The organism is Chroococcidiopsis sp. [FACHB-1243], assembly GCF_014696895.1.
Classification (GTDB): domain Bacteria; phylum Cyanobacteriota; class Cyanobacteriia; order Cyanobacteriales; family Chroococcidiopsidaceae; genus Chroococcidiopsis.
On record NZ_JACJQX010000009.1, the window covers coordinates 57,672 to 115,342 of the forward strand.

Sequence of the window (57,671 nt, forward strand, 5' to 3'; positions counted from 1 at the left end):
TTGCGCTTGACTTCTTATAAAAATAACTTCCCTCAGCCTTTTGTTACTCATCTTTGCTACGACGGCAAGACGTACCAGCCAGTTGATTCACCTAAGTAACGCTCGATGGAATAGCTTTTATGCCCCAATACGTTCGGACGGTATCGGCTACGACCGCAGAATATAACCCTTATAGCAATGCATTTGCTCCTTTAATGCATCCAGATATGAGTTGGCGGTGGGTATTGCTCGGTGGCATCATGCTATTTTTCGCCTTAAGCAGTCAGTTTAGCAGTCGGAAGGGAAAACTAACTACTGGTCGCTGGGCAGGCGCGAGGGAAAAGCGAGCGGCGCTCGACAGCGCGATCGTGCAGTTGCGAGAGCGCAAAAAGGATCGGGTTACGCTCTACGTCGGTACGCCCAAGTACCGAATTAAATTTGCTCCCATTCCTACAGATGCGACCCGAAAGGAGCGTTGGGTTCGACAACTGGCGACCTGGGCGTTAGTCACTCGCGCTAGGGTTTTTACTTTGTGCGGCTTGACTTGCTCTTACCTCGTTCCCGACGCGCAACGCGGGATCGTAGTTCTCGGTAGCCCTGGTACGGGAAAGACTGGTAGCGCGATCGATCCCCTGATCCGCAGCGCGATTGACGAGTCAATGTCAATGCTGATCTACGATGTCAAGGGCGACCACATGCGACGGCACGTCGCTTATGCTATCGAAGCAGGTTATGAAGTTTATATTTTTGCACCAGGTTTTCCCTATAGCGGTACGATCAACCCTTTAGATTTTCTGCAAGATGGGGGAGACTCGGCTAGTGCTAACGAAATCGCAACTATTATCAACCGCAATTCCAAACTAACTTCTAGTAAAGGACAGGATGACTTCTTCGGACCGCAGGGAGATCAGTTGCTGGAAACAGTACTCATGCTGGCGAAGGCTAGCCCCTATCCAGATATGCTGACAGCTTGGAAAATTTTGTCCTTGCCGAAACTAGCCAAACGGCTACAGCTAGCGAGCGGGCAGCATAATTTAGACCTGTGGGCAGAAGTGAGCGCCACATCGTTGCTTTCTGTTGCAGATGCAGAGCGCACGGTAAGCGGTATTGTGGGGACGGCAACGATTACTTTTTCTCGGTTTGTCAAGCGCGATTTTCTACCCAGCTTGATCGGTAAGACGACGATTCCACTGAGGCTCGACGGCAAGCAAATAATTTTCTTTCAGATCGACGAAAAGCGAGAGGCGGCAACTGCTCCCTTGGTTGCTTCATTGTTGCACATGATTGTCAAGCACAACATGAACAACCAAACCCCCCGCCAGACTCCTATGGCGTTGTTCATGGATGAATTTCCCAGTTTGTGGGTTCCAGATTTAGTCAACTGGATCAACCGCTTTCGGTCGTATGGCTTGGTGACGGTTCTAGGTTATCAATTTCAATCTCAACTGAAAAAAACTTACGGGCAGGATGACGCAGACTCGATAGTAGCGGCTTGCTCCACTAAGTTTGTCTTCAATCCCAATCACGAACCTACAGCTGCATCTTGGAGTAAGTATGTAGGTAAAAAAGAGGTAGTCATCAAGCCCCGCTCTAAAACACACGGCAAGCAACATAGCACCAGCCAATCGGAACAGTACCACCAGATCGATCTGATAACGGCAGACCAGATCAACAAAATGCGGGAACGCGAAGGCTTATTTATCAGTCCTCGTTATGAAGGTGGTGGTGCTGGCTCCATTCCTTGGCACGTCAAAAGGTTTGTTTTGCCTGAAGACGACTTGCAAGCGCAAGAGCAAAGCACGAAGCTATGGGATACAAAAGTCCGCGCTCGCTTGGTAGAGAGAGCTAGGAAAACGCAGATCCATCTGGAGGACTGCCAGCTACGAATAGAACTTTTGCAGAGAGCGGCGATTGCGGGGTGGCAGCTACCACCACCAGAAGAGATGGAGGCTGTAGCAAGCGCGGCAGGAGAAGACTAAACTCGTAATATTGCAAGGAGTAACGATAAATCATGCTAGATAGGGATTTTTCTCACGTTGATTCATCTCAACAGCATATTATTCGCGAACAAGTTAGAACCGCTCAGAATACGGTTGAGGGAGCAGCGCGGATCTACAAGCGATTGTCGCTTAGAAAAAAAGCTCCTCCTAAAGTTAGGATAGGAATCGATAAAAATACAACTCATGCAGCTTTAGAACAGAAATCAGATCGGGATGTAAAAACAGAGGCTTTGACAGCCCAAACATCGAATGAAAAGTCTCCCGAAATTGAGGTAGAAATCGAGAAAAACACTACTCATGCAGCTTTATGGAATGAGTATAGTGAAGGTGTAAAAGCTGAAGTACCAGCACAAAAAACGCTTGCCGTCGCCCAACAAGCTATACGTGAAGGTCATTCTCCAGAAAATACTGCCAAAATCTTATCTCACGACCCAGAATTTCAAAAACTTCAACAACAAAATTCTGTGTCGGCAGAGCGCTATGCAAATCTTGCCGTTGCAACCGCTCAACGTCAAGAGCTAGTAGCGGCAAGTAAAAAACCTGAAAAACAAAAGCAGCAACAACATAGTAAAAATAGCGAAATCGAACGCGACTTGTAAGTAAAAACTGTGTATTGAAATGTATGTTATGCTAATTCAATAGGAGATAAAAATGGCTTCCTACTATCAACTACAGCAGTACGAACTAGAAGCAATTCAAGCTAAGTTGCCTGCGAATTTTGCTGACTTAAAAGATACGTATCCGCTCTCAGTTGCTGCTGCTGCCACAAGCTGGGATTTGCCAGCCTATCCAAAAGGCTACAAACCAAGAATCATCGAATTAAATTATACCGAGGACGACGATTTTTCTTCTCCTCACGTAGTTATTGAAGAAGGAGCAATCGTTTATTTCGACTCTCAAGCATTCGACGTTGCTGACGGTACGCTTGGAATTTCACTCGACGAAGAAGAGCCAGCATACGTTCGGATAAACGATCTAATTCTTCTCAATCGCATGGAAGAAGTTATACTGCCGAAAATTGCAATCCCAGAAGCGTCGCTTTGGCTGCGGTTCAACCTTCCTAGCTTTTTTACCATAGCTTAAAAATACTTTCCGATCTTTGCAGCAGTTAAAAATCTGCAAAGAGACTTCAGTTTCAGCGATCGCCGTGCAGTTCTAGCGAATTGCTTTTCTCCAATTCAACAATTTATCTTGAGGAAAAACCGTGCCTCCAGAAGAATCTCCATTGCAACCGTTGCAGTCAGAACAAACCATTTCCAAACCAGATCTAGCCCAACAGCTCAATCCACCTACTCCAGTTTCTAACAAGTCTCCTAGTGAAACAAAAAGTAAAGCTGGGGTTGAAGAAACCGCTAATGAGATACAACCCAAGCCAAATGTCGAACCAACCCCAATTCCGAAAGATATTCTTTCTCAAATTCATCGAGCAGTAGAAGCTGGAAAGTTTCAAGGTGCTTTACCCCTCACTATCAGAGAAGGTTGGCGCAACACCGTGTTCAAAGCCGTTCCAGGTCAAGAACCAGAAATTAATAGCGTCACCCCTAAACAACTAGCTTTAATCCAAAAAGCTATTGAAGATCCGCAAGGGCTGAAAGGCTCGATTCGTATTTTCGTTGGCAAAGAAAAAGTTTTTGAAGTAGATAGCAAAAAAGGGATCGTGTTTGACATGCTCGGTCTGATTCCCGAACGCGCTCGCGATCGAGCGTTAGACCAGTTTAGTCGTAATACTCAGTTGGCTAAACCCAACGAACAAACCCGCAAAATGCAGCCAGTCCAAGCTCAGCCTCCGCAGGTGGAAGAGGTTAGCTTAAAAGACCAAATCGAGCGACTTCAAGCTCTTGTCGAGCAACAGCAAAAACAAATAGAATCGCTGACCTCGCGGCTCGACAAATTTGCTAGTTCTCCTATCTTTTCAGCGCTAGCAACTGTTGACTCCGTGAGCGACTGGGCTAACCAAATTAGCGCCAAGATTAAAGAATCGGGGCAAACAGCAGTCAAGCAAGCGTCGCAAGAATTGGATCGTAACAAAAAGACGCTGGGCAGCAAAATACGAGAGGTTTTGACAAATTTTCGGGATAAGACTACTCGCCAAGTTGATGTCGTGCGCGATCGCGTGTCTACAAGAATTGAAGCCACTCAAAGCAACGTCAAGCAACAAGTTGGCGACACGGCACTCAAGGTTACGGGAGCTGCTGTCAGGACGGTAGTAAACGCTTTCGGCGAGAAATCTGCCGATGGTTCTACGCTCTTTCAATCTTCTGCTAACGATTTGTCCTACCGAGTTACAGGCGATCGCGTTACCGTCAGCGAACGTACCGCAATCGATCCACAATCGATGTGGAGCAAATACAGTCAAGGTGTCGAAGCTCAAGTTCCTGGTGATTTTACTCTAGTAACCGTACAGAATGCAGTTCGTGCCGGAGAAGTTCGACAGAACGTTTTGCAAATGCTCTCTGCCGACCCTGAAGTTAAACGTATTCAAAACGCACGCGGAGCAGCAGCAGCCAAGCAATATAGCGAACTTGCTTTTGCAACAGTAAGTAAGTCTTTAAAAGTCACAGAACGACAGCAGCCACAAAAACAAGCAGAGCGTCAAGCTCAAACCGAAAACGAGGCTTAGATTTATGAAGAGAAATACTGAAATTGCTGACGCTATCAGTATTTCTCAATTTGTTTGATGCCTTGACTACTATAGTCTTTAAACACTTGAGGCTTTAAAATTATGAAACTAATTCCCGTTTTCTGCATGTCATCCTTACTTTGCACGCTCGTATCTTCACTCGTTCTAGCAGAAGACTCCGTTCAACTACAACAACTGATAAAAACAAAAAAGTGCGTTGGCTGCGATCTCAGGCAAGCTAAACTAAGTAATCTAGATTTAAGTAATGCTAATTTAGAGAATGCTAACTTGACAGGTGCAGTTTTAGAGCGCGTCAACCTAAAAAATGCTAACTTAACTAAAGCTAACTTGTCTAGCATAATGGCAAACTATACTAATTTTGATAAAGCTAACTTGAAAGAATCCGAGCTTATTAATGCATCATTTAGCTATAGCGATCTTTCTCAAGCAGATCTATCAAATTCTAGTTTGAATAGAGTGAGAGCAAATTACTCTAAATTTATTCGTACTAACTTTAGCGAAGCCGAGCTGAATGACGCTAGTTTCGATCGCTCGGATTTAAGTTATGCAGATTTAACTTCTGGCAAGCTAGAACAAGCTACTTTTACTAATACAAAAATGCGAGGTGCAGATCTCACTGATGCCGAGCTTTGTCCCAGTTCCATACAGGTAGCGCCTTATTGCGCTAATTTGAGTAGTGCAGATTTGACAGATATTAAAGGATTAGAACCAGGATTCGTTCCCTAGTATTAGGGCTTAAATCTATCCGAGTAGATGAGCGATTGCTTAGTTTTTACCAAGACGATCTTATAACTAAGAAAAATGGCTAAACTAAAGTACTGCCCCCACTGCCAGCAAAATGTAGCACTAGTGACAAGACCTACCACAGCAGCTATAATTCTTGCTTTTATTGGTTTCCCTTTTCTAGTTGCTAGTAACTCACTCAATAAATCTGCATGGAGAGTTGCTGCTCCAAGCGCAGGTATTGCAGTTTTATCGATCGCTCTATTTCCCCTACTATTTAAAATCAGTTGCTTTATTGCTGTCGTCGCATTACTTGCGCCAAAAAGCTACTGCCCTATCTGTCGTACTCCTAATAGATTTTTACACTCACCAAAAATAGTTTAATTTTTCGTGACACTTCTAGAAAAATTTTCACTTGTTTCTCCCAATACAGTAACGCTAAACCTCAGACCTTATCAAAAACAGTGCATTGCAGATGCTTATTCGCTAATTCGTTTGGGGAAAAAGCGAATATTGATATTTGCTCCTACTGGTGGTGGCAAAACTTTGCTCGGCTCTCAAATCGCTCGACACGCGGTTGATAAAGGGAGATGTATTCTTTTTGTCGTACATAGAGATATTTTAGTAGAGCAAACCGCTCAAAAACTAGCAGCTTTTGGAATCGTCCCTGGATTTATTAAATCTGGTTGGAAGGAAGACCGCCGAGCGCAAGTACAAGTCGCGTCGGTGCAAACGATGGTAAAGCGTGACTGGTGGAGGCAGTACCCAGCAGACATCGTTATTTTGGACGAAGCCCATCTCACGGCGTACACTTCTGTCGTGCGTCAAATGATGTCTACTGTATATCCGCAGGCTATTTATTTAGGACTGAGTGCAACTCCTTGGCGAACGAATCGGCGCGAGAGCTTGAGGGATATTTTTGAGGGTTTGGTTTGCGGACCGATGCCCTACCAACTGATTGACTCTGGGTATTTAGTTAAACCCAGCTATTTTCCCGTGACCGAAGCAGACTTGCAAAGCGTGGGGACGACCGTTAGCGGTGATTTTGATGAGGCACAACTAGCCCTGGCGTGCGATCGACCGGAACCGATCGAGCAAGCAGTGCGAGATTGGCTGCGACTGGCGAAAGGACGGAGAACGCTTTGCTATACCGTTAACGTTTCGCACGCTCGACACCTGTGCGAGGCATTTTTGGCAAAAGGAATTCCATCTGCTTACATTTCTGGTGCGACACCACCGAAGCAAGCTAACCAAATTTACACGCAGTTAGCGGCATTGGAGATTCAAGTTTTAGCAAGTTGTATGAAGTTAGTGGAGGGATTAGATATCCCAAGCGTTAGCGCAGAATTGATGTGCCGCCCTACTCATTCACCTTCTTTGTACTTTCAAATGCTCGGTCGTGCGCTCCGCCTCAGTCCTGAAACAGGAAAAATTGATTCAGTCATTATCGATCAAGCTGGCAACGTGGCACGTCACGGTTTTGTTGAAGATATTAAAGAAATTAGCTTGGAACCAGGGAATAAAAAACAAGTGTTGGAAGCTCCAAAGAAATTATGTCCTCGTAATAATGGGGGCTGTGGAGCTATGCTTTATGCTTTCAACATGAAATGTCCTTGTTGTGGATACGTATTCGAGCAGCTCAAGAAAATTTATCTCGTTCCAGAAATAGGAGAAGTAATTCGTCAAGAAGACGCAGAACGCTACAAATTTTATCGCCAAAAGTTGAAAGAAGCCTATGAAAATAATTTCGATCCTGGCTGGGCTGCTCATGTATTTCGCGACATGTATGGTCATTGGTCGCCGGATTCATGGGCAAAAGGAGCTATTTTTGGGACTCCATCTTCTGAGGCGCACAGAACTTCTTATTATAGCCACCTTCAGGCGATCGCTCGGCGTAAGGAAAAACCGGACTCGTGGATTCAACGTTACATGACGCTAGAGTTTGGCTTTGGCGATCTTGTTTGAGCTTGACCCTAGCAAGGTGTCTCAAGATTAAATAAATATTTTATGAATGATTTTGCTCGAATCTCTCAAATCCGTACTTACTTTAGACGTTACAACAGCGGTAACTACAACCGCGACGAATGCCTGTGTAGAATTGAGATTGTAGCCAAAGTTCTAACCCAACAAGATTTGCAGACGCTCCAAGGAGGTGTCCTGACATCAAGTATGCGCTCGAAAGTTTTAGCTTGGCTGCGATATAATAGCAGCTCTATCTAATTTTGATGCGAAACCTGACGAGTCAACAGCTAAAAAGGAAAGTGCCAGCATCTAAGCCTCGTCATTTAAATCGTTTGTTACTTGCTGGAAGTACGAGTACTCGGCACTAGGAGCTTTCGTGCGCGATATACTCCGTGACGAGCGGTTTCCACTACAAGCAGATCGCGATAGGCAGCAGATTTATCTAGAAAAAAAGTGGGCAGAACAGAGCTGTTATCAGCACTTGGACGATCTACACGCCCTTTGGGATAAGTTTCAAGCTACTGGTCGAATGCCCGCGATCGCCGCAGACAATTCTTTGCGTCGCGATTGGCTCAACCCCGATGCCAGAGGTAGTTACTGTTTGCAAGTTGATAATCAAAGTACAATTCGTACTTTGTTACTTCCTTGCTGCCTTTATCACACTCGCGCTCCCAGTCTTGTTGAAGTAACTGCTAACTCTCCTAGATGACTTCGGGAGGGAGTGGAAGTCTATGCCCATTATTTCCGAAGAGAATTGCATTACGATTTTGTCCAGTTTAGCGCTGACGAAACTGATAAAAGCTGGAGATGCGATAATAATGGCAAGTGGGGTTGGCAGCAGAATCGCTTCGTTGCATGGTTGTTTCTTCCTCCTCACGACCTCTGCGTAGACGGCATTGGTAATAGTAAAACAGTGGGAGCTTGTTGTTTCCGTTGGAGGGAGTGGATTGATGCACCTCACAGTTGGGCTTTGCAATGGATCTGGCTGCATCCCTACTTTCGTCGTCGAGGAATCCTCAGCGATGCTTGGTCAACATTTACCGAGCAATTTGGTAAGTTTCACGTTGAAAAGCCGCTCTCAAATGCAATGTATCATTTTCTACTTAAGGTTGAAGCCGCTCGTTAATACTAGCAATTACTTTACTCGGCTTGCTCGTCTCCAATTTTAGAATTAAAGATAGTGACAACGATTGATGTTTGATAATGTGGCATACTCATCTGGGCGATCGCGTTCTTGAGGGACGAGAAGCAATTTTTTATCTATTCGCAGCACGGGAGACTGTGGCTTTGCTCCAAGATACTCCCCTAGAAGAAATGGATTGGTGGTTGCCAGCTACGTTCGATGCCGTCTTTGATGCTGCTACTGCTCAACAGAAAATTGTCTTATTGCACCAATGTCTTTTAGCATTGCTCGATCCCAACATCCTGCAGCCCGAACTGACGAACGTAATTGAAGCTGCTGCCTATCTCCCTTTTCAAGTGATGAAGTCAAGAGTAGAAGAAGAAATTTCATTTGCCTCAGAGGGAGTTTGGGGTGAGGAAGATCTTCACTCTTACACCACGAGGAAATACTACTATCGTCGCTTTATCCTTCAAACTTGCCAATCTCTCAACTGGAAGGTCAATGCCGATATTGAGCGCCCGAAAATCCGTAACGAACGCTCCAACAACCTTGAGCTTTGGCACGCAGCCGTTCAAGCTCTGGCAGAACGCATATTCTGGGACGATGATTGGCAAGTTACGACACGCTATCCAGGCATTGTAGAAGGCAAGCATCCCCAGGTCGTGCAAGTAGGGGGATTGAGTGATTATCTTACCAACAACTTGCCACAAGTTAACGATGCTCAAGTTATTTTGGCAGTTCGTGCCATTACTTGCTGGCAATTGCCAACTGCTTTTTAGAACGAGATTTTGGGAAGACTAAGAATAGTCGCAAATCCCCCAATTTTTATGCAACGGCTATTCTGTCTTACTTTGCCTGCCGCGTTGTTGCTCGGCAGTTCTGTAGCTTATGCTAGACCTTCAATACTACAAACTGGAGCTACAAAGGCTTTAGCTTCCGAGATTGCTTCGGTCACAGTCGTTAGCGTTGGTGACGGCGATACCTTACGTGTCAAAGACAGACAGGGAACGATAAGCACTGTAAGGCTGGGATGCGTTGATGCGTCTGAACTAAAGCAGCATCCTTATGGTAAGAATGCCCGCGATCGCTTGCAGCAACTACTTCCCACAGATACGATAGTAACAATGCGAACAATCGATCGCGATCGCTATGGTAGAGTTGTTGCCGAACTCTATAAAGACGATCTTTCTATCAATTTAGAGTTAGTGCTAGAAGGGCAAGCTGTCGTTTATCCTCAGTACATTGATGGTTGTAATGCTACCAAAGATCGGTACAACCAAGCACAGGCGCAGGCGAAAAAGAAGCGATTGGGAATTTGGCAGCAATCTTTTCCAGTTATGCCTTGGGACTTTCGCCGTGGGAAAAGTACGACTCGCTCAAACCCGATTGTTCCTGCTGCTTTTACTCCCTCTAACAATTTTCCCGCCTGCATTCAAAGTGATTGCAATTGCAGCGACTTTAATACTCAAGCCGATGCTCAAAGAATTTTTGATGCCTTTTCAGGCGATCCTTTCTCTCTCGATCGCGATGCCGATAGCATTCCCTGCGAATCTCTACCATGACTACGCGATCGCTGTGGAATTTCCCGCCTGCTGATTCGACAGTTTGCTGCCAAGCTACGACTTGTTGGACTGATTCTAGCTAAATCAGCAGTCTAACCTGACGATCGCTGGTTGGCAAAATCCGTGCGCCACTAATGTCTAGATTTTTTTGTGCGCCAATGGCGCACAAATTCTCAAATACAACTGCGGCATCGATATGGTCAAAGTTAAAGTTCCAACTCTGACTCTCGTTCCTGTTGTTGTTGCTGTTGGCGAGGGTGCTTTGGCATCCTGGCAATCGCCCCTTGCATAATAGTCTTGATATACTTGTGCGCCATTTCCTCTCCCCCTTGTTGCCGGATTTTCTCTACTTGGGGGTCTTGCGATAAGATTCTTTGAATTATTTGTGGTTCTAAACCATCTTTCATTGCTGCAATGGCAATCCGACCTGCAATCTGAACGGGATGCTCCGCTCTAACTTGCTGGCTGTAGTGCTGCCAAAGTGCTTGAGGGGTTACGTCGATCTGAGTAGAAATTGTTGTGGAGTTGAGGGGAAGATTCAGCCGACTCGATTTCTCTTGATTTCGTTCGCGGGGTTGACTATTCAACTTCAATCGCTCGTGGAGATGAATAGCCTGTTGCATTGCTGCAAATGCTGGCTGAGACAATGGTAAAGGAGTTATTTCGCGATTGAAAGCGAGCGCAATGTCAGCAATCCGCTCTAAATACTCTCGTGGTTTGTCTAACTCCTGAGCCGCACTCCACCATTGCCACAGAGATGCTTCTTGCTGCCTCCAAGTGTCAAAGTCTTGCTCCATGTATGCTCTACCTTTTTCTGGGAGGAGCTGACCGCCTTCTACTGCGGCGGCTATAGCCTTGACTCTCTCGATGTATTGACTCGATCTCCCGATTGCAGTCGCGACTTTCTCCCAGTCCGAAACTTTCCCCTGCCCTTCTGCTTGAGTTTGTGTCGCAGTTGCTTGTAGAAATTCGTTCCAATCTTTACCGCAAGTCGGTGCCGCTCGAACGATATTTCCAGTCCCGAATTCCTTAACGATTTTCCAAGCTTGTTCTTGCCCTGCGCGATCGCCATCCTGTGCCAGTACAACCTGTCCGCCGCGAGCAAGTACCGAGCGCAGTAATTCGATGGGAACCGCTCCCGTACCGTCAGTAGCAAGGAATGTCGTTGCCGTACTCTTATCTTTAGCCAAGGCTGCGGCAGAGATGGCATCAATTGCTGATTCAGTTAAAACGACCCGCTGCACTTCCCCTTCACCTTGGGTAAAGCTAAACCAAGCTTCATCTTTTCTAGATCCTGGGGCTAAACCCTTAAACTTGCCCCCAATGCCCCGCAGCGATGCTCCTTTTGCCTCACCGTGCGAGGAGTGTCTGATAAATACGGCATTGGTTAGCTTCTCACCATTGCGCCCCAGTTGGTGCAGGCGATCTAGTACAGTGGGAGAAACACCACTGGCGTAGATCTTCCCCTCTTGGTGCAAGCGATCTACTAGGCTAGTGGGTAAACAGCGTTGTTCTATGAGATACTGCCTGACTTCAAGCCACTTGCGCTCGTCGGGGGTAGGTGCTACAAAAGGCTGGCGTTCTTTGGCGACAGGTTGTGGTTTGTAGGAGCGAGATCGCGGCGAGCGCTCCCAAGAAATATAACTGCTTTCACGGGTTAAGCCGAATTCAGATGTCAGCCAGTTTCTTGCCGCTTTTCGCTCCAACCCTAGTACGTGCATGACTAGACCTGTGGCGTTTCTGCCACCTGCTTGTGCGTTCCAGTCATACCAACCTTTACCATCAGTAATTGAAACATTTCTTAACTGCTCGTCGCACCACTTGCCTCTCTCGCCCTTTTTAGGCGACAAGCCTAATTGGGCGGCTACATCTTCTAGAGACAGTGCGAGTATTTCTTGGGTTAACAACTCTCGTTGTCTTTGTCGTTCTCTAGCAATGCGATTATACTCTTCAGCACTTGCGAGAGTTGTTCGACCAGATGCGATAGCTCGGTCTGCTGTTGAATCTGCTTGGCGCTGACGTTGCTCAAGGTTTTGGTATATGACATCAGACTGTTGAGGTCGCTGCGAAGGTTTTTTAATTGGAGTTGTTGGTCGTCCAGGCGTTGGTGAAGTTGTTCCCTGACGTGGTGCGTTTCCTGTGGTAAGGGCATTAACGTGTTGACCAAGCTGCCAATCCGAGACTCGATCTCGCACAACTGTCGGTTCTGTTGTTGGTGGCATTGTTCTACTTGCTGTTGGAGTTGACTCAACTTGAGCGTCAAGCTGTAGAGAGAGTTGCTTGTTAGTTTGCTCAAGTTGTTGGTTGCATTCGACAAGGTGGTGATGCAGTCGATGAGTGCGTTCATGCTCTGCCGTTGGTCGATTATTTCCCGCTCCAGGCTGTCGAGCTGTTGTTTCTGGGAGTGCGTCAAGGGCTGTTGGTGGTTGAGACAAGCTTCGATCCGGTCTAGCCGCGTGACTATCGGACTCAAGGCTCTGAGCAACGCGCTCTCCAACAGTTGAGAGATCGCCAAGTTCGGACTGTCTGGAATTCGATCGTTCATGGGATGTCTCCATTTGGGTAAACTCTTCTCGAATTGAATTCGACTCTGATTTCTGCTCTATTGGCTGTTGCTGTAACAAACTCAACACTTCTTGCGTTTGTTGCTTGTCGGTAGCAGAGAGAGTGGCAGCTAACAGCTCGACTGGTACTCGTCCCCAACTTTGTTGCAGAACTTCAATCGGGTTTTCTTGTCCGCCACTGCACTTAGATGCTTCAAGTAGATGCTGTTTATCTTGGGCATAAATTGTTAACTGGTTCTTGGCGCGGCTCATTGCCACATACGCGCTCTCTTTAGTCGTCGTCCGATCTTTTGTTGCCGAGGCGATCGTCCGTGCTGCCGTCTTGCCTTGAGAGGCGTAAGTGGTGAGCAAGTATGCATATTCGACGTGTAAGGAGTCGCGTAAGTCGATGGTTTCGGTCACTTCGTCTTTGTACTGAATCGTCGCCTTCTCGGACGCGATCGCCAACACCTTAAATTCCTGCCCGTTGCGGCGACTCAGTTGATGCTGGTTCTTTTTCCAGCGGAGACGATCGCCTACGGCAATTTCAATCTCCTGCTTGGTGTAGACTGCTTTGCGGAATTTCATCGGCTCGACCAAGAAGGTATTTCCACTTGCATCCGCGAACGTCAACTTATCTGCATCAATCCCTACAACTGTGTAAGGCTGAAACTTTCTCAGTCCAGTCCGCTTGTACTGGCGCAGTGGGATAACGACATCTCCCACGTTGTAGTAGTGGGTGTATCGCATCTGGACTTGGGTTAAATCTTTGGAGATCAGTTGGGTTGCAGCTGCAATATCTCCCAGGCTTCCCTCTTGCTTGAGCAACGAGCGAATCTTCTCGGTCACTGCGGCGCATTCCTTTCTCGTCCCTGCCAGAATGATAGTTTCATCCCGCTCTGACGGTTGGAGATTGATGTAGTCAGCGGCGATCCGACTTGCCCGTGACTGGGGATCGGAGATTTCTTTGACTCGCCCAGCAGTCGCCAGAGATGAAATGGCGGCAACTGAATCTCCAGAAGCGGCGAGGCGCACCGCTTGTTTTAGATCTGGAGGGCTATTACGCTGTCGTACCGATTCGTTCAGGTAAGCCGTACCAATGCCAGCTTGTTGCAGACTTTTGAACGGACTACCTGCCGCTACAGATGACAGTTGCCGCGTGTCGCCTACCAAAATCAACCTAGCTCCCTCAACTGTCGCCCGTTTCAATAACTCATAGCCGTCTTTTGCACCCATCAGCCCCGCTTCATCGACAATCCAAATTTGATTTGGTTGTGGTGGGTCGGTTAGTTGTGAGACGAGCAGCCTTGCCACCGTGTTTGCTTCGATGCCCATTTCTTGCCCCAACACGTTCGCCGCTTCAGCACTGGGGGCAAAACCCTTGATCGCATAACTTTGAGCAAGCGTTTGTAAAGTCTCGATCGCTCCTTTAAGTTGCTCCAGGGCGAATGTCTTCCCCGCACCCGCTACCCCTTGCCATGCAATGAAGCGGTCTTTTGTAGTTGCCGCCAAGATAACTGCTTGCTGCTGCCCTGCATTCAGTGTCGTCCCTTCTAGGTATTGCTCTACAGCTTCGCTCGGTGCGATTGATTCTACCTGCCCTTTCCCCTGCTGCATCAGTTTGATGGTGGCAAGTTCCCGCCTAATAGCCGCTTGCGTCGTGACCCGCCGTTGCTCGTCACCGATTTGGATTAATTCGGGGTGGGAGGCGATCGCCTTCTGTAATTCGTCAATGCCGAACTGTTGCGGCTGTGCGGTGACGAACTTAGCAATTTCTTCCACCTTGAAGGCAACTTTTCGCTCCGCACAATGCTCGATCCCGTCTGCTACTACTTTTTGCAGTTGGGCTTGGATTTGTGAGGGGGATGAAACTTGCGGATCTGCTTGGTGGACGGGATGAGCGATCCCGTATAACTGTGCCTCATCCTGCCATAGGGAGTGCATTTCGTCGCGATCGACATCGTGCTTTTTCTTGACGCGGGTTTTGCGCCATGCCCAGATCTTGTTTTCGGTTGTGGCATCAAGACCAGCTTCTACCAACTTTTCTACGATCTGCTGGTGGCGTTTGGAGAAGGCTTCAATCTGTTCGCGTGTGTAGCCTTTGATTTCAAATAGCTCTTTTGGGTGTGGTTCGATCTCGTATCCCAACTTCCGGCATGACAATGCCAGCTCGTTACGGTAGATCTGCCCCAAGAGCATTTTGTTTTGGTAAAGAATCTCGTCAGCGCGACTCTGCCATTTGCCATTGTCGAGTTGGGTAACATTCATTGCGATGCAATGGCTGTGCAGGTGGGGATCGAGTTCGCGGCTGGTGTCGTGATGCCAAATTGCCACGGTGAGATTGTTTGTCTTTATCCTTTTCCCTTTCACCCGCGTTTCGGCAAGCAGTTGCTCGATGAATTCCAATGTCCGCCCAACAGCGGCTCGGTGAGCGGCTTCTAACCGAGAGTCACCACCCACCAAGCAGGCGAGCGAGACGCTCTTAGGGGCAGCAAAGCACAAGTCTACTCCAGCCCTTTCTTTTGGTTGCTTTTTATTCTTATCCTTAACTTGCTTTGGTTTGCCTCTAAGTTTCTGCTTTCCATCTGGACTGACACCGTTGAGTAAGTTTTTATAAGCAGAAGAGTTGCCTATCTGACCGCGCAATCCCAAAGCTGCTGCACCACGACCCCACCACTGGGAATTCTCCAATGCTTTTGCTTTGGCATAGTAGTTCTCCTGCTGATAATACTGTTCCCCCTGCTGAGGATTAATCGTATCTATGGTGAGCATGGTTGGAGTTCTTTCTGGAACGGCACAGGTATCGCAATCGCCGTCGAGCCAGCCAAGTAAGTCTATCTACCACAACTTAGTTGAAGCTGGAATTACCTTTAACTATATCCCCAAAAGCAAATCATGGCAAGGCTTTGAGGTGTGTTTTTTAGCTCCAATTGGAGCGACAGGTGCTGCGACCATCGGGAGCTGACCAGCCCCGAATAGGGGCGATCGCATTAAGGATGGTGTGGAAGGTTCCCTTCCACGATCGCCTTGTGCTTGGTGGTAGGTTTCTTCTGCGGAGAAGCTTTATGCATAGAGGGATGTACGAGCTTGGTTGTAGATTTCCACAGGATAACAGGAAGATCTGGACGGGCAATGAGGACTGATACCAACAGAGCGATCGCCGCTTTGAGGCGCGTGAGACGAAATGGTTTGGGTGCGTTCTCTAGGGCGGTAATTCGCTCTGATTGAGCTTTTAGGCAAGATTCGAGTTGGGTCGTCTTTGCCATCAGCGTCCCGATCTTCTTTGCTTGGTCTTTGAGTACGTCCTCTGCATCGCGATCTAACTGTTTTAGTTCTTCGTCAATCGTTTCAAAAGCCTGGACGAGGCTGGCAACGGTTAAGTTAAGACTGTCAATATCGCCTTCAAGCGGTCGCAGTAAAGCAATTAATTCATCAGGCGAAAGGGATCGGGTCTGAGTTCTAGCTTTTTCTAGTTCGGCGATCGCGTCCAAATCTTCTAGATGTTCGCGAATCGCCTCTATGTTGTTGAGATTGTCTAGATCCATTGCTCTTTTTTTTCATTCTACCTAGCGATTCATAGTTGTAATTAGACTGCAATTAGACTGCAACTAAGCTGAAGTTGATGATTCATTTACATCATCTGAGCTGCAATTAAGTGGTGTTTTGATGAAAACTGCACTTTAGATGCAAATCAAGTGCAGGTAAACTGTAATTAGTCTGCGCTCGCACTGCAAAAAACTGTATTTGGGATCTGTTATTTGACTGCGTTAGAATTGCGTCAGACTGAAATTAGACTGCAATTTTACACGGAATTGATGTAGTTTTACTAAGACGAGTTTTTTCAGCAGGTAGACTAAGTATTGAGTAGAGAGATAGATAGATTTGAGTTTTGCGTAAATCCGACTCGGAGTCAGGTAATTACAACTAGTTTGTAATTACCTAATTGTTTGTAATTACATTTTGTTGCGCTCTGGAGATAAATAATATGTACTCAGATTTGACGATTGTAGTAACAGTCGATTTGGGAGCTAGTGACACTAAGGCGGTGTACTGGAACCCTTGGTCGCGCAGACCCCAGATGCTCTGGATGAAGCCCCAAGTGGCATTGATGAACCCGTCTGACATCAAAAGACTGGATATGGGCGGTACGACAGTCGCTACTCCCGAAACTTCTGCCTACGTCCAAATTGGCTCTTCCGTCTATGCTGTAGGGGCGCTAGGACGGGTTTTGGAGGGGGACTCTGGCTTGCGACTTGCCAAAAAAGAGACTGCTAAGGTGAAAATTTTGGCAGTCGTGGGGGCGATCGCCCAGAAGTTACTCAAACAAGGGCAAAGGCATCACTTCAATCTCGAACTTTGTTTCTTATTACCTTTGGTTGAGTATTGGAACGAAGAGCATCAACAACAGCTGAAGGCAGAAATTTCTTCAGCTTTAACAGGATTCACGTTTCGCGGTACGGCGATGTCTGCCACGCTTAAGCGGCTGAGAATATTGCCGGAAGGTGGAGGGATATTTATAGATGAGAACTACAAGTTGCTTCAACAGGGACAAACAGCCGAAGCCGACATCGTTTCCATTGCCATGTTTGGCTATCGCAATGCCAGCTTATTGACGTTTGCCTATGGTGCGCCGCCGCAGCGCAGTAACTCTAAAGGAGATGGACCTGGTTACGTCAGGTGTTTGGAGCAACTCATTCCTGGAATTAATGCCGACAACCCCGCTCTATTTGAAGCTTTTCGCCAGGGGGAAAAAACATTTCGGCTCAAGGGTCATCAAGAAAGTTACGACCTAGAAAATTTAAGATCGTTCGCTCACGAGTACTACTTCAACGAAGCAAGAAAATTTTTGCAAGCCGAGTTGCCAGATGCCTCTAGCTATCGCTTGCTGATCGCGGGTGGCTCTGCTTACGAGATCCAGCCAGAACTAGAACGATTTCTCTCCACTCTGGAACTAGCAAGCAGAGTCAGTTGGTTGTCAGAGACGATCTCTGAAATTGTCAAAGCTTTTGATGTGGAGCAGATACAAGCAGCGCGGTTGTTAGACGCATTTGGAGCCTTTCGCTACTTAGCTCGTTCTCAAGCTGTCATGCAAATGTCAGTCTAGGAGGAGATAGTCATGCTAAAAAAAGTTAACTCAAACCAAGTCATTCTCAAACTGCGCGTCACTCCAGAAACTCCCGAAGCCATAGCGATCTGCTACTGCCGCCATCATCCAATCGGGATTGCCAACCAAATGCTCCAAAGAGCCATCAATGCTTTTTACCTGCCTCTAGCTTATTTAGAGCAAGGTTCATCTCACTTACAAGTAGAACGAGTAGCAGCGGCAGTAATTTACGAGTTACTCGCTCAAGTTCGTTCAATTGAGACAGACTGCCTGCCTAATATTCAGGGAAGTGGGTCAAAACTAGAACTGTCTTCCCACAACGCTAGAATGCATTTGGTAGCATCTAAAGAAGTCTTTTTAAACTTAGTTGCTCTTGAAGGCAGCGACGATGCGTTGGTGCTTGATTATTGTCAGCACCAGCAAGGTAGTACTAACGAACTAATTAGAACGGCGATTAAAGCTTTTTATCTACCTTTAGCTACCTTCGAGCAATGTAAATCTCAGTTGCAGGTCGAACGAGTAGCAATAGCTGCAATTAGAGAGATCCAAGCCCAAATCCGTCTGATTCAGAGAACTTGCTTGTCAACTATTTCGCTAGATGTTTCGGGAGCGGATTTATCTTCGTTGACAAACAGCACTGAAGGTAACAGTTCTGAGTCTCCCATTGAGAATGAGATAGATGCGCTTTCCTCAGTCGAGTCATAATGCTTCAGCAGCAGTCGAGCGGGCAAATTTCAGTCAGGAAAATATGCTGAACGAGCAAGACTGGTCGTGTTGTTAATGCTTTGTTTGCTGTGTTTTAAGTAGCGTTACACGCCATTCCTGCCAATTATGAGGAAGTGGGTAGGTGAAGTGAAGGCTTTTTTCGTACATGGATATCGCCCTCGCGAGTCAAAGATCGCAGGCATTGGGCGATCGCAGATAAGAATAGTCTCTTGGTCAAAACGGTAATAATTACCGTTTTGACTAGGCAGCAAACGACGAGGGTTCCTTATCGGTATTGGCTTTTCTGTTTGATTCAAACACAAGTGCAGCGTGTAAGAGGAGGTAGTTGTGCTAAAAAAAGCTGGTTCAAAACAACCAACTCTAGTTCTGCGGTTTGACCCCAGAACTATCGAAGCAATAGTAATTAACTACTTAAGAAAAGATTTGTTCGGCGGTGCAAATTTAGCGCTCTTTAGAGCATTGAATGCTTTTTACTTGCCTCTAGCTTATTTAGAGGTTGGAAAACCGCAGCTACAAGTCGAACGAATGGCAACGGCTACAATTAATGAATTACTAGCACGAGTTTGTTACATCCAACAGACTTGTCTGCTTGACAAGCATTGGAATTTCACGTCTAAACAGTCTCCCACTGGTATGAAAGTGAATTTGGACGAGCTACTTCCACTAGTCGAGTCTTCTTTGATGTCGAAGCAAGTTGTTTTGACATTAAAGGCAGACCCAGCTACAAACGATGCTATAACGCTTGATTATTGCTATCGTCATAAACTCAGACGCAGCAAGCAAATTGTTAAAGTAGCGATGAATGCTTTTTATTTACCTTTGATATATTTGGCAGCAGGAGCATCGCCAGTGCAAATAGAACGGGTTGCACTAGCGGCAATCCACGAACTAGAAGCACAGCTGCGACAGATTCAAGTCATCTGCCTGCCCGATATTCCAATTGATGTTTCTAGCCGAGAGTCAAAGAAATTGATCGATTCGCTGCCTGATTCATCGCTTCTGACCCAAACACCCAAGCAGACAGCTAGATTAACTGGTAAAGAAGTTCGCAGTGGGGAGATCGAATTAGATCCGCATGACTCGTCGTTATTAAATTACGTGGGGGGAATTTCTAGTGCCGATTTAGCCATCCGTGCCGATCCTTTCAAATAAGGCTGTCAAGAGAGTGGAAATCCCCAGAGTGCAATCTAAGTTTTCGGCTCAAAGCCTAGTAAACTTGGCGCAGTATGTCAAAAACGCTGAAGAGGAGGTGATAGCCACCACGGGCAAAGCTAGCCCCCTTTACATAAATGGGGTGTGTCTAGCACAAGGTGCAGACATCCTACAGGGTAAGCCGTACCCGATTGTTGCCGTGACCAAAGAAAATTTGGATGAGGCAATGCGCTTTCATGACAACCTGCTGCTTTATCCAGCTCACAACGAAATGGCACGGGCGCTGATCGAGCGCATGACGCTGGAGCAAAAAACTCAACTCCTTGGGCATTACGCCCAGACTCCTTCACTGCAAATACCCCAAACCGTGATTCAGTTGGCGGCTGAGGTCAAAGCTCAATTGCAACTTCAACCCAAACAGAACGTGCAACGGCAGCAGCCTAGAAGATCTCGCGATCGCGACTTAGAGATTTAGGTTCGCAAAACGGTAATAATTACCATTTTACTTTAGAGATTTTTACAATTAGCGACAAGAGCGATTGCTCAACCGCGCTACTTCCCCAGTAGAACGTGCAAAAACAACGTAGTCGAGTACGCCCTTAGCATGGCAACCGATTTTGGAATATAGATTTGAATTCAACGGTGATATACTGATCGCCGCACAATTATTCCAGCCCATTGTTTTCAAAATAGGTAGTATCAAATTGATTTGGCAATTAGAGAGGTCGCTCTTGAGCGAGTGCCCATAATAAAATACGAATATCGCTCTGTTGCCACTGAATTTGTATTTTCTTCTCTGGGTTTCGCACTATGTCTTTACCTCAAAAAAGCGATTGAGCATACTGCTTTTCCTACCTCAGTCAGTGCAATCATCATATCTTCTGTCTTTTTCTTACCTTCATAACCTGAAATTTCTACAATTCCTTTTTTGACAAGACTAGAGATCGCACCTCTAGCTACTTCAGGCGACAAGCCAGAAGTTGCGATTGCTGCAAACACCCAAGTCAAGTTATTTTCTTCAAAAGCATTTGCAAATTCGTTGTCGCAACTCCCTCTAAGAATTGCCTTTTCATTTTCAGTTAAATTTTTAGCAATTTCTTCACATTCACAGTTCGTGGTTAAATAATGCAGGTGATCGCTAAGTGCATTGTCAAAGTCGGGACAATCGAAGTCGATAATCACCTCATGACAGTCATTGCACGCTAGCGCAACGTTTTGCTTTTCGCCATACATAACACACTCAAAAGAGTGACCGACGTGAGCCAACAAATCGTGATAATCAAATACAGCCATCTAATGATACTCCTGAATTAAATAAACAGCGATTGCTTCTTCTAGCTCTATTTCTTGCAGCCTGATGTTGAACTAGATCGGCTGTTACCTCTTCTAAAATTTCTAGCGATTCAAGGAGCGATCGCTGGTATCGCCCCTCGATGTATTTGTTGTTTATCAAACAACAACTTTGCCTATCAAAATTTCGACAAGCCACAATAGATCGATGCTTTGCCGATATCTTTCCACGATCTCTAAGTGATTGGTGATAAAGCTACGAAATCTTGCTCGGCTCACTGCGAGTGCGGAAAGCTGGCACGCACTTTCCGGTACGAACTTTAACTCTTAGGATTAACGGCTGCTTGAACGTTTAATAATTCAAGCCGTCTGGTCAACACGACTCGATCACGCGCCGCCACTATAATCGCGGAGCGATTTAGTGGGGGTAGTTGACTTCTGTGTTGTTCTAAGCGTTGCTTGAGGGAGGTTGAAGTAAAACCGAGGTAATGCGCTGCAAAGCCGTGCTTTGAGGTCAAATTACCAATGGGTGTGCCAAAGCACAACAAATATACGTAGCTCATAGTGTTATTCGCTCGAATACTCAAGCAAAGTTAGCCGTGGATTAGGTTTCTAACTGACCTGCCATTGACTTTGTAGGACTGGAATTTGAGCTTCTGGTACTAAATCTGTTTGGATGTACTCTTCAGCAAAACCTTGTGGTGTATCTAATTGAACTGCGTACCACCAACCAGGCTGATGCACTCCGTCAATACATATACCTATCACCCGACCAGTTGCCCAATATTGCGGTTCGCACGTATCTGTTACGGCAACGCGATCGCCAAAAACGTATTGTGGCGCTTCAGGTGTGGAGCTTGTGAATGCAATAGTAGTGTCGTTCATGTTTGAATTCTGGATGAAGCAAGACAATGATTGAAAAAGTAGCTTCTTCGTTCTATAATCAGAATAAGCTTATTTATACTAAGTGTCAACTGGTCTAGATTACTATTTAGATTAGACTTAGTGAAAATAAGTAACATAGTATATGAGATATAATTATCAACTAAGCTAAGCTTAGTTTTGGTAAGTACGGTTAAGCGCGGAGTTGTAAACTAAACTGATGCAAGTATTAATTCCGGTTGAAATTCCCGAGCTGCGGGATCAATTGAAGAAATTACGTAACTTGGCAGACATCTCTCAAAGTGAGTTGTCTCAACAAGCAAAACTTAGTTTTCAAAATATCCAACGGATAGAAAGAGATAGCGATAAAGGTGGGGCTAAATCGATTCCTTACGAGACGCTAGAGCCAATTCTAAAAGCTTTAGGATTGCCACCAGAGCGGGTGGTAGATGCTAAGCAACAAGCTAGCAAGGTTTTTTCTCAGATGTTGATAGAACTGCTAATTCAACAAGAAACAGCATTCAAGCAGCAATAGTAATTTATACTTGCATCTTCTTAACCCCTATAGAACAAGGGGTTTTTATTTATCCGTGTTTACTATTGCCAATAAGCTTATTGCGAATATAAGCAATGCCTAATCGAAACTATGCTTTAGATAAACTATTGCAATCAAAAGTTGAGTGCATTGCTTAGTTTTACTCTTGACGCTTATTTTAAATAAGCTTATTATAAATAGTAATAAGCTAGTAAAAAAGGCGGATGCGAACCGCCTAGCCGTTAAAGAATTTACACCCATCATGATTACACTTTTATCCGCTCCAGAAACTCTTACCGATCCCTCTTCTGCCTACCGTTACCTGGTGGAGCTAGTGTCGATCGAACAAGAACTCGACTCGCAGGAGGTTCCCGTTCCTAAAAATACCGAAACAGTCGATCTCTGCGTTGCCCAACCAACCAAAGAAGCGATCGCCCTATTGCTGTCTGTGAAAGGATACCTGGAGAAGTACCAAATCGCGTCCTACTGGGTTCCAGAAGATTGCGACTGCTTCTAATGCAAGGTATCTGAAGGATTCAAGCCTTCAGTTCCTTCTCTTCCTCTTTTCAACCGGAGAATCAGCATGAGACTAAGAGTAGAGTTTGAAATCGAAATTCCATCAGCAAAAAATATTAGCGAAGAAAAAATACTTGAATGGGTGGAATTTCAACTCATGGGTGGAGTGTTAGAGCCTGCACACCCATTGATACATGAGGATTTTGAGATAGATCCTTTTAGCATATCCTGCGAGGAGTTGCGCGACTTCAAAAAATTAATTACACAAAGGAGCCACAAATGACAACCGTTCGCCAGACAATACCATGCCTGATTGCTTGCCCTTGTCCGACTATCGCTGACACTACAGGAAGCGATAACTGGGGATTCACAGAACCTTGCCCAGAAAACTACCTCCGCCCAGGAGATATCATCAGCAGTCCTGGTGGTCGCTTTGAATACGAGATTGTCAGTTATCCATTCTCACGGTTATATGTCGATTTTCGAGGTTTAATTGCTAGCCTAAAGGGGATGGAAGTCATCGATACCCAGCAGCGGCAATTATACAAATTGTTGTTCCTATTACTTGCTATGGCGATCGCCGACAACCAAATACATCTTCCTACTTGGCTGTTGTTGAGCCTTACGGGACGGTTGATGCCCCACTTAGATAATAATGCCTGGGTGGGCTACCCAAGGAGAAGACCGATCCGCCATAGAGGAAACTACCTTAGTTACCAGCGCCGCCTAGCTGATGGGCAGATAGTAGAGACGTTCACTCTACGTTGGAGTACGAATGGTGAAAGCTAAAAACCTAATTCGATCGCTGAAAAAGGATGGATGGTATCGAGTGAAGACTAAAGGAAGCCACCATCACTTCAAACATCCTCTAAAGCTCGGTAAAGTAACGGTTTCAGGTTATAGCAACGATATTGCCATAGGAACTTTACGCCAAATATGCAAGCAAGCAAAGCTTTTGACTTCGAGCAAATGCAAGCGGCAGCTTAATTAAGGTATGCAGCTGCGATCGCCGCAATCGCTCTCACTTTCCATTTCACCTGACAACGTACATTTATTCAACTCAAATCTAGGAGCATATATGGACTTCGAGCAGCTTGTCATCAACCAGCCGCAAAAGTGCGCGATCGCTCTAGAATTTGAAATTTCCGGTTCGTTCGATTGCGAACGGTGCAGTCAACTGGCTCAAACTGTAGCCTCATTCGTGGAGCAATTGCTCTATCTGACACATCCTAGTGTGAAAATTAATTACTCTATTTGCGCGATTACGAAAAAAACTTCCACCTCCGTGCAGCTACCTCCCATATAAGGAAGTGAAAGTTGCGATCGCGCAATTGCAGCACGAGGACGCAATAAATTTTTGATGAAACTACTCACCCAACACTACATATGCTAGACCAACAGACCGATGAACTCTTACAGACTTGGGCAGAGACAGCTACTCTTGCCCTGCAAGGCAAAACTATTTCTCACGTTACGTACCAATATCCCGAACAGAGAGACGAACTAGGATGGACGACATCTGCACCTGTTATTGTTTTTGAGGACGGGACTCAACTGATTCCGATTGCTGACGAGGAGAGGAATGAAGCAGGAGGATTTTGCATCATCGAAGAAGCTATTGAAAATATAATTCCCCCAATTTAGCTTACCTCTATCTACTAAGTGCGACTCGCAGGGTTGACAACCAAAAGCGATCGCACTTACCAAGACGAGGTAGAAATTAAGTCAAACCAGCAAGGAAGATTATGAAAATTCGCTTTCTCCAAATAGTTGCCTCCAGCGCCATCTGGATCTCCTGCCACGCTCCTGCGGGAGTTGCAAGCGTTGCCCCCAAATGGGAACAGTTGCAAGATACTAATTCAGCTTTACTACGGGTGCGAGTAGCATTGGAACCAAAATGTACGCTAAAGGCTGATTCCTGTGATAACGATAAAATTTCTACCTTCTTCAATGCCTCATCTTCACCGATAATTCAGGCTTTGAGCGTATTTTTCCTGCGATAAAGATTCTTATCACAGGAATAAACACTTTTTTTTGGCGACGGCTCAAACTCAATTACACTAGGCATCTTGGGCTTAACGTACATTTCTGTTCCAATGCTACTCACGGGCGTACTAGAGCAAGTCGAGCGCGACTACACTCACGATATTGCGCCAGATACCCCTATGAATGTGGGGCAAATGCAAGTGTCGAAGATTAGTAAATCCAATTCACAAGTCTTATATTTGGTCAATACTCGCTTGCCAGGAAAAGATCCAAACAACGACTCCAGTTGCGGGCAAGTGGGGTGCTTGTTCTACGGTTACGTCAAACAGAACAACCACTTCGTGCGAGTATTGAATGGCTACATTAACGATTTTCATGTGCAAGATGCACCACCTACAATTCAAGCTAGTCGGATAAACAATCATCTTCCTTGCTTGCACTTGACTTCCGCCAAGCGACAATCAAAAGAACTTTGCTACAACGGTAGAACGTATCAACTCGAACGGCTTCCAAAGTAGTAAGTAGTCAAACAAAATTAGTTACACAAATCAGTAGTAAGATATAACTGAGTATAAATGATTTGTGTTAAATGAGGCTACAAATGTTTTTTATGAGAGAGATCAACCCACTTTCTTTAAAACTGTTAGAGCGAATCTATCGTCAAAGCCAATATCATCAAGTGCGACAAAGAGCACAATTCTTAATACTAGCCTCTCAAGGAATTAAGACAGAAGAATTATTAAAAATGTTTCATGTCAGTTATAAGACAATATATAACTGGATAAATCGTTGGGAAGTAGAGGGAGTGCTAGGACTATATAATAAATCAGGAAGAGGGAGAAAACGAAAATTTAATTCCGAACAAGAATCAAAGATTAGAGAGTGGGCGAAACAAGAGCCAAGGCAATTAAAAAAGGTGCTAAATAAAATAAAAGAAGAATGGAATATTGAAGTTAGCACCCAAACAGTTAAAAGAGTACTGAAGCAATTTTATATGAGTTGGCATCGAATACGGCGCGATGTAGGAGGAAATCCAGACCCAATAGAATATCAGGAAAAATCAGCACAACTAGCAGAATTTAAACGATTGGAAGATGAAGGTAAAATTCATTTATATTATTTAGATGAAACTGGATTTTGCCTCATTCCTTCTGTACCTTATGGATGGCAAGATATCGGAGAGTATTTAACTATTAATAGTCGTCGTAGCTCGCGGTTAAATGTCTTGGGTATGATGAGTCGAAATAATCATCTTGAAGCTTATATCTCATCTCAAAGTATTAATTCTGATGTGGTTATTGCTTGCATTGATACTTTCTTTCCTAGAGTAGATCGACCAACAGTAATCGTTGTTGATCGATCCTCAATTCATACGAGTGATGCTGTGTTTGACAAAGTTGAAGAGTGGAAAGAGCGTGGTATTACTATATTTCAACTGCCTTCCTATTCACCTCAGTTAAATTTGATTGAAATTTTGTGGCGATTCATTAAGTATCAATGGATTGAGATAGATGCTTATAAAGATTGGCAGTTTTTTGTGGCATCCATTGAAAAAATTCTTCGAGAATTTGGAAAAAACTATGTAATTAATTTTGCTTAACTACTTACGTTCTTAGATTTGGCGATAACTTCGCTCACGCTCCGCTAACGCGACATTTACTTTTTCAAATTTTCAACCAGGAACAATGGTTAACTCCCAGTCAAACCTCCAAGTTGTAGGTAGCAAAGCCGATCCAACTCAGCCTGAATGGTACAAGCAGCCTCGCCGACCTATAGCTGAAATCATTGCCGACCTTAGTAAGCCAATTCCCAAGAAATATTTAGACACTCGCCAGCAAGGAGGTGCAAACATCACCTATCTACCTTGGTACAACGCAGTAAAGCTTTTGGATCGTGTAACTGGCGGTCATTGGGAGTACCAAATTACTAACATTCATACGACAAGCGATCGCCTGATCCTCACTGCTAGGATTGCTATTTACGCAGCAGAAGGTAGTTTCAGCCGCGAGGCAACGGGAACTGAAACCCTCAAAGAGGAATATTACGATAGAAAAACTGAGTCCAAGCGAATCAGAGAGTGGGCTTATGGAGATGTGTGTTCAAAAAGTGAGTCAATGGCACTACGCCGCGCTGCAAGTAAGTTTGGACTCGGCTTGTATCTCTATCAAAAAGACTGATTTGGAGATCGGTGGATACTCCTCAACACTGGTAATTCAAGCACCAAGAGATGTAGCGGTAAAGCCAGTCGAAAGAAGCGATAACTATGTTAAGCAACGCTTACGCGCAACAGCTTAATCTTATCAAGAATAAATCTGGGTAGCCCTAAATACGTCTTTTCCTTTGCCAAAAAGCAACGGTATTTTCTGCTGCCTTGCTTTTCCATATAAAGCAACAATTGCTTGAGAGGTACAAAATATTTATGAGTAGCGTAAATCCAGGTTCTCAAAAAATACGTTCTCAGTCTACCAAACAAAGAGTATTGTTAGCAATCGGTAGATTGGAAAAGGTAGGGGCAAAAATCGGAATTAATAGTGTTGCAAAAGCGGCTGGTGTTTCTGCTAGTTATATTTCCAAGCAGCCAGAGTTAAAACAACGTATTCAAGAACTTAAAAAATCATACGTAGAGCGCCAAGAAGCCGCGCGATCGCGGGAATCTTTTGCTTTATCGATCTATCTCTCACAACAAGAAAAGGAAGTTCTAGAGCGGATTGCCTTAGAAAAAGAATGTCACTGGGGAGATAGACCGAGCGTGCCAAAATTACTAGAAAAAATTGCCAATCGAGAATTCCCGATTTTACAACTAGGAGTACGGCAGCAAGAATTGCTTGCCACTATACTACATTTAGAACAAACGTTAAAAATTACCTTAGAACGATTCAACTGGGAGAATAAAGAAATAAAAAGCTTGCGAAAAGAAGGAACTGTATATAAAATTCATATTGCTCACAAGGAATTAATAGAAAGTATTGCTTGCCAAATGGGATGCAAGCATAAAGATGGTAGTGGTAACATTTCCATGTTCGTGCAAAAAATTTGTCGTCACAAAATAATTTTAGACTCTTCTATTAGTTTATGGTCAGGCATAAGTCAATCCTTCCCATCGTTGCAAGAAGCAGTAATTAAAGTTTTATCAATCATTACGTCTGCTAAAAACGGTTAAAATTTTGAACGACACTTACTTGTAATTTGGAAAACAATCTATGCAAAAATTAACTTAGTCTAATAAAAACACTTTCTTCAATTCTGTAAGTATTGACGAAATCTATAGTTTTAGTAGATCTCTATCTTTACAAGAAATAAAGATTTTAGCTAAAAAATCAGGCGTATCTATTGACTATGTTTCAACGTATCAGTTCATCATCAAAGAGCGAGAGCAAAGCATTAGTATGTGGCAGCCAGAATCAGACGATTTGTGTCACGGGTATGAGATGGGATTCTGCGGACGAAAGGCAATTCTCTGTATCGGTAATTCTAAACAGGGATATTTTATGTTTTGCCGCAATTGTGCTTACAAAATGGGTAAAAACTTAACTGATGTTGCATTTACCTCTAGCAGCTAGCTTTTTTTATGTGACTTCTACTAATTGGAAGATGTTGTTATTTTTCATTTTATTTCGTGCAGAAATATATTGTAAGTTTGTCAAAAAAAAATTAATTTGCTTTTTTAATTCCCATGTTTTATACTCTAACAAAGAGTAGTAAGTTGGCAAGCTGCACCTTTGTAAGAGTCAAAAACTTGCTCCTTATTGCAACAGCTTTTTTTAGCTATTTCATGGCGATCACTCCATGCCACTTAAGTTGAGTTCTCCTATAGTTCAAGACTTTCTAACTTTCGCAATTGATGTAATTACTCTTTCCTATATTACACTTTTGGCATTAGAGTTTTTAATCGACATTCTACTGCCTAGGCTGCCTATTTACAGTTCGGCAACCAACCAATTGTAGGGCATTAACAGAACAACTAAAACCTTTATCCGATGAGATGAGATTGCAATCGGTGCAGTCAACAATTCAACTTCAAGTACCTTGAACGCTTGCCACTTGAATAGCTTTCAAGACTTGCAAACTCGAACAGCTTTACACGCTTAACACTAGTGAAATTAAAGCTCACATAATGTCAGAACCGCATTAGGAGATATCATGATTCCCACAAAGTTACAAACACGCATTCAGTCGCTCAAACAACAGCGAGATCGCGCTATGGAAGAGAAAGCTCTGCGCCAGCAGCAGGAATTAGCAATCCTAAGCCAAAAACTTTTGGCAGAATTTAGCGAAAAATTTAATGCTGATTTCGATCCAGAGATTCGGTCTGAATTGGGAATTGAGTTGAAAACCGAGCGCGTATCTACTGCTTCCCAAATAGATAATGTTGTAGCTTACGCAGAGTTTTTGCTGACTGACGAACTAGAAGAAACTCACGCGGTCGCAATTCATCAAGTTAATTCTTGGTGGCGAATTCGCTATCCAGATCTAGCCTGGATCGAACGCCACAAACGCCGAGAAAGTCAAGAGTTTCTGCACATAGATTCAGCGTATTGTTCGCGAGTCAAAGCTAAATCTGCAAGTGAAGTGCTACTTCTATTCCTCCACGGCTGGCAGCAGTTGGTGAAAGAAAATGCCCAAAAACGTCAAGAAGAATCTCGTAGGTTAGAGGAACTAGCTAAAAAACGGCAGCAAGAGGAAGAAGAACAAGAGGCACTTAGACTGAAGAACGAGCGGGAGCAAGCCGAGCTACAGCAGCAGTGGGAGGAGCAAGCAACTGCTATTAAAGCAGAAGACACTCAAATCAGACAGCGGATTGCAGCCGAACTGAGCGAAGCTAAATCTCAACTTTGGCAGTGGCAGGAGGGAGCAACTGTTACCCTATACAAGTGGACTTGGTGTAAAGGCGCTTACGAGCGAGAAAACGATGAGACGGAGTTTGACTACGAATATTTGTGGAGCGATCGCGATAGTTTAGATGAGGATGGTTACGTTACAGGTTACAAGTCTGGAAAGCAAGATGGATACTCCTATCGAGCTTGTGCTTGCTGCCAAGTCAAACTAATAGCTGACGTTCACAAACCAGTAATCGAGCGCGTCCAATATTGCTCTTGGGAAGATTTACCCTCAATCTTCCGCACGCCGATCTTCCACACGTTTCAAGGAATTCAACTTTACGGTGATTACGATTGGCAGGTACTAGAGTTAATCGCTCAAGCTCAAGAGGAAGATGAGGAGTGGTATCGACAGAATCCAGCTTGCAGCGAAACAATTGCTATCGGTGAGGAACCACTTCCTTGGATTAAATCTTTACTCGATAACAGCAAGTAGCAAGTTTAGCCACCGTTCAAAAACTCGATCGCTTTGAGATACGGCGATCGAGAGAAAGCAAATGTAGCTATTGATGAGTGGACTTATTTTTTCAAGCGGAGTCGATCTATGAACAATACATCAGCGATAGAAAACGAGATCTATCAAGCTTGTGACGAGTATCCGCGAAATTTTACTCTTGAAGAAATGGATTACATCCGTTCTCATCCTGACATTCAGGATATTCTAATTTGTTGGTTTGAAATGAGTTTAAGCGACGGATGCTGGACTCAACAACAAGTCAAGTTCATGCAGTCTTTTTACGAGTGCTGATTATGCATGCCACCTATTGTTCGTTAAAAGTTGGATACGATCGCCTCGAAATCGATCATCATTTGATTGCTGAAGGGAAAAAATACTTAAGTCTTGCTTTAGACCTAGCACAAGCATATCACGTCCTCAAGAATAGTATTTTTTGGAGAACAGCACGTCCGAGTATTAAAAGGCGAGTCAAGCAGGAATTAAATATTCTTGCTTTCGATTGCTGTTCTAACTTTCTAGCTGGTTGCGATCGGATTAACGCTTATGTAGAAGAAATGAGCGATATTGCCCCTCCTCCAAAATGGTGGAATGATGTAATAGTTGCCTTTACTCTTGCATACGATGCTCTAATACGGGAACATAAAAGCGAAGTTACAAGCAAACAACTATTGCTTTGGTAATAATAAATCGTAGCTATGCAATGCCTTCGGTAGAGCGAGGACTAAACCGCGATCGCTTGCAAACTTCATCGATAATTTCAAACTATGGCACAGTTTATGGCTAAAGAGCGACAGAGTATTATCGAGCGCGTTCATAAATTACTGGCTTTGAGTACTTCATCTAACGAAAACGAGGCAGCACAAGCAGCAGCAAAAGCACAAGAGCTGCTGATGCAGTATAATTTATCTTTAGATGACGTTACGCTTGCCGATGCAGTCCGGTCGGATTGTATCGGAGCAGAAGATTTAGAGAGCTACCGTAGAAAAGTTCTTTGGAAGGGTAGTCTTGCCTCTGCAATCGCCAACGCTAACTTTTGCAATGCTTGGTGGTCGGGAGGAAAGATTGAGGTAGCGGGGAAACCGCACAACCGAGCAGTTGTTAGATCCATTTACCAATATTTAGTTGTAACAGTAGAGCGACTGGCAAAGTTAGCCCTCAAGCAAGAGCGGCAAAACTATCAAATGTATTTAGACCAATTTGCAGGAGCTAGTATTGCTTCTTCTTCGGAACCGAATTGGCGCAACTGGAAATCTAGCTTTATTGCTGGTTGTGTTTCTCGTTTGTGCGAACGATTGAAGGAACAGACCCACAGGATGCAAACTGAGGGTATTCCTAATAGTAACGTTTCCGCTTTGATTTGCCGTCAAGCTTATGAAAAGGAGCGAGAAGCAATCGCGTTTTGGCAACAGGAAAAGGGCATTTGCCTGCGGAAGTCAACTCGTTCGAGAGTTGGCCGCACCCGTGACGCTTACAACTGCGGTCGAGCCGCAGGTGAGGCGATTGGACTAAATAAACAAGTCAATCCAAAAAGGGTGAATTTACTACAGGGCTAGACGTTGAGGTAAGTTGTCATATAACTGGAAGCATAATGCCTACTATGTCTTAGAAAGCTCTACTTCCTTTAAGCAGATAAAGCACCAGTCTCAAGTGCTTACCAATAAGGAATTACAGCGTAGCTGGATAGCACGATCGCCCACCTCCCTCAAGCTTACACGCCGCCCATTTGACACGGGATCGCGAACCTAATTAAACACTCATGGAAAAGTTATCGCTCCAACCAGGTGCAGCCATGAAAGACAATCTACCGAATAATCTACCGCTGACTAGAGACAATGCTGTTATTGGCTGGACGCTTGGAAAAAATGTTGTTTCTAGACGCTGGAATTACGAACATTTTCCTGTTTGTACTGTGGAGTTATCACCAAAAGCTATGGCGATGGCACATTCAGTAAATAAAGCGTTGGGGTTGTGGGGCATTTAATCGCTCATACCGCTCCCATGTATTGAGGGCTAGATCGCCGGAGTATCGAGTCTGACGACACAAAAGTAACGAGCGGCTATGCAAAATCTATGCGGGACACGCTCTCGCGTAACTTACCATTTTCAATCGAGGAATCGATCTATGACTAATCTTTACGGCACGGATACAAACGATACTTTAACTGGGACAAGCGATCGCGACAACTTGTACGGATTATCTGGCGATGACTTGCTCTTTGGCTTAGAACATAACGACAAGCTCTATGGCGGCGACGGTGCCGACGAACTGCGCGGCGGTGAGGGCGACGACCTGCTGGCAGGCAATGGCAGTAATATTAACCCCGACGATCGCGATCGCCTCTTCGGTGATGCTGGCAACGACACTTTAATTGGCGAAGGCGGCAACGATTTCTTGAGCGGCGGTGCTGGAGACGATACTCTCAACGGTGCGGGGGGTAGAACGCTAGATTTGTTTGGCAATGTCAGTCGGGGCAGCGGCGAGACTGATATCCTGTACGGCGGAGAAGGAGCCGACACATTTATTTTAGCTGGCGGGTCGGGGCGCGAGGGAATCGGTCCCTACTACAGTGAGGGGGGCGAACGGGACATGGCGATAATTCTCGACTTCGACCCCAACGAAGACGCGATCGTTTTGAGCCGAAGAAGCAGTTCTCCAGTCACTCCTACAACTGAAGTGGAATATACTTTAGGTGCGTTACCCGAAGATTTTCCAGCAGGAACGGAGATATTTGCTAGCAGCACAGGAGGATTGCCAGAACCGATCGCTGCTGTTATTAACGTCGCTCCTGAAAGTCTCAACCTGAACGCGGGCTATTTCCAGTATGTTTAGCCAAGCAGATGCGATCTCGCATGGACAGAGAACTATGTCAGCTTCTCCCCGTGCATGAGCGGGGCTGAAAGGGAAGCTTGCAAACAACTAAGTTGTACACCAAGGGTGCTTTCTATGGATAAACTTGAAGTGTTCTAGTAGATGAGTTTCAGACAAATGAATCCCCAACATCACGCTAGCCAATCCGATTTCGACTTAGAGCAAGCAAAGTTGATGAAAGCAACGAACTCCACACTTTCGATTAATCAACGCCGTGCTTTTATGAAACTATCGTTAGAGGAGCGTCGTCAACTTCTGGCGCAACAAGCCCAAGCAATGCAACAACATTACCAACAGGACGAACAATGGCGGCAGCTAGAAACAGGCGATTTCTGTGACTACTAGTCATCCAACTCCCAAACGCGGTGAAGTTTGGTTGGTGAATTTTGACCCAACTATAGGAGCTGAAATCAAAAAAGTTCGCCGTGCTGTCGTCGTCAGTTCCGATGCAGTTGGCAGGCTACCGCTCAAATTGGTCGCACCGCTCACCGAATGGAAACCCTATTTTGCTAACAACATTTGGCACGTTAGGATAGCCCCCGACAGTACGAACGGCTTGACGAAGACTTCTGCTGTTGATGCTTTGCAACTAAGGGGAGTGGATACCCAAAGGTTTATCCAGCAGTTAGGACAGTTATCCCACAATGCGATGGAAGAAATTACGCTCGCGATTGCAGCAGTAATTGAATATCAGCAACCCTAAAATCAGTCTGAATCATCACCAATTACAGCAGTCCATCCCTGTTTAGAATCGCGCTTGACACTTTTGCATACAGTGATAGTAATTAGATACCACCAAGAGCTGCGAAGTACGAAGCGCAAATGTTACTATCGCTGCTGTATGCATACTTTGCTAGCAAGAGCAATTGATAGCGTCAGCGTAGTACAAACAAAGCTGGTCAGCGATCTGACCTGCGATCACTGTTTGAGAAAATCCATGCGCCATTTGTATCCGATCTTTTTTGTGCGCCAATGGCGCACAAACTTTAAAATACACTACGGTATCGATTAATTGATACGAGTGGTGACCGAAAAGACGCGCCCGCAAGCCCCTAAAATTTTATTGCTGGGGAGCCGTCAAGATGATAGTCAAATCTATCGCGTGCAGTACTGCTCGAACGTCGAATGCGTACTGCGGTAAAGCCTTCTGTCTCTCAACTCCCACAACGGGATTTGACGATACTTATAAAGCGTGGGCTGTACGTATCATTCTACTTACTTCTGCTGAAGAATATGTTTTTTTAGTAGAGGTGGAAGTTTTAAAAAAAGCTCTTTTGTCTCTGCATTTTTACTGTTCACAATCAAGGAAAGACCGTTTAAGTTTTCTATAGCTCTGATAAGTTCTGAGACAGACAAACTACTTTGCAGTCGAAGAGGTAATTCTTCAATCATTTGTATAAAGCTAACAAAATCATTGGGATCGTCTGCTTGCTGGGCTAAATAGCTTAAGATTTGCTGTTCCAAATCGCTCAATCTTTCAGGCTGGTATTGCCTAGCTAAAGTTTCCCTAAATATTTCAGATGTTAAGCCAGTTTGATAGTGAAGAAATTTAGCTACACTTCCACTAAAAAACTTTTCAATGCGACTGGCAATTAACCCAATTGCTGCGGGATTACCTAAGTAGGGTTGAAGTAATTTTTCCCATTTATGCTCGTCGGCTAATCCTCTAGTTCGTAAAATCCCTTTAGCTGCTTTCACATCCAAACCTTCCAGCTTAAACGAATAACTGAGTCGCCCCGAACGCTGTAATTTCATTAAGTCTTTGAAAGGCTCTCTACTCGTCAAAATAATGCAGCTAGAATGTTTTGCTTCTATAATTCGACGCAAGAAAATGCCAGACTCCGAGTATTGCTCTCCATAGGAATTGAAGCTACTATTTCTGTCTTTTAGCAACCAGGATTCGGCACTATCTAGTACTATTAGACAACGACGCATGGAGAGTGTTTCTATTAAGAGAGTAGCTAGCTCTTGCGTACTTTGAGGCAGTTGTTGCTCTTGCATCGATGGTAAAGCTAGATCTTTCAGCAAGTTAACAAGCAAGTCCTTGAGTGTCGGACCATAGTGAACTGATTGCCAAATTAATCTCTCGAACTGGGGCTGACGCTTTGTACTTATTTCTTCGATTAATTTTGTTGCCAAAGCACTTTTCCCAAAACCTGGCGCTCCATAGATAACTAAGCAACGGCAATTGGCGATCGCTTCCCTTAGTTGAACCAGTTCTACCTCGCGCCCGAAAAAAGTCCGCACGTCAGGCGGCTGTCCTCCCATCACGGGTATAGCAGAGTCAGCGATCTCATTAGGCTGACTCTCTGGCGAGGGGGAGTCGGTTGTCATTGTGCGTTCTAGGATGCTCCGCAGCCGTTTTTTGGTAACTTTTTCGCCGTCTCCCAAAACTCCTGTCAGCAAAATCCATAGTTTCTGCCCGACATCGCGCTGCAAGCGATCGATGCTGTAAGAGAAAGTTGCGGCGATTTCCTTGTACTCTTTGTCCTCCCAAGCCGCTTCTATTACAAGCTTTTCATCCTGGCTCAAGTGTCTGCCTGCTTTGGCAAACACTAACTCGTCTATTGCTTTAATGGCTTCTTGACAATCAATCGTTCGCAACGTGCTTCACTTAACTTAATATTTGATGAACGGAATTCCAACTTCTTTGCATGATAAAGTATATTGCAATTACTAAAGTACGAAAGCAAATCAGCCGAGCGGTAAATTGATTGCCGAGCATTTGTCGATAAGGCTTGGGAAGAGGAAAAATTTGTCCGTCGATTGAAAGACAAATACCCAACTTCAGACTCCGCTCAAGTATCAGCCAAATTTTTCAACCACATGGATCGAGAATACGAGCTAGTTTCGGCTTTCGCCGATCGCTTCATCCAAGGCGGGAGCTTTGCCACAATTGTCGAAGCCCGCGAACGAGCATCGAAGATATTGGGTACTCCAGTTGTACCTGGAACCGCGATCGCCAAGTTAGTCGATGAGTCGGTGGAGCGAGGCTTAGTCCGCGCTGCCAAAATTATTGCGACTTGGGAGCCAAATCCCGATCGCGCTTACGCTCAACTGGTAGACTTATACCAACGTCAGCCAACTCTCGGCACGCGCTCTAGTACCAGTATCGCTCAACAAGCATACAGCACTCCCGTTCCGATCGCGTATTTGGCGGCAATGCTAGCCCAAATTACGCTAGAAAAGACTGTCTACGAGCCGACCGCTGGCAACGGCGCACTTTTGCTCGCAGCCAATCCGACTTTTGCTTCGGTCAACGAACTCAACCCGTCGCGAGCGGCTGACCTGCGGCGACAGGGATACACGGTGACTCAAGCAGATGCCGTGACTTACTTTCCTGCCAAACAGCACGATATCGTCATTGCCAACCCTCCGTTCAACTCGGTTGTGGATGAGAGCGGACGAGTCAAGTTATTTAACTTAGGGCGCTACAGCACGACGCAAATCGACCACGCGATCGCCCTCAACGCTCTCAAAGTTATGAAACCAGAGGGACGAGCAGTTCTGATTTTGGGGGGAAAGTTAGGCGCAGAGGCGGAGCGTTCCAGCCGTTATAACTCGCGAGAAAGCCGAGCTTTTTACTTTACCCTGTATCGAGAGTACAATGTCATCCATCACTTTTCGATTTGGGGCGACCTCTACCGCAGGCAGGGGGCTGGTTTTCCCATCGATTTGATCGCGATCGCGGGTAAGGGCAAGTCGTCGCTACCTCTACCTGCCGCTGCTGTCCCGCGAATCTACAGGACATTTGACGAATTAAAGGAAGTACTCGATGTCGCTATATTTGAGCGAACCCAACGTCTGGATGCCCCAAGACCCACGCCTAGCATGGATGGCAGTATTGGTCCCATCTCCACAACGGGCGATCGCGACGCGGGAGGAATTTCTGGAACTGCTCTGCCTGCGGTTGGAGTGGGAGATCTGTCGCACACAGGCAGAGTCGCCACATCTGGGTTCGCCTTACCAACCGATCGAGCGGGCGATGGTACGGGGAGGAATGAACCAATTTCTGCCCAGCAGACGGGACTCTCCCCGCCAGTGGGCGGAGGCAGTCATCCTGCACAACTCGGTGCTTTACGACAAGATGGGTCTGTACCTGAGCGAGGAATTTCCGGTCGAAGTTCTGACGAACCCGCAGCAGATCCAAGCCGCCCTCGCTCGCATAGAGAATACGAGGCTGGAGGAATGGCTGGAGGAACTGACAGCAGATTAAATCGAGAAACACGAGGCCCAGAAGCGATGCAAGACGAGCTTAGCCCAGCAGAAGATCGGACCCAACAACCTGCCAAACAACTACCATACATTCCCAAAAGCCAAGCAACACCTGTCGGTACTTTGATTCCCGCTAACATGCAAGCCAGTACCGCTAGGGCGTTGGACGCTCTGGAGCAGAGAGTTGGAGCGCTGGACGAATATGCAGCCGATCGCTTGGGATACGGTACGCCCCAAGAGTTGCATCGACGTTTGAGCGCCGAGCAAGTGGATGCCTGCGCTTTGGCACTAAGCAACTTGGAAAAGGGTAGCGGTTTCGTGATCGGCGACCAAACAGGTGTGGGTAAGGGGCGCGTAGTTGCTTCCATCATCCGCTACGCCCGCATTACTGGTAAGACTCCGATCTTCGTGACGCAAAATAAATCGCTTTATGCAGATATGCTGCGCGATTTAAAAGACATCGGAATGCCCAACTTCAGACCGTTCCCCACCGATTCTGACTTAAATATTCCCTTGGACGATTACCGCAGTCTCAAAACTGCGTCGCGATCGCATCAAACCGAAATAGAGAATTTTCTGAGGACGGGAAACTTAGGTAGATACGATGGAATTTTCACTACCTACAGCCAGATGCAGTCGGTAAAAGGGAAGGAAACGCTCAGGCGAGAGTTTCTCAGAGCTTTTGCTGCCAATGCCATTCTGATTCTAGATGAAAGCCACGAAGCGGGAGGCACGAAGTCAGAGCGGCAACCAACGGGTGTCGCAACAAACCGTGCTGCTTTTGCCCGCGAACTGATCGAACTATCTGCGGGTGTATTTTATTCTTCCGCTACCTACGCCAAGCGCCCCGATGTCATGGACTTGTACGCAAAAACGGATATGCGGCTGGCGGTGCATGATATGAATACGCTGGTCTCGATCGTCGAGCGGGGTGGCGTGCCGATGCAACAAGCCCTTGCCGCCCAACTGACACAAGCAGGTCAGTACGTCCGCCGCGAACGTTCTTACGAAGGAGTAAATTTTAACTTAGAGATCGTTCCCGTCGATCGTCCGGTGGCAGAAGCAATTTCTTCTATTTTGGCTGACATTCTAGAGTTCGACCGTCACAAGCAGGATGCGGTCAAAGAACTAGATGCCACCGCTAAAGCCGAAGCTAAGGCAATTTTGGGGGATACCTCTACAGGGATGGCAGGGGCAAAAAGCACCAACTTCACTTCGATCATGCACAACTTGATCGATCAGTCCTTGCTAGCAATGAAAGCCGAGCAGACGGTACAAAAATGCTTGTCGCTGCTGCGACAACCCGATCCCGAAAAACCCCTAATCGCTCTATCGAATACGATGGGGTCTTTCATCAACGACTATGCCAAACTGAACCAACTGTCGCCAGGAGATGAAATTAAGCTAGATTTTGGCGACTTGCTCGTGCGTTACTTGGAGCGCAGCCGCGACGTATTAATCGGGAACCCCTATGGAGACAAAGAACGCCACCGCCTTACCGATGAGGAGTTAGGGGTTAGAGGAGTCGCAGCGTACACTCGCATTCTCGACCGGATCGAGCAGATCGACCTGAGCGCGATCCCGATTTCTCCCATCGACTACATCAAGTCGAGGCTGTCCCAAGAGGGATACAGCGTTAACGAAGTCACGGGGCGAAAAGACGTTATCGATTATGCTGCCGATGGGACTAGCACTTACCAGCAGCGTTCGAGTCAAGAAACTAGCAAAGCCGCCGCGATCGCCAATGTCAGAGCCTTTAACAACGGGCAGTTGGATGTAATTATTCTCAACCGCTCCGGTTCGACGGGGATCTCGCTGCACGCTTGTGCTCAATTTGCCGACCGCCGACCGCGCCACATGATTGTCGTGCAGCCGGAGAAAGAAATCAATTCGTTCATGCAGATGCTGGGACGTATCCACCGCACGGGGCAAGTCGTGCTGCCCAGCTTCACCCTGCTCAACGCCGATATTCCAGCCGAGAAAAGACCTGCGGCGGTGCTAGCTAAGAAAATGGCATCCCTCAATGCCAATACGACAGCCGCACGGTCGAGTGGAATTTCGTTGGAGTCAGTTGTCGATTTTATGAACGAGTACGGCGATCGGGTGGCTGCCGAGCTATTGCTGAACGATCCTGGTTTAAACCGCCAGCTAGCAGATCCGTTAGGTGGGATAGAAAGCGCTCAAAGTGTAGATAATGCGGGGTTGATGAATAAAGTGACTGGTCGCTTGCCACTGCTGCCGCTTGTTCAGCAGGAGCGCGTGTACGCTCGACTCGAACGAGAGTATGCGGAGTACGTCGAGCGTCAGGAGACGATGGGAGAATCCGTGTTGGAGGCACGCTTTCTCGACCTCGATGCAAAGACGGTGGCGCGGATGGAAGTCATTGCTGGCGATCCTGACAGTAATTCTCCCTTCACCAGCCCCGTCAATGTAGAAGTGGTAGATGCCAAAACACCCCGCAAGCCCGTCACGACTCTAGAAGCAATTAATTTAGTCCGCGAAAATCTCAACTTGGAACTCGTTGAGGCGGTTGAAGCACACGATTTCGACTCAGTTAACATCTGTGCCAAGCAGCAAGCCGAAGCTACGCGACAGCAGTTACTCCAGGCTACCCAGTCTTACCGAACGGCAGCGACTGAGGGTAAAACATCTGCCAAAACTATTGAAAAGATCGACAATCGCCTCAACGTACAGTTGCAACACGTCAGCAATACTTTAGAAACTTTTCCACTTGGTAAGGGTGTAAGGGTCGTGACCGAGACTGGTAATATTTTTTACGGTGTTGTGGGAAAGATTTGGAGCAGCAATCGGGAAGAAAATGAAAGCCCAGTCACGCCCAACAGGTGGAAGATGCAAATCGTACTAGCAGATCCGGCACGATATTTGACCCTGCCTTTCTCTCAAATTAATACTCTTTCATCCAATTCGGTCACGCTCGCTCCTGAGGAGCGCAACTGGGATGGAGTGGAAATTTATCAAGCTTTCGACCTCAAACAGTCTAAAAACCGCGAATCAAGGCAAATTTTTACAGGTAACTTATTGCGGGCTTACGAAAAATTCCAAGGCAAAATCGTCAATTACACGGACGATCGCGGCAGAACGCACCAAGGATTGCTCGCTCCGCAAGGGTTTGATATTGAGTCAGCTTTAGAACAGCAGCCCGTAATTATTCCCACTGCTCGACAGATCGTTACCTTTCTCACCGAAGTCACCGATCGCGCCGGACAAGTCAAAACACTCGACGAAACTTTAACGATCAAACCCCAACGCAGCCGCTATGGAGACGGCTTTATCGTACAAACTGCCAAATCTAGGAATGACGGTGGAGCATATTATTTAGACCCAAGCTTGCTTGGGATAATTGGAGGTGAGTTTCATTCTATAGGCGATCGCATGGAGGCAGTTGTTTCTCCAGACAGAATTGCATCTGTATTGGAATTCATGGAAGCTAAAGGTTTGAGGTTGGCTGCTTTTGAGAAGCAAGATATTGCTCGCAATTTTCTCGGTATTACCCTGCCCTCCCTCCAACCAGTTGAATCGGAATCGGTTGAGGTAAGCGATCTTAGTGTTAGTCAGGATCGCTTACCTCAACCAGCTAAGGCTACACCCGTACCCATACCGCTCAATACCCAAACTCATACACCGAGCGTTGGGAACGGCGAACGGCAGGTCGAGGTAGATACGATCGATGAAGCATCGTCAGGCAATACCCCAGGCGGATTGAGAAACGACCATCGCGCTACCGAAGATGAGAAGATAAAACCGACTGCTCGGCTGAAACGGCAAATTTCCTCTGGTGAGGTAGCTTTGCAGATTGCCGACTTTTGCTTCCAAGCTGGGGCGGCAGAAAAAAATGTTGCCAAACTCTTGCACCAGGCTGGGCTAGCAGTAGAGATCTTGCAGGGGGAAGACTTTCATTTAAAAGTAGAGAACGAACCGTACATTCCTTTGTCGATCGAGCGCCACGGACGGGAACTATATCTAACACACTTCCTGGCAGATAGCAGCGGCGACTTGACGATCGACTCCGAAATGGTGTTTAGAATCTCTTGGGGCGGACAACTGGCTCTGACTCAAACTGCCGTGCAAAATCCCCTCACTGGTGGCGAGGAGCGCCGCCAAGACCGAGGCTTTGCCAAAACTTTTAGCGAAAATCTTCTGGAACAAGGATTTGCTACTGCTGCGCGATCGCGGACAATTGCCCAACAAGCCGTACCACAAGAATCCTCGTCTACACTGGTTGACGATCCGACCGAGCCATCAAAGGGCGATGGTCGCGACAAAGCCAAGTTCCGCCTTCGGCATCGCACTACAGAAGTATCTCATCCCGATACAAATTCTCATAGCCTTCCTTTCGCGGAGCGTCGCCAGCTATCTCCACTACTACAAGAATATCTAGCTTTAAAGGATCGATCTCCACAAGCGTTAGTACTTCAACGAGTCGGCGATTTCTACGAGGCTTTCTTTCAAGATGCTACGGTCGTAGCGAAGGATTTGGAGCTAGTGCTAGCTAGTAAAAACTCAGGCTCTGCCGAACTCGGTCGCATTCCCATGACTGGTTTCCCCCACCATGCCCTGGAGCGCTACAAATCTCGTTTGGAGGAAATGGGGCATACAGTCGTTGTCTTCGAGCAAGCTCCATCGCCGTCCGTACCACAAAGTTCTCAAACTTCTCCTCCACTAAGGCGCACCACCATACAACCTACAGCCAAAACACCTCGGACTAGAAAATCTAAACAAATACCCGAATCGGTAGGAGTGCAGTTAAGCTTATTCGATCTTTCTACAAATTCTTCTCCCACCGTTCTAGAAACTGCTATTAGCATTCCAACATTGACACCACCCGTTCCCAACGAGCGTGAAAAAGTAGAAGATAACCGTTCGTCGCAACAACTTTGGGAAGATTACAGTCGAGGAGTAGAAGCACGTATTCCAATTGAGTTGAGTAAAACTGTTGCGCTCAAAGCATTACAAAATAACTTGAGCTGCGAGTCAATTGTTCAAATATTACAATACGATCCAGAGGTGAAAAAACTATATAATCGTGAAGAGAGATTGGCAAGAAAATATATTGAATTAATTGTTGATAGCTTAAGTAGGGTGCAGCCAACAAGTCAAAAACAGCTTCAAGTAAAAGAGCGCAAACTCAATCTTTCCCTTGAAACAGTTGAGCAATAGCAAGAATTGAAAAGTACGACTTGAATTCCAAATTTTGTTGTCATTATCTATTACAAAAAAGTGGGTGCGGTCGCGGCATTCCCCAATCAAATGAAGTCTCAGTAGCCACTGCTCTTTTGAGTCTCCGTGAGATTGCTGCCGACATTCTCTGTTTGGAGTAAATAGGATATTGCACGTAGCAGATTAAATGCTATGTCAAGTAACGCGCTATTTAGTTCAAAGGTCAGATGGATTGTGTTGCAGAAAGTTGTTGAGAAAAGAAAACTCTTTGAAATCAGCTATGCAACTACACCAAAAATTTCAGCCAAGAATTTTACCCGTTCAGCAACGGCTCCTTTCTCTACGCCAGTTGCTACAACAGAAGGAACAGGGGCAATGCACTGGCTCTACTTTTTCGATTTGTCCTTTCCTCACCATATTCATAATTTCGTATCCTCCGACGGCAGTGAAGCTTGCGAGCGGTGTAATTATTAATGTCCAAGTACTGAGCTTATCATCTCCTCTGCTTTTTGCAACACAACCAAAATCGCGGCAACCCCCAATTTCTAGCCCATCTTTAGGGTTAGATCGTGCAAAGTGTAAAGCGTAATGGTCTACTCCTCATATTCGTAATAATCCTCAAACTCAGAAAGATCGACTTGACAAAGGTTGTTAGCTAAATAATAAATAACGTTATCCCACTTTTGCTCGTGCAGCGAGAAAACTGTTAAGGGATATTCGTTGAAATACCACAAGGCTAACTGTTCGAGCGATTCATCGGTTTGAGATCTAGTTTCGATTGCTAAAATTTCTCTAATCGTATCGTCTTGCTTGTCGCGACTGTAGACCTGATGAAAAACATCGAGGATAAAGCTTCTCCAATACGTTGACTGTTCGCTGCTGTCACTAGTCTCTATTTCTCCAATCAGGGCGTGTTTTACATTAATAAATATGGCAGCGATTGCCGCGTCAAGTTCTTCGCTCCCCAGCTCATTTGGAGGGACGATGCCTTCGATAAATAAGAAACGAGCGAAGTTTAATAATTGAAGTTTTTTGTCTAAGTTCCACTCATCCCACAAGTAGACATTTAAGGGATAGAAATCAATTTCGACTTCGTCTTTAAGAGAATCGACGAGAAAGCTATATGCTTCATTAAAAAAGTGTTTAGCAAGAGCGATTTCAAGTATCAAAGGACTACGACGGATATAAAGCTCTGACATTGGCAGAGTTTGTTCTTCACCCGTATTTAGCCCAACAGCTTTTACAGAAGTAAAAGTGTATCTATCTCCATTTGCAATATCTCGAACTTGAAAATATCCATCGTTACGAGCTGGATTATTGCATGTTGAGTCTTGCCAGGAGCTGCAATCGATGTAGAATAAGATTTGACCGACGTAAGTTCCTTGATGTTCTTGATGGCTGCTGCGATCGAGCGCGTTAAACCACTGCCGACCGTTTCGCTGCTCTAATTGTTCGATCGCTTGTAAATCCCAAGTATCTTGCCCCATGATAAAATCCTCAACATTCATTTGTTGAAATGGAGCAATTAAACCTGCGGTAAACTCATCTTTATATATCGTAGTTAACAAAAAAAGACTCTTAGGAGCGATTGCTATCCATCCCCTTTCGTCGTTAATACCCGTCTGATACGAGGTTGGAAATTGAATTAATGTTTTGATAGTGAAGCGGCGATCGCTCAGTTGAATCCCCCAACACTCTTTGACAAATTGAATTGCACCTTCCTCGGTTTCAAACCAAAAATCATTGGGGAAGTTAGTGATTTTGCCACGAGTATAAGTTTTACCTAATTTGGATAAAATCTTTTGCCATTCTTTCTCTATTTTTTTGAGTTGAAGAGGATAAGGTTCGATTTCAATTCTTGTGCCATACATAATCGGATCGCTGCTTCTATTTTTGACAACTTACCCCAAGTGCTATTACTATAACAATTGGAGCAACCAAAACGAGCTTTTCTTACCCTAGGATACTAAGGATGCGCTTGCTAAAAAGCGCCGCTCGTTGAGTAGCTCGGATAGCCTTAGCTAGTGAAAAACGTCATTTTTAAGTTTCCCTGCTACAGATGCGAAGTAACTCTCAAACGTATACAGGCTACAGTTTTTGTAGTAGTTCATACTTTCGGCTTATTTCTAATCATTAGCGACGAGTACGAATAGACTCGCAATGATACCAAATAGACTCCACATCATTTGTCAGTACGTTCCAATTATCTAATGCTTCTTCGTTTGTAACATCTGGAGAAATATCGAGTTCATCCCTATAGTTATTAACAATTTCTAGAGCAGCAAGCTTTGCATCTTCCTCCGTTAAATAATACGCACAGTCAACTCCATGCTTGTGAGAATACTCCAAAACCCAAACTTCTCCCAGCGAGCGAAATTCAGTTGTAAGGTTAGTACAATTCATTGTTTTTTACTTCGGTATAAACTTTGATTGTGCCAACTGAAAATAGCTGCATTTTGGTAGCGATCGGCGCGTTTTTACATTTCGGGTATTGCGCTTTTAACTTTGGTGACAAACTAGCTATCTCTTGAAAAAAGACGTGTATCAAACTCAAAAGGTTTAGCTTTGCCGAGCGCAATTTGAGTAAAATCGGGATGAGTGGGATTAAGTAAATAGTTCCATTCTTCATCAATGACAGCAGACGGAACCTTTAAAACTGCACTACGAGCATTACGTATCCATTGCGACCCAATTATGGCAAGTACTGGTGGTGGGGGGTCGTCTCTCCAATCACTCGGTAGCTGCTCGGATAAAACAGAATCAATGGAAAGTTGTTCGGGAATATCGGCGGGGATTGCAACGTGCGGTTTAGGGGTAGTTTTGACCCCCAGATGAACCAGCAGCTCGAATGCCGCTAAAGCAAGACTGCTGGAAGTATAGACAACAGCCACTCCAGTAGGATTCCATCTCCCACCATAAGTCTTCGCTCCTTGTCCATCAAATGCAGTTGCTGCCCACTTCGCGTTACAGATGCGCCATACTCTTACGCTCATGCGAAGATTCCATGTTCGATGCGTCCGAGCAGCAGATCGACTTGCCGTACGCCTGGTTCTGTTTCGATTGCCTTGAGTGGAGTTTGACCTTTAAGGGCAGACAACGGTTGTTTGAGCCAATTTAGTGCTGTAGTTTCATCTCCAAAGACATCTGCTGATGAAGCCACGATCCGAGCTAGTCGGTACAATCGATCCGATTCAACCGCAGACAAGCGTTTGGTAGCATCTTTTGATGCCTGCTGGATGCGACGACTGAGAGTGCGGCGAGACATGCCAACCGCTTGCGCCATTTCTTCATCTGATAGTCCCATGAGCTGTTTGAGTCGAACTACAGCGGTAACTGGAACACCCGCTGCAATCAGTTGCGATGGTTCCAGACCAAGATCGCGATCGCACTCAATCGCCAAAAGTTTTTGGATCGTCGGCAAATTAGCATCGACAATCTGGTTGGGAACCATATAAATTACCTCATTGCCATTTGCACATATTATATCGCCATTTGGCGTATTTCGGGCTGCGTTCGCTCGCTTCTCTAAAGCCTTTATTTATTGACAAAAACGCAACAGCCACCGAGTTTGACCGTCATCCCAACGCCGCAACTCTTTATAGATTCGTTCGGAGCGACACTCAGTGGCATAACGTCTCTAGCAGCACTCTTGCTATAGTTCTTCTACTACCTTTAGGTTTGGCGCGATCGGCAACCCATTTTTATCATACTCGCCCTTTGGCAGCAAAATTTCCGGCTGCGTGAGGCGATCGATCTGCTTTGCCACTCGGACTCTCCAGTTCTTCACCGAGCGCGTGAGTTTGCACTCAAGCAAGCTGCCACTTTGTCAATTCCTCACGAATTTGCCCGATCTCTTGAAGAACGGATACCCCTTTCGCGCTAATTCTGTAGTATTTTCTGCGAGCACCTCCACGCTCTTCGGGTATCTCGTTGCCCCAACGGGTTTCGACAAAACCCTTTTTCTCCAATCTCCGCAAGGCTGGATACAAAGTACCGAAGCTAACTTTCAGTTTGCCGCCACTGCCCTTTTCCAGCGCTTCGATAATTTCTAGCCCGTAAAGTTCGTATTTATTTATAAAGAATCAGAACGCTCTCCTCTACAGGAGAAATGTTGAGCTGGCTTTCCTTCATACATCGTTCAAGCAAGCGCGATAACTTCGTTAAACTTCGTTAACGCGTTTTAGAGTACGATTATCCAATTTTACCTATGGAAGTCAAAATATTTGTTTATTGCTAATGTTTGTTTATTCCTGATGATGTAATTCTCTCTCGGATGATGATTTCCAAGAAGTAGGTAATTCAGCAGCAGGTTGCCATTGGCGAGGAATTGAAAAAGTAACGCGGTTGAAAAAATCGTGAAACTAAGCTAATTTTTCCCAATCATCGTGTTGTTCGAGGAACCCAATATATCCTCCATTCAAGCCATCTTCAACCAGCTTTTATGCCAGCGGATATGGAATACCCACTCCACAATCTGCTAGCACGCGCTCCAACTCCGAAATTGTTATGCTGTCTCCTTCAATATCTCGCATGTTGTGAAAAATATAATCTTTTAATTCTCTAGCTGGGCAATCGTAATCTTCAACTGTCAGCCAGTCTCCTTTATATCCTTTGTCAAATCCGATTCGAATATCTAAATTCGTCTCCTCTTCATCCCACTCTTCATTCTCCTCGTCCCAGTTCCAATCTTCATCTTTATCACTGATTTTATATACGTAGTAGCAAGACATTTGTAGTTCTCAATTTGTTAAAGTTATCAATTAATATTACCGAAAAATCTCTCAGATCGCTCTAACTACTACTAGGAGCGGGGATGGTTAATACCTATTTATTTCGCTAAATGCTATCTAGAAACTGATTCACCAGAAATGACAATTGAACAAAAATATTCACCATACTCCGCTCTCATTAGTAATAGCTAAAGTCCAAGCTACGATGGACGTCATCGAGCGCGGCATTCTCATTCCACGGTGCGACACTCATAGCAATTCTCGATTGTGCGGATGACATTTGTAGGGGCGCACAGCTGTGCGCCCCTACTAGGCGCGTATTTCATCCAATTGAAAACCGCTATCATAACTAGCCTCGATGCAACCGCAGCGATCGCCCTCTGCGATCTCGAAGGCGCGATCGTTTTCCTGACGATGCCGTTAACCGCACTTGGGCGGACGGATACTACTACAGTTAAGTAGTTTAAAGCTTGTTTACAATTCATTACACTAGATGGAGAAAGAGAGAAAAGGTCTGCCGACAAGCCGTGTCACGCCGATCCCAAACTGCTCAAATTTTCAAAGTTCAAGTTTAGAGGTGCTTTATATGAACGGCACTATTCGCGTTGGTAATCTATTTGGTATTCCCTTCTATATTGCCCCGTCCTGGTTTTTGGTTTTGGGCTTGGTGAGTTGGAGTTATACCAGTGGGTTAGCAACGCAATTCCCGGCTGGGGGTAGTTTGCTACCCTTGTTGTTGGGATTAACTACCGCTCTATTGCTATTTACTTCAGTCTTAGCGCACGAATTAGGACACAGTTTCGTTGCGATCGGGCAGGGAATTGAAGTTAAATCGATAACTTTATTTCTGTTTGGCGGTCTTGCTAGCCTAGAGAAAGAATCAAAAACTCCGAGTGAAGCATTTTGGGTAGCGATCGCTGGTCCTTTAGTCAGTTTATTGTTGTTTGGGCTATTGACAGCAATTAACGCCAGCGTGCCATTACTAGCACCTTTCGCCGCAGTTGTAGGAACGCTAGCTTACGTGAATTTGGCGCTGGCGCTGTTCAACTTAATTCCTGGCTTACCTTTGGATGGGGGTAACATCCTCAAAGCACTAGTTTGGAAAATTACGGGTAATCCTGAAAAAGGTGTTGTCTTTGCCAGTAGAGCAGGGCAATTCATTGGCTGGTTGGCGATCGCCTCTGGCTTAATCCCCCTACTATTGTTTGGTACTTTTGGTAACTTCTGGAACCTCATATTAGGTTGGTTTTTACTTCAAAATGCTACCAGGACTGCCCAATCTGCTACATTGCAGTCAACACTAAAGAAGATTAAGGTAGCAGACGTAGTAAATTTTGACAGCCCAATAGTATCAGCCGATCTTTCTTTACGAGAATTTGCTGATGAAGCTATTCTCGATCATGGTAAGTGGGAGAGGTTTTTAGTCACCGATCTTGAAGGGCAACTAGTTGGTACGATGCCTCTAGATGCTTTAAGAGTGGTTCCTACTTCACGTTGGGCAGAAACCCAAGTTCGAGAATTGATGCAACCGATCGAAGCATCGGCGATAATTCAATCCGAGCAATCGCTACTAGAAGCAGTAAAAATCCTAGAACAACAGCAGCGCTCGGCGCTACCTGTAATTGGGGAGAATGGCGTACTAGTCGGACTTTTAGAGAAAGCTGCGGTTCTGAGCTGGTTGCAAAAACGAGTACAAGCACCTGCTTATTAAGGCGGCTTTTAAAGATAGGGCTGGTCTTTTTACGCGGCTTAATTGCGCCGTGCGACGGCGCAACCGCCCGCTATAGATTACACTACTAGACCGAACAATCGAGCGACAAGGGCGAGAAGACCTGCCCTATCTTTAGTTGCCAGGTTAACAACAAATTCTGTAATTTCTCAAATCTCCCTCAGACTTTGAAACTCCTGTCTGGGGGAGTTTTTTTAGAGACTTCCTAAAATTCCTAACTTCGCTTCCCAATCCTCATCATGCCGCAATGTTAGAACAGTATAACCAGTGTTGTACCTGAGATTATCTCGCTCGATTTGGTCTTGTCTGCGCTTGTCTGGACTGTCATGAACCGAACCGTCACAGAAAATAGCGATCGCGGCATCAGTTTTATAGAGAAAGTCTGGCTTGCAGTCAGCTTCAGCAATTGATTCTTGTGCAGCGTCCGGTAGCTTATATCCCCGATGATAAATCTCCTGTAAAACGACTCGCTCGAAATTAGAATTAGGATCTGTTTGTTGCATTAATTGCTGATATCGCTCCTCGCGAGATATCCCCTCAAAATTGCCAACAACGGTACTTACTAGCAATTGGTCGAGCAAGGGTTTAATTAAATGGCGATTGATTAATGCGTGGTCGAATTGGTTGCTGTAGGATAGCAAGCATTCATAGCAAGCTTGGACGCAGCTTTCTTTGGGTTGCTTGAAATGGCAAATATCTAGAGCGGCATCGGCGATTTTTTGAAAAGCCTCTGGTTTTTCCAACAGCTGCGAAAGAACGCCCGCTCCCCCTTCTGCTGCTTCCCAAAAAAGCAAATACTTACCTTCCCCCAGTCGTTCGGAGTCGAGTTCGTCGGCTTCTAATTTGTATACTGCTTGGATGGCTGTTTCCAGGGTATATTGCAGCGTGGCAATAAAAGCTTCTCTGTTCTCAGCCGGAACGCTTAAAGGCTCGACAACTAGAATATTACAAGTGTCGTCTACCATTAAATTGACTTCCGTATGCAAGCTGTCAGTCGCTCGATCGTTTCTGGGATCGCCCCAGAACCCTGTTTTGGTATCGAGTTTAAATCCCCGCTCGTCGATATTCTTCTTCAGTCCGCGATTAATCCGCCAGATTTTCGCTGTGGCTCCAAAGGTTAAGCGCAACAGTGGCGTGCCTTCGGTAGTTTGGACGGTTGCCGATTCTTGTTTTTGACTAGCGTAGCGGAAGTGGGTGGTGACGTTGTAGCCGTACTTGAGCCGTTCTTCTTCGTCGCAGGTAATGCGTTCTCGTCGGCGAGCGATCGCAGTTTCCATTGGCAGTACGCGAGTCAATTTAGCGATATTCTGGTAGCGATCGTCTTTAATTCTTGCACCGCAATTTTCGCAGGTATCGCGAGAATCGCCTTCGTGGAAATAACCGCAGTTAAAGCAGACGCTCGCCCGTTTATACTGGCTGTCAATACCGCTAACGGGAACTTTAGTCTTTGCCACCATAAATTTACTACCCTCGTAGTAAACAATGTTGCTGGGCGCGAATTCCCGTAAAGCAACGGTGCGGGGGCGGGAAATGAATTCACCACCATCCCCTGTGGGAATGTATGCCCTAACAGGTAGGCGGGGAAAGTTAAATCCTGGTAGAAATCCCTCAGCGGCAAAGTAGCGGTAGGGATAAAATTCAAACTCGCTATTGCTTTTGCTTTCGGTTAATCCCACTAATAAGCTTCTTTGCCGTAATGCTTCTTTCTCCTGAGCTTTGGCGATATCGTGTTCTTCCTGGGAAGCATAGCCTCTAGCATAACGGTCGATCGTTTCGCGGGCTTTGTCTAATTGGATCACTGCGTCGCTATAGAGATTGCGCCAGTGACGGCACGCCACTCGATCGAAGACATGAAGTGCATTTTCTAACGTGAACTGCAACCAATTCACAGAATACCAGTCAGCCTTTTGCAGGTCTTCTTGGCAGAAGAGATCGGAGAGGATGGATTGGGTAGCTTGCAGACAGTTTGCTAATTTGTTCTGGCTTAAAGCTAAATCTCGACGCACGCTCTCTTTGAGAGGATAGCCATCGAGATCGAGTTCCAGAATTTTGTTCATCGAATCATCTAGATAAACCCCAGTGTGGGCAAGCCAAATCGAGTAGACGTGGGATTGCACCAAATCTTGGTTAGCTAGTTCCAGCTTAGGTGGGGCAACAACCCCAGCAACCATTTGATTTTGACGTTTGAAGAAGTATTGGTCGTGACCGCTACCGATCGCGGCATAAGTAATCACTAGGGCTTCCTGCCCGCTTCTGCCCGCTCTACCGCTACGTTGGGCGTAGTTAGCGGGACTGGGGGGAACGTTACGCAAATGCACGACGCTCAGATCGGAAATGTCAATTCCCAATTCCATTGTAGGAGAGCAGAACAAAGCGGCTAATTCACCATTGCGGAATTTTTCTTCCCGCTCCTGCCGATCTTTGTTCTTCACTTGTCCGGTATGTTCGCGCCCTTCCATCGTTTGGATTTGAAAGGCATTGGTTTGGTAAAATTCTTGGAAGAAGCTGTTAACGGGAATTTTAGCGTCTTCATTTCCCTGCAAGCGCCGAGTTGTTAAAGGATCGGGAGGGATTTCGCTCAGGAGCTTGGCTTTCCACAACAGAGAATCGATGCGTAGCTGTACCTCAGATTTTTCTTTCACCAAATAACCAGCATCGCACAGGGCGTTAACTAAGGTAGCAATTAAACTGGTATACTCCTCATCAGTTAAGGGTTGGCTTCGCAGCGACCAAGCTTTGGGCGAGCGCAAAAATCGACCAATTTTACTTCTGGGTGTGAGCTTGACTTTAGCTTTTTCGTTGCTGCCGCAGCTGGTGCTTGCCCAGGTTGCTTTATGCAATTGTTCGTTTTCGTCAAACACCCAAGGTTCTTTAATTGCCTGAAAAATATCGCTTTTGAGTTGGTCTTGTTGTTCTGGTTGTAAAAGTTTGGCATCAATTGCCAATTCCCGCCGCAGTTGGTTGAGAAAGGCAAGAGAGGCAATGAAACGCTCCTGGGGAGTAGCTTGCAACAGGATGGGATGGCGGTGTTTTTGCCAAAGTGCCTCATTCGCACATTCTGCTTCCAAACCGTTATACTCAATTGCCAGCAGTCCGCACTGTTCCAGGTTGGGTTGGACAATGCGCCATCCCCGCCGCAAGTCTTCGTAAAGGCGGTATTCGATCAGTTTGCGAAAGGCTTCTTCGTTACGCCGCTTACCAACGCCAAACTCGGCTGGTTGCTTGGCGTAGTCAGTTTGAGACAGTCCCATGTATTTGACAACTTCGCTGACTAGCTCGCTGTGGGTGAGTTGCCCCTTTGCCCCTAGTGCGCCCAAAAGTGCTGCCCGCAAGAAACTGGTTTGCACGAAGTCGTTGAAATGCCCCGCTTGTAAGGAGGCATCCTGACGGTTATCGGTAAAGCTGAGAATTTTAGCGGCTTTAGCTTTCTCACCCGTGAAGACTTGTTTTAAGCGGCTGGTGGTAGATAGACATAGCAAAGTCGTTGCGGTACTGCGCCCTTCGCTACTAAGACGCGATAGTTTGCTAAATTCGTTTTTGCGTCCGTCATGCACTACGCCGCAGTTGAGACACACGAGAAATGGTTTGCGGATAAACCAACAGGTAGTTCCTTGTAACAGAGAAGTTGTGACTTTACCGTTAGACAGCACTTGCAGCTGTTGGGGAATAAACTTGGTATAGTCCTTTTTGGGAACGCGCCCTTTCCTTTTGGTTTCGGTAAACCAGGAATCGGGCAGCCTTTCTTCATCGCTAGAATCCCAAAGTCCTGGATCGTCCAGGGTCAGGTAGCCTTCGCTAATATCGGCATCGTCGGCACTGATGTCCAAGGCGGTAGGTAATTGCGGTAGGATATTTTGTTTATCGGCATCGTAGCGCACCACGTAGTAATCCTGTCCGCATTCTCGGCAAAAGACGAGGGGATAAAGTAGGCGGTTTTCGGTAGTAGTATATTGACCTTCGAGAGTGAGAATGCGTTTCTCCCGACTTTCAATTGTGGAGTAAACGCTACCACCCTGAGAAATGAATTGATGCAGGCGAAAGGCAAGTCCTCCTGTTTTGCTGCCCCAGAGAAACATCTGTTTGAAGACGGCTAAACAGGTTTCTGGCGGCAGTTGGGTTTGTGCCGCTAGGGTTGCTGCTCCCGACTCTAATGTAATGGGCGTGCGGCGCACCAGATGCCCTTCTTGTTCTGCTAAACCAAAGTTCATCTCAATCCAGTGGCTGAGGGGATGCGTTCTGAATGCATCTAAAGTTTGTTCTGACTCTGGCGGTAAACCTGCTAGGATGCTCGATCGCAGTTCGTCAGCGATCGGTGCAGCACGCCCAATAGAACGCTCTAGAGTTTCATCGATGACGTTGCTGGGTTTGATTTCCACGCCGAATAATTTGCTGGCAACATTCGCCACGACCTGACGGCGTTGTTCGCGGGAGCCTTCTGTTGACATGGTGGCACTAGTGCCAATACACAGGAGATTCTGACCGCAGCGTTGCCGCAGTTTGCGGATCAAAATCGCCACATCTGCGCCCTGCCTTCCTCGGTATGTATGTAATTCATCGAGTACCAGAAATTTTAAATTGGGAGATTCTACGAGTTTATCTTCGTGAGTGCGGGAGAGCATTAGCTCTAGCATCACGTAGTTGGTGAGCAAAATTTGGGGCGGGTTTTCTTGAATTTCGTTTTTCTTAGCTGAACTTTCTTGTCCGGTGTATTGTTCGACGCGAATGTGGGTATTGGCAACCTGGCGCAGAAACTTGTCGAGTTCTTCTTTTTGGGAGTTAATTAAGGCATTCATGGGATAAACCAAGATTGCCCTAACTCCTTTAATTTCAGGATGGCGCAGTAGATCGTCAAAAATCGGCACGACATAAGTCATGCTTTTACCGGAACCCGTACCTGTTGTGAGGACGTAGGGTTCTTGACGTTGTGCTGTAAGGAATGCTTGCTGCTGGTGGTAGTGAAACTGAAAGGGTTTGTTGTCTTTTGAAAAGTAGCGATCGCACTCCCTATGAAGAACTCCCTGTTGCACTAATTCGGTAACGGTTGCACCTTTTTTGTATGTAGGGTTTAGTTGCACCAAGGGATCGCTCCAAAGCTGTCCCCTTTCTAATTCTCGATCGACAAATTCTTTAACTTTAGGGTCGCGAATTCTTAGAAAACTTTCAATATAGCGGCGGTAGTCGTCAATAACTTCGTTGCGAAAATTAAAAATATCAAGATAATTTGTAGTTTGTAATTCGTAATGGGCTACGCCCCGCTTCGCTAACGTAATTGCTGATTGTGGAGGGATGGTAGTTGTTCGTCCTAAGCGTTGGTTAACCCACTCTTGAAGTTGGTGGGAAAAGGTTTCAGTCAGGGTTGAAAAGTCAATGATTTCTTCAAGTTGTTGTAAATCCCAATTTTCAGGAATATCTGTAAATAAAAGTGCTAACTGTTCTGGGATGACTGAGACAACTCCCGTACAATCTAGCAACGCTAGCTTTTGACTCAGTAACGTGCTAGTGGCTGCGATTGCACTTTCATTTTGCTGTAATAAATCCTGAAGTTTAATAGGGATTTTCATAAATTTTAACTTGTGGCATACTCGTTTCAAGAGTCAGCCTAGAAACAAATCTAATGGCTGATATTCTTGTCTTAATAATGCCCAAATTAGGCGATGAAATTCCTACTGTCCGATCTCATAAAATGCGATTGCTAGCCTACAGTAGATTTTTACTGCTCTCGCGCTGCTTTCCTGACTTCTTCTACATCTAACTCTAGTATCTCTGCAACTTCTTGAATGCTAAGTCCTTTTTGCAGTAGTTTCGGCACTAGTTTAACTTTAGCCTTCAGCTCTCCTTCTTCTGCGGCTTCTTGATAAACCTTGGTTCCTCTTATAAAGTTTACGTTCAACATAGCTTCATTTTTTTCGCGTTTAACATTTGGGAGCGAAACAATAGACGTTTACTACTCTCGTGCTGCTTTCCTGACTTCTGCCACATCTAACTCTAATAAGTCTGCAACTTCTTGAATGCTAAGTCCTTTTCGCAGGAGTTTCGTTACTAATTCAACTTCTTTCTCTAATCTTCCTTCTAATTTTCCTTCTTGTTTAGCTTCTTGATAAACTCTGGTTTCTTTTAATAAGTTTATATTTAACATGGCTTCAATTTCCTCTCTGCTCATATTAGGAAACTTGTAGACAACGACGATCTCTATAAATTCTATAACTTTTTGCTGAATTAGGGGATCTGTCAGTTCCTCCCTAGCGCGGTTAACAAGCTGTTTGGCTAGTTCTCCGGTTTTTTGCTGGCTTGCTACTACTAGGCGCACGATTTTTACACCTAGAGTCTCTTCTGTTGCTTCTTCAGTTTCGTTTAGGTAGAAGCGACGTAGATGTGGTTCTACTAAAGCGCGATAACGTGGGGGAAGCGTAGCTTCATTGCTGCGGCGATCGTAGATAACAACTGCAAACCAGTCTGCATTGGGAGGGCGATATTGACTGAAATAAAGAAAAATACCTGTAAACAATCTGTCATAAAATTCTTCGTCTTTATAAAACTGAGTTTCGACGAAGTAAAGTGGCTCATTGGAAAACTCTTGGCGAGTTAAAAATACTCCGTCTAAGCGCAGACTTGTTTGTTTAAGTTCTGGTGCAGTGAATTCATAAGCGTTAGAGTTGATATTAGATTGCCCAATGAGTTCAAAGAAAATGTTAGGTATTGCTTTAAATATTTCATAAAAGATTGCATCAGTTTTCACAGAGGTTGACCACGCTCTACATCTACTTACTAAATTACTACAATTCGCAACATTAAACGCACTGTGCTAGAAAAATAGCTAGAAATCGGCGACTCTTCAATTACAAATTACGAATTACAAATTACGAATTATCCAAACATTCTATCCCATGCCTCTAGCACTAACCTTTGGGTACGATATTCGCCAAATTGTTTGATTTCGTTGTTCTTCAAAACGCGGAATGTTTCGCTGGGGAAGTCGGAACCGTAGACATCAGTAGGGTCTAAAATATATCGGAGTTCGTCGCGGGTGAGTCCGTAGAGTTTGGCGTAATATGCGTCTAATTCTGCTCTTAATAGTGCGCGTCTGTTAGGATTCCAAATGAAGGGTTCGCCGTCGTATTCCATATCTTGGGCGAAGGGTTGCATATCCCAGGCAGTGTAAACTAACTCCAGAACTCTTGGAATAATAAAGTTTTGATTATTTAACAATTTTTCTTTGGAAGGAACGGCTAATTGATAAGTAATATAATCTGATAAATTAAGTCCTTGTATTTTTTGACGAGTAATATAATCAAAACTTATAGAGTTAAACAATCCTAATAAACAAGCTGCATAAACAGCATGATGTTGCTCAAAAATTACAATACGAACAGAATAATCTGTAGCGACATCAGGAAGTAATGAAGCGATTACGGTTCTATGGTTTGTACTACTTGTGACATTCATTAAAGCAAGAATCCACTTTCGATTTAAACGTCCATTTGACCATCGATCAACTAGATCCTCGCTAATATATAATAATTTATCTGGTAAAAAATTAATATTTTGATGTTCCTCAAGTGCTATATTTTCGGCAGTGCCTGTTCTAATTTGAGCATTTTTATTAATTTTTTGTGTTGCATATCTGTGATCGTAAGCATCAAAACTTTTACCATTTACTAAGGGCAAATATCTTAATTTGTTAACACAAATATATCCATATCGATCTTTAAATCCTATTTTTAAGTCTTGTGATGATTTAAATAAATCACTTTGTTTATTCATGTCAAACATTCTAGTTATTCTTGCCGTATGGCTACCTTTTTGAGATTCGGGTAAAAGTATTTCATTGTTTTGATAAATTCTTTTAGTTAATTCGGCATCAGTGCAGCTTCTAAAAACTGGACAAGTAAGGGTATTAGGATTTAGTAAGGCAATATCTTGAGGAGAAAGTTGAAATAGACGTGCTGGATTGTCTGACTGTCTGGGTTGAGTGAGGAAGAAGGCAAAGTTCCCTTGTTTTATTGGCTTACCACTAATAGCGACTAGCGAGAACTTCATGCGGCTATCTACAGCAGAAAATAACTTATCTCGATTCTCAAAATCATACAGACTTGCTAAAGCCTGCTTTTGCGTCAAATCTCCAAAAAACTTTTTACAAGTGTCATCAGTAGCAATTCCTGTAGGAACAATAACGCCAACTCTGCCATCAGGAGAAATCAACTTTCTAGTTGTTTCAGCGAATACAGCATAAGTATTGATATCACCTACAGCAGTTAAGGGAAATCTCATTGACTCGCGGATGAACTTACTTTGCGCTTCAGCATCATGTTTCGCCTCTTCAAATGCTTGCGCTAAATCTAGGTTTTTCTTCGGTAATTCCTTGATTAACTTCTCCCGCGCAGCCTTATTCTCAGCATTCGCAATCTCAGCACTACGAGAAGCGAAAAACTCTTTCTCCTGTAACTTAATTCGTTCCCAAGGTGGATTACCCAACACGCAATCAAATCCACCAACCTCAAACACTTCAGGAAACTCCAAACACCAATGAAAAAAGTGCTTTTCCTGTGCCAGCTTATTCGCTGCTTCCACTATCTCTTGTGTAGACGTATTCCCCCGCAATAGCTGAGTTAACACTGCTGTTGTCGGTAACAATTGCAAATTCTGTTCGGTTAGCGGCGTAAAAAATGCAGCCGTCCACAAATTGCAAGCAGAATAGTCTTGCCACCACCTCTGATTTTTACGAGTCTCTTGATATCGCTTTTCCTTGTCCTTCACTTCCTGCGGTGTGGTTTCAGCAATTTCCCCCAACTCCCGCCAGCTTTCTGCATACTGGGTGCGTTCGGGTTCTAAATCCCCAAACAGCGATAATTGATCCTTATTCTCCCGTTCTTTCTTATTCTGCTTTTTAAGCTG

The 57,671-nt window shown here is 45.2% G+C and carries 57 protein-coding genes (2 of these 57 cut by a window edge); 41 read left to right on the top strand and 16 right to left on the bottom strand.

The window, feature by feature from the left end:
- The 12 genes from H6G17_RS08755 to H6G17_RS08810 form a co-directional block, all read left to right on the top strand.
- On the top strand, positions 1–99 hold the 3' end of the coding sequence (locus H6G17_RS08755; protein WP_106216663.1) for a hypothetical protein. 438 nt of this gene lie to the left of the window's left edge; only the last 99 of its 537 coding nucleotides appear in the window; its start codon lies beyond the left edge, outside the window; the stop codon is at positions 97–99.
- A 20-nt stretch (positions 100–119) separates the two neighbouring features.
- A complete protein-coding gene (locus H6G17_RS08760; protein ID WP_192156219.1) occupies positions 120–1,958 on the top strand; it encodes a type IV secretion system DNA-binding domain-containing protein in 1,839 nt (612 codons plus the stop codon).
- A 32-nt stretch (positions 1,959–1,990) separates the two neighbouring features.
- The gene (locus H6G17_RS08765; protein WP_192156221.1) at positions 1,991–2,578 is read left to right on the top strand and encodes a hypothetical protein; all 588 of its coding nucleotides are present in this window, start codon (positions 1,991–1,993) and stop codon (positions 2,576–2,578) included.
- A 52-nt stretch (positions 2,579–2,630) separates the two neighbouring features.
- On the top strand, positions 2,631–3,062 hold the full coding sequence (locus H6G17_RS08770) for a hypothetical protein (protein WP_039710206.1): 432 nt from the start codon (positions 2,631–2,633) through the stop codon (positions 3,060–3,062).
- Between the two features lie 121 nt (positions 3,063–3,183).
- Positions 3,184–4,599: a hypothetical protein gene (locus tag H6G17_RS08775; RefSeq protein WP_192156223.1), complete on the top strand. Its 1,416-nt coding sequence runs from the start codon at positions 3,184–3,186 to the stop codon at positions 4,597–4,599.
- A gap of 102 nt (positions 4,600–4,701) precedes the next feature.
- Positions 4,702–5,346 (top strand): pentapeptide repeat-containing protein, encoded by a 645-nt coding sequence (locus H6G17_RS08780; protein WP_192156225.1) that lies wholly within the window; start codon positions 4,702–4,704, stop codon positions 5,344–5,346.
- A gap of 387 nt (positions 5,347–5,733) precedes the next feature.
- Complete coding sequence (locus H6G17_RS34570) at positions 5,734–7,308, top strand: DEAD/DEAH box helicase (RefSeq protein WP_192156227.1); 1,575 nt, start codon at positions 5,734–5,736, stop codon at positions 7,306–7,308.
- Positions 7,309–7,350: 42 nt separating this feature from the next.
- Complete coding sequence (locus tag H6G17_RS08790; protein ID WP_192156229.1) at positions 7,351–7,563, top strand: hypothetical protein; 213 nt, start codon at positions 7,351–7,353, stop codon at positions 7,561–7,563.
- A gap of 118 nt (positions 7,564–7,681) precedes the next feature.
- Positions 7,682–8,014, top strand: a complete 333-nt coding sequence (locus H6G17_RS08795) for a hypothetical protein (protein ID WP_192156231.1) — start codon at positions 7,682–7,684, stop codon at positions 8,012–8,014.
- A gap of 45 nt (positions 8,015–8,059) precedes the next feature.
- Positions 8,060–8,431, top strand: coding sequence for a hypothetical protein (locus H6G17_RS08800; RefSeq protein ID WP_192156233.1), 372 nt, complete (start codon positions 8,060–8,062; stop codon positions 8,429–8,431).
- Positions 8,432–8,508: 77 nt separating this feature from the next.
- Complete coding sequence (locus H6G17_RS08805; protein ID WP_192156235.1) at positions 8,509–9,207, top strand: hypothetical protein; 699 nt, start codon at positions 8,509–8,511, stop codon at positions 9,205–9,207.
- 48 nt (positions 9,208–9,255) lie between these two features.
- The gene (locus H6G17_RS08810; RefSeq protein ID WP_192156239.1) at positions 9,256–9,990 is read left to right on the top strand and encodes a thermonuclease family protein; all 735 of its coding nucleotides are present in this window, start codon (positions 9,256–9,258) and stop codon (positions 9,988–9,990) included.
- 206 nt (positions 9,991–10,196) lie between these two features.
- On the opposite strand, the gene mobF is transcribed toward H6G17_RS08810, so the two are convergent.
- Positions 10,197–15,305 (bottom strand): MobF family relaxase, encoded by a 5,109-nt coding sequence (gene mobF, locus H6G17_RS08815; RefSeq protein WP_192156244.1) that lies wholly within the window; start codon positions 15,303–15,305, stop codon positions 10,197–10,199.
- Here mobF and H6G17_RS08820 point away from each other — a divergent pair.
- Positions 15,295–15,498 (top strand): hypothetical protein, encoded by a 204-nt coding sequence (locus H6G17_RS08820; protein WP_192156246.1) that lies wholly within the window; start codon positions 15,295–15,297, stop codon positions 15,496–15,498. The genes mobF and H6G17_RS08820 overlap by 11 nt on opposite strands.
- A gap of 25 nt (positions 15,499–15,523) precedes the next feature.
- On the opposite strand, the gene H6G17_RS08825 is transcribed toward H6G17_RS08820, so the two are convergent.
- On the bottom strand, positions 15,524–16,078 hold the full coding sequence (locus H6G17_RS08825) for a hypothetical protein (protein ID WP_192156248.1): 555 nt from the start codon (positions 16,076–16,078) through the stop codon (positions 15,524–15,526).
- A 440-nt stretch (positions 16,079–16,518) separates the two neighbouring features.
- On the opposite strand from H6G17_RS08825, the gene H6G17_RS08830 reads away from it, so the two are divergent.
- The 4 genes from H6G17_RS08830 to H6G17_RS08845 all read left to right on the top strand — a co-directional run bounded on the left by H6G17_RS08830 (position 16,519) and on the right by H6G17_RS08845 (position 19,990).
- On the top strand, positions 16,519–17,637 hold the full coding sequence (locus tag H6G17_RS08830) for a hypothetical protein (protein ID WP_192156250.1): 1,119 nt from the start codon (positions 16,519–16,521) through the stop codon (positions 17,635–17,637).
- Positions 17,638–17,649: 12 nt separating this feature from the next.
- Entirely contained in the window at positions 17,650–18,342 is a 693-nt protein-coding gene (locus H6G17_RS08835; RefSeq protein WP_192156252.1) for a hypothetical protein, read from the top strand.
- A gap of 348 nt (positions 18,343–18,690) precedes the next feature.
- Complete coding sequence (locus H6G17_RS08840; RefSeq protein ID WP_192156254.1) at positions 18,691–19,515, top strand: hypothetical protein; 825 nt, start codon at positions 18,691–18,693, stop codon at positions 19,513–19,515.
- A gap of 28 nt (positions 19,516–19,543) precedes the next feature.
- Positions 19,544–19,990: a hypothetical protein gene (locus H6G17_RS08845; RefSeq protein ID WP_192156256.1), complete on the top strand. Its 447-nt coding sequence runs from the start codon at positions 19,544–19,546 to the stop codon at positions 19,988–19,990.
- A 341-nt stretch (positions 19,991–20,331) separates the two neighbouring features.
- Here the strand turns inward: H6G17_RS08845 and H6G17_RS08850 are convergent, their stop codons facing one another.
- The 3 genes from H6G17_RS08850 to H6G17_RS08860 form a co-directional block, all read right to left on the bottom strand.
- The gene (locus H6G17_RS08850; protein WP_192156258.1) at positions 20,332–20,808 is read right to left on the bottom strand and encodes a hypothetical protein; all 477 of its coding nucleotides are present in this window, start codon (positions 20,806–20,808) and stop codon (positions 20,332–20,334) included.
- 317 nt (positions 20,809–21,125) lie between these two features.
- Positions 21,126–21,368 (bottom strand): excinuclease ABC subunit C, encoded by a 243-nt coding sequence (locus H6G17_RS08855; RefSeq protein ID WP_181245321.1) that lies wholly within the window; start codon positions 21,366–21,368, stop codon positions 21,126–21,128.
- Between the two features lie 49 nt (positions 21,369–21,417).
- Complete coding sequence (locus H6G17_RS08860; RefSeq protein WP_192156260.1) at positions 21,418–21,690, bottom strand: hypothetical protein; 273 nt, start codon at positions 21,688–21,690, stop codon at positions 21,418–21,420.
- A gap of 217 nt (positions 21,691–21,907) precedes the next feature.
- Here H6G17_RS08860 and H6G17_RS08865 point away from each other — a divergent pair, with 217 nt between their 5' ends.
- The 20 genes from H6G17_RS08865 (at position 21,908) to H6G17_RS08960 (ending at position 33,630) form a co-directional block, all read left to right on the top strand.
- Positions 21,908–22,222, top strand: a complete 315-nt coding sequence (locus H6G17_RS08865; RefSeq protein WP_192156262.1) for a helix-turn-helix transcriptional regulator — start codon at positions 21,908–21,910, stop codon at positions 22,220–22,222.
- Between the two features lie 262 nt (positions 22,223–22,484).
- On the top strand, positions 22,485–22,739 hold the full coding sequence (locus H6G17_RS08870; RefSeq protein ID WP_039710217.1) for a hypothetical protein: 255 nt from the start codon (positions 22,485–22,487) through the stop codon (positions 22,737–22,739).
- A 278-nt stretch (positions 22,740–23,017) separates the two neighbouring features.
- Entirely contained in the window at positions 23,018–23,527 is a 510-nt protein-coding gene (locus H6G17_RS08875; RefSeq protein WP_192156264.1) for a hypothetical protein, read from the top strand.
- On the top strand, positions 23,517–23,729 hold the full coding sequence (locus H6G17_RS08880) for a type II toxin-antitoxin system HicA family toxin (protein WP_192156393.1): 213 nt from the start codon (positions 23,517–23,519) through the stop codon (positions 23,727–23,729). The genes H6G17_RS08875 and H6G17_RS08880 overlap by 11 nt, the downstream gene beginning before the upstream one ends.
- 3 nt (positions 23,730–23,732) lie before the next feature.
- Positions 23,733–24,044 carry a hypothetical protein gene (locus H6G17_RS08885; RefSeq protein WP_192156266.1) on the top strand — a complete coding sequence of 104 codons (312 nt, stop codon included), beginning with the start codon at positions 23,733–23,735 and terminating at the stop codon, positions 24,042–24,044.
- A gap of 80 nt (positions 24,045–24,124) precedes the next feature.
- Positions 24,125–24,382, top strand: coding sequence for a hypothetical protein (locus tag H6G17_RS08890; RefSeq protein ID WP_192156268.1), 258 nt, complete (start codon positions 24,125–24,127; stop codon positions 24,380–24,382).
- 101 nt (positions 24,383–24,483) lie between these two features.
- Complete coding sequence (locus tag H6G17_RS08895; protein WP_192156270.1) at positions 24,484–24,741, top strand: hypothetical protein; 258 nt, start codon at positions 24,484–24,486, stop codon at positions 24,739–24,741.
- A 93-nt stretch (positions 24,742–24,834) separates the two neighbouring features.
- Positions 24,835–25,242, top strand: a complete 408-nt coding sequence (locus tag H6G17_RS08900) for a hypothetical protein (RefSeq protein WP_192156272.1) — start codon at positions 24,835–24,837, stop codon at positions 25,240–25,242.
- Positions 25,243–25,325: 83 nt separating this feature from the next.
- Positions 25,326–26,324 (top strand): IS630 family transposase, encoded by a 999-nt coding sequence (locus H6G17_RS08905; protein ID WP_192156395.1) that lies wholly within the window; start codon positions 25,326–25,328, stop codon positions 26,322–26,324.
- Between the two features lie 85 nt (positions 26,325–26,409).
- Positions 26,410–26,901, top strand: coding sequence for a Rad52/Rad22 family DNA repair protein (locus H6G17_RS08910; protein ID WP_192156274.1), 492 nt, complete (start codon positions 26,410–26,412; stop codon positions 26,899–26,901).
- 242 nt (positions 26,902–27,143) lie between these two features.
- Complete coding sequence (locus H6G17_RS08915) at positions 27,144–27,884, top strand: DUF6262 family protein (protein WP_192156276.1); 741 nt, start codon at positions 27,144–27,146, stop codon at positions 27,882–27,884.
- A 226-nt stretch (positions 27,885–28,110) separates the two neighbouring features.
- Positions 28,111–28,284 (top strand): hypothetical protein, encoded by a 174-nt coding sequence (locus H6G17_RS08920; RefSeq protein WP_192156278.1) that lies wholly within the window; start codon positions 28,111–28,113, stop codon positions 28,282–28,284.
- Positions 28,285–28,864: 580 nt separating this feature from the next.
- Positions 28,865–30,037: a hypothetical protein gene (locus H6G17_RS08925; RefSeq protein ID WP_192156280.1), complete on the top strand. Its 1,173-nt coding sequence runs from the start codon at positions 28,865–28,867 to the stop codon at positions 30,035–30,037.
- 108 nt (positions 30,038–30,145) lie between these two features.
- Entirely contained in the window at positions 30,146–30,349 is a 204-nt protein-coding gene (locus tag H6G17_RS08930) for a hypothetical protein (protein ID WP_192156282.1), read from the top strand.
- 2 nt (positions 30,350–30,351) lie between these two features.
- A complete protein-coding gene (locus H6G17_RS08935) occupies positions 30,352–30,738 on the top strand; it encodes a hypothetical protein (RefSeq protein ID WP_192156284.1) in 387 nt (128 codons plus the stop codon).
- A gap of 84 nt (positions 30,739–30,822) precedes the next feature.
- Positions 30,823–31,611, top strand: a complete 789-nt coding sequence (locus H6G17_RS08940; RefSeq protein ID WP_199316603.1) for a DUF2786 domain-containing protein — start codon at positions 30,823–30,825, stop codon at positions 31,609–31,611.
- Between the two features lie 203 nt (positions 31,612–31,814).
- Entirely contained in the window at positions 31,815–32,039 is a 225-nt protein-coding gene (locus H6G17_RS08945; RefSeq protein WP_192156285.1) for a hypothetical protein, read from the top strand.
- Positions 32,040–32,180: 141 nt separating this feature from the next.
- The gene (locus H6G17_RS08950; RefSeq protein WP_192156287.1) at positions 32,181–32,888 is read left to right on the top strand and encodes a calcium-binding protein; all 708 of its coding nucleotides are present in this window, start codon (positions 32,181–32,183) and stop codon (positions 32,886–32,888) included.
- Between the two features lie 156 nt (positions 32,889–33,044).
- The gene (locus H6G17_RS08955) at positions 33,045–33,272 is read left to right on the top strand and encodes a hypothetical protein (RefSeq protein WP_192156290.1); all 228 of its coding nucleotides are present in this window, start codon (positions 33,045–33,047) and stop codon (positions 33,270–33,272) included.
- A complete protein-coding gene (locus H6G17_RS08960) occupies positions 33,262–33,630 on the top strand; it encodes a type II toxin-antitoxin system PemK/MazF family toxin (protein WP_039710233.1) in 369 nt (122 codons plus the stop codon). Before H6G17_RS08955 ends, H6G17_RS08960 begins: the two co-directional genes overlap by 11 nt.
- Before the next feature lie 512 nt (positions 33,631–34,142).
- Here H6G17_RS08960 and H6G17_RS08965 read toward each other — a convergent pair.
- Entirely contained in the window at positions 34,143–35,531 is a 1,389-nt protein-coding gene (locus H6G17_RS08965; RefSeq protein ID WP_192156292.1) for an AAA family ATPase, read from the bottom strand.
- Positions 35,532–35,693: 162 nt separating this feature from the next.
- Here H6G17_RS08965 and H6G17_RS08970 point away from each other — a divergent pair, with 162 nt between their 5' ends.
- Together H6G17_RS08970 and H6G17_RS08975 are read left to right on the top strand one after the other, a co-directional pair.
- Complete coding sequence (locus H6G17_RS08970) at positions 35,694–42,320, top strand: strawberry notch C-terminal domain-containing protein (protein ID WP_192156294.1); 6,627 nt, start codon at positions 35,694–35,696, stop codon at positions 42,318–42,320.
- Positions 42,321–42,512: 192 nt separating this feature from the next.
- Positions 42,513–42,794 carry a hypothetical protein gene (locus tag H6G17_RS08975; protein WP_192156296.1) on the top strand — a complete coding sequence of 94 codons (282 nt, stop codon included), beginning with the start codon at positions 42,513–42,515 and terminating at the stop codon, positions 42,792–42,794.
- Between the two features lie 119 nt (positions 42,795–42,913).
- Here the strand turns inward: H6G17_RS08975 and H6G17_RS08980 are convergent, their stop codons facing one another.
- The 6 genes from H6G17_RS08980 to H6G17_RS09005 all read right to left on the bottom strand — a co-directional run bounded on the left by H6G17_RS08980 (position 42,914) and on the right by H6G17_RS09005 (position 47,050).
- Positions 42,914–44,191: a hypothetical protein gene (locus H6G17_RS08980; RefSeq protein WP_192156298.1), complete on the bottom strand. Its 1,278-nt coding sequence runs from the start codon at positions 44,189–44,191 to the stop codon at positions 42,914–42,916.
- A gap of 262 nt (positions 44,192–44,453) precedes the next feature.
- Positions 44,454–44,723: a hypothetical protein gene (locus H6G17_RS08985; protein WP_192156300.1), complete on the bottom strand. Its 270-nt coding sequence runs from the start codon at positions 44,721–44,723 to the stop codon at positions 44,454–44,456.
- 113 nt (positions 44,724–44,836) lie between these two features.
- Positions 44,837–45,313 (bottom strand): RES family NAD+ phosphorylase, encoded by a 477-nt coding sequence (locus H6G17_RS08990; protein WP_192156302.1) that lies wholly within the window; start codon positions 45,311–45,313, stop codon positions 44,837–44,839.
- Positions 45,310–45,771, bottom strand: coding sequence for an antitoxin Xre-like helix-turn-helix domain-containing protein (locus tag H6G17_RS08995; RefSeq protein ID WP_192156304.1), 462 nt, complete (start codon positions 45,769–45,771; stop codon positions 45,310–45,312). Before H6G17_RS08995 ends, H6G17_RS08990 begins: the two co-directional genes overlap by 4 nt.
- A 355-nt stretch (positions 45,772–46,126) precedes the next feature.
- Positions 46,127–46,396, bottom strand: coding sequence for a helix-turn-helix transcriptional regulator (locus H6G17_RS34575; protein WP_192156399.1), 270 nt, complete (start codon positions 46,394–46,396; stop codon positions 46,127–46,129).
- A gap of 363 nt (positions 46,397–46,759) precedes the next feature.
- On the bottom strand, positions 46,760–47,050 hold the full coding sequence (locus H6G17_RS09005) for a hypothetical protein (protein WP_192156306.1): 291 nt from the start codon (positions 47,048–47,050) through the stop codon (positions 46,760–46,762).
- 267 nt (positions 47,051–47,317) lie between these two features.
- Here H6G17_RS09005 and H6G17_RS09010 point away from each other — a divergent pair, with 267 nt between their 5' ends.
- Together H6G17_RS09010 and H6G17_RS09015 are read left to right on the top strand one after the other, a co-directional pair.
- Positions 47,318–47,512, top strand: a complete 195-nt coding sequence (locus H6G17_RS09010) for a hypothetical protein (RefSeq protein WP_192156308.1) — start codon at positions 47,318–47,320, stop codon at positions 47,510–47,512.
- A gap of 124 nt (positions 47,513–47,636) precedes the next feature.
- Positions 47,637–48,761, top strand: coding sequence for a site-2 protease family protein (locus H6G17_RS09015; protein ID WP_192156310.1), 1,125 nt, complete (start codon positions 47,637–47,639; stop codon positions 48,759–48,761).
- 212 nt (positions 48,762–48,973) lie between these two features.
- On the opposite strand, the gene H6G17_RS09020 is transcribed toward H6G17_RS09015, so the two are convergent.
- From H6G17_RS09020 to H6G17_RS32535, 4 genes are all read right to left on the bottom strand, one after another.
- Positions 48,974–54,340: a DEAD/DEAH box helicase gene (locus H6G17_RS09020; RefSeq protein ID WP_192156312.1), complete on the bottom strand. Its 5,367-nt coding sequence runs from the start codon at positions 54,338–54,340 to the stop codon at positions 48,974–48,976.
- A gap of 149 nt (positions 54,341–54,489) precedes the next feature.
- Positions 54,490–54,672 (bottom strand): hypothetical protein, encoded by a 183-nt coding sequence (locus H6G17_RS09025; RefSeq protein WP_039718896.1) that lies wholly within the window; start codon positions 54,670–54,672, stop codon positions 54,490–54,492.
- A gap of 51 nt (positions 54,673–54,723) precedes the next feature.
- Complete coding sequence (locus tag H6G17_RS09030; RefSeq protein ID WP_192156314.1) at positions 54,724–55,515, bottom strand: Rpn family recombination-promoting nuclease/putative transposase; 792 nt, start codon at positions 55,513–55,515, stop codon at positions 54,724–54,726.
- Between the two features lie 128 nt (positions 55,516–55,643).
- Positions 55,644–57,671, bottom strand: the 3' portion of a protein-coding gene (locus tag H6G17_RS32535; RefSeq protein ID WP_242038301.1) for a hypothetical protein. Its footprint extends 186 nt past the window's final position; 2,028 of the gene's 2,214 nt are visible here — the last part of the coding sequence; the start codon falls outside the window, past its right edge; its stop codon occupies positions 55,644–55,646.

Coding starts and splice junctions, on each gene's coding strand:
- H6G17_RS08760 (WP_192156219.1), top strand. CDS start 120: ATGCCCCAATACGTTCGGACGGTATCGGCTACGACCGCAGAATATAAC.
- H6G17_RS08765 (WP_192156221.1), top strand. CDS start 1,991: ATGCTAGATAGGGATTTTTCTCACGTTGATTCATCTCAACAGCATATT.
- H6G17_RS08770 (WP_039710206.1), top strand. CDS start 2,631: ATGGCTTCCTACTATCAACTACAGCAGTACGAACTAGAAGCAATTCAA.
- H6G17_RS08780 (WP_192156225.1), top strand. CDS start 4,702: ATGAAACTAATTCCCGTTTTCTGCATGTCATCCTTACTTTGCACGCTC.
- H6G17_RS08790 (WP_192156229.1), top strand. CDS start 7,351: ATGAATGATTTTGCTCGAATCTCTCAAATCCGTACTTACTTTAGACGT.
- H6G17_RS08805 (WP_192156235.1), top strand. CDS start 8,509: ATGTGGCATACTCATCTGGGCGATCGCGTTCTTGAGGGACGAGAAGCA.
- H6G17_RS08810 (WP_192156239.1), top strand. CDS start 9,256: ATGCAACGGCTATTCTGTCTTACTTTGCCTGCCGCGTTGTTGCTCGGC.
- H6G17_RS08820 (WP_192156246.1), top strand. CDS start 15,295: ATGGTGAGCATGGTTGGAGTTCTTTCTGGAACGGCACAGGTATCGCAA.
- mobF (WP_192156244.1), bottom strand. CDS start 15,305: ATGCTCACCATAGATACGATTAATCCTCAGCAGGGGGAACAGTATTAT.
- H6G17_RS08825 (WP_192156248.1), bottom strand. CDS start 16,078: ATGGATCTAGACAATCTCAACAACATAGAGGCGATTCGCGAACATCTA.
- H6G17_RS08830 (WP_192156250.1), top strand. CDS start 16,519: ATGTACTCAGATTTGACGATTGTAGTAACAGTCGATTTGGGAGCTAGT.
- H6G17_RS08835 (WP_192156252.1), top strand. CDS start 17,650: ATGCTAAAAAAAGTTAACTCAAACCAAGTCATTCTCAAACTGCGCGTC.
- H6G17_RS08850 (WP_192156258.1), bottom strand. CDS start 20,808: ATGGCTGTATTTGATTATCACGATTTGTTGGCTCACGTCGGTCACTCT.
- H6G17_RS08855 (WP_181245321.1), bottom strand. CDS start 21,368: ATGAGCTACGTATATTTGTTGTGCTTTGGCACACCCATTGGTAATTTG.
- H6G17_RS08860 (WP_192156260.1), bottom strand. CDS start 21,690: ATGAACGACACTACTATTGCATTCACAAGCTCCACACCTGAAGCGCCA.
- H6G17_RS08865 (WP_192156262.1), top strand. CDS start 21,908: ATGCAAGTATTAATTCCGGTTGAAATTCCCGAGCTGCGGGATCAATTG.
- H6G17_RS08870 (WP_039710217.1), top strand. CDS start 22,485: ATGATTACACTTTTATCCGCTCCAGAAACTCTTACCGATCCCTCTTCT.
- H6G17_RS08875 (WP_192156264.1), top strand. CDS start 23,018: ATGACAACCGTTCGCCAGACAATACCATGCCTGATTGCTTGCCCTTGT.
- H6G17_RS08885 (WP_192156266.1), top strand. CDS start 23,733: ATGCAGCTGCGATCGCCGCAATCGCTCTCACTTTCCATTTCACCTGAC.
- H6G17_RS08890 (WP_192156268.1), top strand. CDS start 24,125: ATGCTAGACCAACAGACCGATGAACTCTTACAGACTTGGGCAGAGACA.
- H6G17_RS08895 (WP_192156270.1), top strand. CDS start 24,484: ATGAAAATTCGCTTTCTCCAAATAGTTGCCTCCAGCGCCATCTGGATC.
- H6G17_RS08900 (WP_192156272.1), top strand. CDS start 24,835: ATGCTACTCACGGGCGTACTAGAGCAAGTCGAGCGCGACTACACTCAC.
- H6G17_RS08905 (WP_192156395.1), top strand. CDS start 25,326: ATGTTTTTTATGAGAGAGATCAACCCACTTTCTTTAAAACTGTTAGAG.
- H6G17_RS08910 (WP_192156274.1), top strand. CDS start 26,410: ATGGTTAACTCCCAGTCAAACCTCCAAGTTGTAGGTAGCAAAGCCGAT.
- H6G17_RS08915 (WP_192156276.1), top strand. CDS start 27,144: ATGAGTAGCGTAAATCCAGGTTCTCAAAAAATACGTTCTCAGTCTACC.
- H6G17_RS08920 (WP_192156278.1), top strand. CDS start 28,111: ATGTGGCAGCCAGAATCAGACGATTTGTGTCACGGGTATGAGATGGGA.
- H6G17_RS08925 (WP_192156280.1), top strand. CDS start 28,865: ATGATTCCCACAAAGTTACAAACACGCATTCAGTCGCTCAAACAACAG.
- H6G17_RS08930 (WP_192156282.1), top strand. CDS start 30,146: ATGAACAATACATCAGCGATAGAAAACGAGATCTATCAAGCTTGTGAC.
- H6G17_RS08935 (WP_192156284.1), top strand. CDS start 30,352: ATGCATGCCACCTATTGTTCGTTAAAAGTTGGATACGATCGCCTCGAA.
- H6G17_RS08940 (WP_199316603.1), top strand. CDS start 30,823: ATGGCACAGTTTATGGCTAAAGAGCGACAGAGTATTATCGAGCGCGTT.
- H6G17_RS08945 (WP_192156285.1), top strand. CDS start 31,815: ATGGAAAAGTTATCGCTCCAACCAGGTGCAGCCATGAAAGACAATCTA.
- H6G17_RS08950 (WP_192156287.1), top strand. CDS start 32,181: ATGACTAATCTTTACGGCACGGATACAAACGATACTTTAACTGGGACA.
- H6G17_RS08955 (WP_192156290.1), top strand. CDS start 33,045: ATGAATCCCCAACATCACGCTAGCCAATCCGATTTCGACTTAGAGCAA.
- H6G17_RS08975 (WP_192156296.1), top strand. CDS start 42,513: ATGTCAAGTAACGCGCTATTTAGTTCAAAGGTCAGATGGATTGTGTTG.
- H6G17_RS08980 (WP_192156298.1), bottom strand. CDS start 44,191: ATGTATGGCACAAGAATTGAAATCGAACCTTATCCTCTTCAACTCAAA.
- H6G17_RS08985 (WP_192156300.1), bottom strand. CDS start 44,723: ATGAATTGTACTAACCTTACAACTGAATTTCGCTCGCTGGGAGAAGTT.
- H6G17_RS08990 (WP_192156302.1), bottom strand. CDS start 45,313: ATGAGCGTAAGAGTATGGCGCATCTGTAACGCGAAGTGGGCAGCAACT.
- H6G17_RS08995 (WP_192156304.1), bottom strand. CDS start 45,771: ATGGTTCCCAACCAGATTGTCGATGCTAATTTGCCGACGATCCAAAAA.
- H6G17_RS09005 (WP_192156306.1), bottom strand. CDS start 47,050: ATGTCTTGCTACTACGTATATAAAATCAGTGATAAAGATGAAGATTGG.
- H6G17_RS09015 (WP_192156310.1), top strand. CDS start 47,637: ATGAACGGCACTATTCGCGTTGGTAATCTATTTGGTATTCCCTTCTAT.
- H6G17_RS09020 (WP_192156312.1), bottom strand. CDS start 54,340: ATGAAAATCCCTATTAAACTTCAGGATTTATTACAGCAAAATGAAAGT.
- H6G17_RS09025 (WP_039718896.1), bottom strand. CDS start 54,672: ATGTTGAACGTAAACTTTATAAGAGGAACCAAGGTTTATCAAGAAGCC.